Origin of the sequence: Azospirillum thermophilum (assembly GCF_003130795.1) — a bacterium.
Classification (GTDB): Bacteria; Pseudomonadota; Alphaproteobacteria; order Azospirillales; family Azospirillaceae; genus Azospirillum; species Azospirillum thermophilum.
Genome location: NZ_CP029352.1, coordinates 1,283,791 through 1,340,239 on the forward strand (window position 1 = coordinate 1,283,791; position 56,449 = coordinate 1,340,239).

52 protein-coding genes and 1 pseudogene (2 of these 53 running past the window's edge) are annotated in these 56,449 nt (G+C 70.4%); 18 read left to right on the forward strand and 35 right to left on the reverse strand.

Translation table 11 applies throughout. The features are described 5' to 3' along the window. The 4 genes from DEW08_RS05765 to DEW08_RS05780 all read left to right on the forward strand — a co-directional run. Positions 1-1,367, forward strand: partial view of a LutB/LldF family L-lactate oxidation iron-sulfur protein gene (locus tag DEW08_RS05765; RefSeq protein WP_109325154.1) — the 3' portion only. Its footprint begins 58 nt before the window's first position; 1,367 of the gene's 1,425 nt are visible here — the last part of the coding sequence; the start codon falls outside the window, past its left edge; its stop codon occupies positions 1,365-1,367. Beyond that, positions 1,360-2,061 (forward strand): LutC/YkgG family protein, encoded by a 702-nt coding sequence (locus tag DEW08_RS05770; RefSeq protein WP_109325155.1) that lies wholly within the window; start codon positions 1,360-1,362, stop codon positions 2,059-2,061. Before DEW08_RS05765 ends, DEW08_RS05770 begins: the two co-directional genes overlap by 8 nt. A gap of 110 nt (positions 2,062-2,171) precedes the next feature. Beyond that, entirely contained in the window at positions 2,172-3,344 is a 1,173-nt protein-coding gene (locus tag DEW08_RS05775) for a zinc-dependent alcohol dehydrogenase (protein ID WP_109325156.1), read from the forward strand. 11 nt (positions 3,345-3,355) lie between these two features. Further along, entirely contained in the window at positions 3,356-3,880 is a 525-nt protein-coding gene (locus tag DEW08_RS05780) for a cyclase dehydrase (protein WP_109325157.1), read from the forward strand. 24 nt (positions 3,881-3,904) lie between these two features. Here the strand turns inward: DEW08_RS05780 and DEW08_RS05785 are convergent, their stop codons facing one another. The 9 genes from DEW08_RS05785 to DEW08_RS05815 all read right to left on the reverse strand — a co-directional run bounded on the left by DEW08_RS05785 (position 3,905) and on the right by DEW08_RS05815 (position 14,165). After that, the gene (locus tag DEW08_RS05785; protein WP_245986009.1) at positions 3,905-4,510 is read right to left on the reverse strand and encodes an energy transducer TonB family protein; all 606 of its coding nucleotides are present in this window, start codon (positions 4,508-4,510) and stop codon (positions 3,905-3,907) included. Further along, the gene (locus tag DEW08_RS32075; RefSeq protein WP_245986011.1) at positions 4,507-4,749 is read right to left on the reverse strand and encodes a hypothetical protein; all 243 of its coding nucleotides are present in this window, start codon (positions 4,747-4,749) and stop codon (positions 4,507-4,509) included. The genes DEW08_RS05785 and DEW08_RS32075 overlap by 4 nt, the downstream gene beginning before the upstream one ends. Continuing rightward, entirely contained in the window at positions 4,746-5,171 is a 426-nt protein-coding gene (gene exbD, locus DEW08_RS05790; RefSeq protein WP_109325158.1) for a TonB system transport protein ExbD, read from the reverse strand. Before exbD ends, DEW08_RS32075 begins: the two co-directional genes overlap by 4 nt. A 6-nt stretch (positions 5,172-5,177) precedes the next feature. Then, entirely contained in the window at positions 5,178-6,047 is an 870-nt protein-coding gene (gene exbB, locus DEW08_RS05795; protein ID WP_109325159.1) for a tonB-system energizer ExbB, read from the reverse strand. Between the two features lie 227 nt (positions 6,048-6,274). Beyond that, the gene (locus DEW08_RS05800) at positions 6,275-8,329 is read right to left on the reverse strand and encodes a methyl-accepting chemotaxis protein (RefSeq protein ID WP_109325160.1); all 2,055 of its coding nucleotides are present in this window, start codon (positions 8,327-8,329) and stop codon (positions 6,275-6,277) included. Positions 8,330-8,479: 150 nt separating this feature from the next. Continuing rightward, positions 8,480-11,749: a PAS domain S-box protein gene (locus DEW08_RS05805; protein WP_109325161.1), complete on the reverse strand. Its 3,270-nt coding sequence runs from the start codon at positions 11,747-11,749 to the stop codon at positions 8,480-8,482. Beyond that, positions 11,746-12,354, reverse strand: a complete 609-nt coding sequence (locus tag DEW08_RS05810; protein WP_245986156.1) for an ATP-binding protein — start codon at positions 12,352-12,354, stop codon at positions 11,746-11,748. Before DEW08_RS05810 ends, DEW08_RS05805 begins: the two co-directional genes overlap by 4 nt. Further along, entirely contained in the window at positions 12,237-13,328 is a 1,092-nt protein-coding gene (locus tag DEW08_RS32080) for a nitrogen regulation protein NR(II) (protein WP_245986012.1), read from the reverse strand. Before DEW08_RS32080 ends, DEW08_RS05810 begins: the two co-directional genes overlap by 118 nt. Positions 13,329-13,472: 144 nt before the next feature. Next, positions 13,473-14,165, reverse strand: coding sequence for a response regulator transcription factor (locus DEW08_RS05815; RefSeq protein ID WP_109325163.1), 693 nt, complete (start codon positions 14,163-14,165; stop codon positions 13,473-13,475). Positions 14,166-14,501: 336 nt separating this feature from the next. On the opposite strand from DEW08_RS05815, the gene DEW08_RS05820 reads away from it, so the two are divergent. Both DEW08_RS05820 and DEW08_RS05825 read left to right on the forward strand, forming a co-directional pair. After that, positions 14,502-14,936 carry a response regulator gene (locus DEW08_RS05820; RefSeq protein WP_109325164.1) on the forward strand — a complete coding sequence of 145 codons (435 nt, stop codon included), beginning with the start codon at positions 14,502-14,504 and terminating at the stop codon, positions 14,934-14,936. 2 nt (positions 14,937-14,938) lie between these two features. Further along, complete coding sequence (locus DEW08_RS05825) at positions 14,939-15,997, forward strand: HD domain-containing phosphohydrolase (protein WP_109325165.1); 1,059 nt, start codon at positions 14,939-14,941, stop codon at positions 15,995-15,997. A 21-nt stretch (positions 15,998-16,018) separates the two neighbouring features. On the opposite strand, the gene DEW08_RS05830 is transcribed toward DEW08_RS05825, so the two are convergent. From DEW08_RS05830 to DEW08_RS05850, 5 genes are all read right to left on the reverse strand, one after another. After that, positions 16,019-16,486 carry a hypothetical protein gene (locus DEW08_RS05830; protein ID WP_109325299.1) on the reverse strand — a complete coding sequence of 156 codons (468 nt, stop codon included), beginning with the start codon at positions 16,484-16,486 and terminating at the stop codon, positions 16,019-16,021. 148 nt (positions 16,487-16,634) lie between these two features. Next, entirely contained in the window at positions 16,635-17,015 is a 381-nt protein-coding gene (locus tag DEW08_RS05835) for a hypothetical protein (protein WP_109325166.1), read from the reverse strand. Between the two features lie 178 nt (positions 17,016-17,193). After that, positions 17,194-19,050, reverse strand: coding sequence for a gamma-glutamyltransferase (gene ggt / locus DEW08_RS05840; protein ID WP_245986013.1), 1,857 nt, complete (start codon positions 19,048-19,050; stop codon positions 17,194-17,196). A gap of 96 nt (positions 19,051-19,146) precedes the next feature. Next, complete coding sequence (locus DEW08_RS05845; RefSeq protein ID WP_109325168.1) at positions 19,147-19,965, reverse strand: uroporphyrinogen-III synthase; 819 nt, start codon at positions 19,963-19,965, stop codon at positions 19,147-19,149. 71 nt (positions 19,966-20,036) lie between these two features. After that, entirely contained in the window at positions 20,037-20,663 is a 627-nt protein-coding gene (locus DEW08_RS05850) for a class I SAM-dependent methyltransferase (RefSeq protein WP_109325169.1), read from the reverse strand. A 178-nt stretch (positions 20,664-20,841) separates the two neighbouring features. Between DEW08_RS05850 and DEW08_RS05855 the strand changes: the two genes are divergently transcribed. Both DEW08_RS05855 and DEW08_RS05860 read left to right on the forward strand, forming a co-directional pair. Continuing rightward, positions 20,842-22,680, forward strand: coding sequence for an ATP-binding protein (locus tag DEW08_RS05855; protein ID WP_109325170.1), 1,839 nt, complete (start codon positions 20,842-20,844; stop codon positions 22,678-22,680). After that, positions 22,673-24,046: a sigma-54-dependent transcriptional regulator gene (locus tag DEW08_RS05860; RefSeq protein WP_109325171.1), complete on the forward strand. Its 1,374-nt coding sequence runs from the start codon at positions 22,673-22,675 to the stop codon at positions 24,044-24,046. The genes DEW08_RS05855 and DEW08_RS05860 overlap by 8 nt, the downstream gene beginning before the upstream one ends. 60 nt (positions 24,047-24,106) lie before the next feature. On the opposite strand, the gene DEW08_RS05865 is transcribed toward DEW08_RS05860, so the two are convergent. Continuing rightward, the gene (locus tag DEW08_RS05865) at positions 24,107-26,284 is read right to left on the reverse strand and encodes a ComEC/Rec2 family competence protein (protein WP_245986015.1); all 2,178 of its coding nucleotides are present in this window, start codon (positions 26,282-26,284) and stop codon (positions 24,107-24,109) included. A 99-nt stretch (positions 26,285-26,383) separates the two neighbouring features. On the opposite strand from DEW08_RS05865, the gene gltX reads away from it, so the two are divergent. Both gltX and gltA read left to right on the forward strand, forming a co-directional pair. Next, a complete protein-coding gene (gene gltX / locus DEW08_RS05870; RefSeq protein WP_109325300.1) occupies positions 26,384-27,790 on the forward strand; it encodes a glutamate--tRNA ligase in 1,407 nt (468 codons plus the stop codon). 100 nt (positions 27,791-27,890) lie between these two features. After that, a complete protein-coding gene (gene gltA / locus DEW08_RS05875; RefSeq protein ID WP_109325173.1) occupies positions 27,891-29,213 on the forward strand; it encodes a citrate synthase in 1,323 nt (440 codons plus the stop codon). 192 nt (positions 29,214-29,405) lie between these two features. Here gltA and DEW08_RS05880 read toward each other — a convergent pair whose 3' ends face one another. Next, complete coding sequence (locus DEW08_RS05880; RefSeq protein WP_109325174.1) at positions 29,406-29,831, reverse strand: rhodanese-like domain-containing protein; 426 nt, start codon at positions 29,829-29,831, stop codon at positions 29,406-29,408. A gap of 120 nt (positions 29,832-29,951) precedes the next feature. On the opposite strand from DEW08_RS05880, the gene DEW08_RS33405 reads away from it, so the two are divergent. Together DEW08_RS33405 and DEW08_RS33410 are read left to right on the forward strand one after the other, a co-directional pair. Beyond that, on the forward strand, positions 29,952-30,341 hold the full coding sequence (locus tag DEW08_RS33405) for a hypothetical protein (RefSeq protein WP_342760720.1): 390 nt from the start codon (positions 29,952-29,954) through the stop codon (positions 30,339-30,341). Beyond that, positions 30,317-30,943 (forward strand): helix-turn-helix domain-containing protein, encoded by a 627-nt coding sequence (locus tag DEW08_RS33410; RefSeq protein ID WP_342760721.1) that lies wholly within the window; start codon positions 30,317-30,319, stop codon positions 30,941-30,943. Before DEW08_RS33405 ends, DEW08_RS33410 begins: the two co-directional genes overlap by 25 nt. 6 nt (positions 30,944-30,949) lie before the next feature. Here the strand turns inward: DEW08_RS33410 and gloA are convergent, their stop codons facing one another. The 16 genes and pseudogenes from gloA to dnaE form a co-directional block, all read right to left on the reverse strand. Continuing rightward, positions 30,950-31,345, reverse strand: coding sequence for a lactoylglutathione lyase (gene gloA, locus DEW08_RS05890; RefSeq protein WP_109325175.1), 396 nt, complete (start codon positions 31,343-31,345; stop codon positions 30,950-30,952). A gap of 18 nt (positions 31,346-31,363) precedes the next feature. Further along, on the reverse strand, positions 31,364-32,548 hold the full coding sequence (lpxB, locus tag DEW08_RS05895) for a lipid-A-disaccharide synthase (RefSeq protein WP_109325176.1): 1,185 nt from the start codon (positions 32,546-32,548) through the stop codon (positions 31,364-31,366). Further along, complete coding sequence (locus DEW08_RS05900; RefSeq protein ID WP_109325177.1) at positions 32,545-33,435, reverse strand: LpxI family protein; 891 nt, start codon at positions 33,433-33,435, stop codon at positions 32,545-32,547. Before DEW08_RS05900 ends, lpxB begins: the two co-directional genes overlap by 4 nt. A gap of 15 nt (positions 33,436-33,450) precedes the next feature. Beyond that, a complete protein-coding gene (gene lpxA, locus DEW08_RS05905; protein ID WP_109325178.1) occupies positions 33,451-34,245 on the reverse strand; it encodes an acyl-ACP--UDP-N-acetylglucosamine O-acyltransferase in 795 nt (264 codons plus the stop codon). Next, positions 34,242-34,724: a 3-hydroxyacyl-ACP dehydratase FabZ gene (fabZ, locus tag DEW08_RS05910; protein ID WP_109325179.1), complete on the reverse strand. Its 483-nt coding sequence runs from the start codon at positions 34,722-34,724 to the stop codon at positions 34,242-34,244. The genes lpxA and fabZ overlap by 4 nt, the downstream gene beginning before the upstream one ends. 220 nt (positions 34,725-34,944) lie before the next feature. After that, entirely contained in the window at positions 34,945-35,598 is a 654-nt protein-coding gene (locus DEW08_RS05915) for an OmpH/Skp family outer membrane protein (RefSeq protein WP_168220279.1), read from the reverse strand. Between the two features lies 1 nt (position 35,599). Next, positions 35,600-37,894 (reverse strand): outer membrane protein assembly factor BamA, encoded by a 2,295-nt coding sequence (bamA, locus tag DEW08_RS05920; protein ID WP_425429092.1) that lies wholly within the window; start codon positions 37,892-37,894, stop codon positions 35,600-35,602. A gap of 78 nt (positions 37,895-37,972) precedes the next feature. Next, positions 37,973-39,105: pseudogene (rseP, locus tag DEW08_RS05925) on the reverse strand (RIP metalloprotease RseP). Positions 39,106-39,127: 22 nt separating this feature from the next. Beyond that, positions 39,128-40,324 carry a 1-deoxy-D-xylulose-5-phosphate reductoisomerase gene (locus DEW08_RS05930; RefSeq protein ID WP_109325181.1) on the reverse strand — a complete coding sequence of 399 codons (1,197 nt, stop codon included), beginning with the start codon at positions 40,322-40,324 and terminating at the stop codon, positions 39,128-39,130. Next, positions 40,315-41,163 (reverse strand): phosphatidate cytidylyltransferase, encoded by an 849-nt coding sequence (locus tag DEW08_RS05935; protein ID WP_109325182.1) that lies wholly within the window; start codon positions 41,161-41,163, stop codon positions 40,315-40,317. Before DEW08_RS05935 ends, DEW08_RS05930 begins: the two co-directional genes overlap by 10 nt. Continuing rightward, the gene (locus DEW08_RS05940; protein ID WP_109325183.1) at positions 41,108-41,860 is read right to left on the reverse strand and encodes an isoprenyl transferase; all 753 of its coding nucleotides are present in this window, start codon (positions 41,858-41,860) and stop codon (positions 41,108-41,110) included. The genes DEW08_RS05935 and DEW08_RS05940 overlap by 56 nt, the downstream gene beginning before the upstream one ends. A 5-nt stretch (positions 41,861-41,865) precedes the next feature. Then, complete coding sequence (gene frr / locus DEW08_RS05945) at positions 41,866-42,387, reverse strand: ribosome recycling factor (protein WP_211107128.1); 522 nt, start codon at positions 42,385-42,387, stop codon at positions 41,866-41,868. 40 nt (positions 42,388-42,427) lie between these two features. Beyond that, positions 42,428-43,183 carry a UMP kinase gene (gene pyrH, locus DEW08_RS05950; RefSeq protein ID WP_109325185.1) on the reverse strand — a complete coding sequence of 252 codons (756 nt, stop codon included), beginning with the start codon at positions 43,181-43,183 and terminating at the stop codon, positions 42,428-42,430. Between the two features lie 83 nt (positions 43,184-43,266). Next, a complete protein-coding gene (gene tsf / locus DEW08_RS05955) occupies positions 43,267-44,199 on the reverse strand; it encodes a translation elongation factor Ts (RefSeq protein ID WP_109325186.1) in 933 nt (310 codons plus the stop codon). A 129-nt stretch (positions 44,200-44,328) separates the two neighbouring features. Further along, the gene (gene rpsB / locus DEW08_RS05960) at positions 44,329-45,108 is read right to left on the reverse strand and encodes a 30S ribosomal protein S2 (RefSeq protein WP_109325187.1); all 780 of its coding nucleotides are present in this window, start codon (positions 45,106-45,108) and stop codon (positions 44,329-44,331) included. Between the two features lie 212 nt (positions 45,109-45,320). Continuing rightward, positions 45,321-48,806: a DNA polymerase III subunit alpha gene (dnaE, locus tag DEW08_RS05965; protein ID WP_109325302.1), complete on the reverse strand. Its 3,486-nt coding sequence runs from the start codon at positions 48,804-48,806 to the stop codon at positions 45,321-45,323. A 205-nt stretch (positions 48,807-49,011) separates the two neighbouring features. On the opposite strand from dnaE, the gene DEW08_RS05970 reads away from it, so the two are divergent. The 6 genes from DEW08_RS05970 to DEW08_RS05995 all read left to right on the forward strand — a co-directional run bounded on the left by DEW08_RS05970 (position 49,012) and on the right by DEW08_RS05995 (position 54,087). Continuing rightward, the gene (locus DEW08_RS05970) at positions 49,012-49,608 is read left to right on the forward strand and encodes a hypothetical protein (RefSeq protein WP_109325188.1); all 597 of its coding nucleotides are present in this window, start codon (positions 49,012-49,014) and stop codon (positions 49,606-49,608) included. A gap of 643 nt (positions 49,609-50,251) precedes the next feature. Next, positions 50,252-52,081, forward strand: coding sequence for a cyanobactin maturation protease PatG family protein (locus DEW08_RS05975; RefSeq protein WP_109325189.1), 1,830 nt, complete (start codon positions 50,252-50,254; stop codon positions 52,079-52,081). Positions 52,082-52,198: 117 nt separating this feature from the next. Next, entirely contained in the window at positions 52,199-52,507 is a 309-nt protein-coding gene (locus tag DEW08_RS05980) for a hypothetical protein (protein ID WP_109325190.1), read from the forward strand. Between the two features lie 75 nt (positions 52,508-52,582). Beyond that, positions 52,583-52,885, forward strand: coding sequence for a hypothetical protein (locus tag DEW08_RS05985; RefSeq protein ID WP_109325191.1), 303 nt, complete (start codon positions 52,583-52,585; stop codon positions 52,883-52,885). A 75-nt stretch (positions 52,886-52,960) separates the two neighbouring features. Continuing rightward, the gene (locus tag DEW08_RS05990) at positions 52,961-53,149 is read left to right on the forward strand and encodes a hypothetical protein (protein ID WP_109325192.1); all 189 of its coding nucleotides are present in this window, start codon (positions 52,961-52,963) and stop codon (positions 53,147-53,149) included. A 56-nt stretch (positions 53,150-53,205) separates the two neighbouring features. Continuing rightward, the gene (locus tag DEW08_RS05995) at positions 53,206-54,087 is read left to right on the forward strand and encodes an EamA family transporter (RefSeq protein ID WP_109325193.1); all 882 of its coding nucleotides are present in this window, start codon (positions 53,206-53,208) and stop codon (positions 54,085-54,087) included. A 20-nt stretch (positions 54,088-54,107) separates the two neighbouring features. Here the strand turns inward: DEW08_RS05995 and DEW08_RS06000 are convergent, their stop codons facing one another. The 3 genes from DEW08_RS06000 to DEW08_RS06010 form a co-directional block, all read right to left on the reverse strand. Beyond that, positions 54,108-54,965 (reverse strand): dienelactone hydrolase family protein, encoded by an 858-nt coding sequence (locus DEW08_RS06000; protein WP_211107072.1) that lies wholly within the window; start codon positions 54,963-54,965, stop codon positions 54,108-54,110. 111 nt (positions 54,966-55,076) lie between these two features. Continuing rightward, complete coding sequence (locus tag DEW08_RS06005) at positions 55,077-55,760, reverse strand: ABC transporter ATP-binding protein (protein ID WP_168220280.1); 684 nt, start codon at positions 55,758-55,760, stop codon at positions 55,077-55,079. Next, positions 55,753-56,449: the 3' portion of a lipoprotein-releasing ABC transporter permease subunit gene (locus tag DEW08_RS06010; protein WP_109325196.1), read on the reverse strand. The gene runs 551 nt beyond the window's last position; 697 of the gene's 1,248 nt are visible here — the last part of the coding sequence; the start codon falls outside the window, past its right edge — the gene reads right to left on this strand; the stop codon is at positions 55,753-55,755. The genes DEW08_RS06005 and DEW08_RS06010 overlap by 8 nt, the downstream gene beginning before the upstream one ends.

Genomic DNA, 56,449 nt, shown 5'->3' on the forward strand with positions numbered 1-56,449 from the left:
AGCTCCGCACCAACTTCCGGCGCGCCATGGACGGGCTGATGTCCAAGCGCGCGGTGCAGTTCGCCGATCAGGCCGAGTGGCACGCCATGCGGGCGCTCGGCGCCTCGGTCCGGCTGCGGGCGCTGGCGAAGCTGCCCGAGCTGCTGGAGCGGCTGGAGGAGACCTGCACGCGCAACGGCATCCGGGTCCACTGGGCCGCCACCACCGACGAGGCGAACGCCATCATCCTGTCGATCATGCGCGGGGCGGACGCCAGGCTGGCCGTGAAGGGCAAGTCGATGGTGACGGAGGAGATGCACCTCAACGCCTTCCTGGAACGCCACGGCATCGAGATCCTGGAAAGCGATCTCGGCGAGTACATCGTGCAGCTCGACGAGTCGACGCCGTCGCACATCATCATGCCGGCGATCCACATGAACACCCGGCAGATCGCCCGGCTGTTCCGCCGGAAGATCAAGGAGGCGGAGGATACCGAGGACGTCGCCCGCCTGACCGACCTCGCCCGCAGGGTGCTGCGCCGCAAATTCGCCGCCGCCGAGGTCGGCCTGTCCGGCGTCAACGTCGCGGTGGCGGAGACCGGCACCCTCTGCCTCGTCGAGAACGAGGGCAACGGGCGCATGTGCACCACGGTGCCGCCCGTCCACATCGCGGTGATGGGGCTGGAGAAGGTGGTGGAGACGCTGGAGGACGTGCCGCCGATCCTCAGCCTGCTGCCGCGCTCCGCCACCGGCCAGCCGATCACCACCTACGTCAACATGATCTCCGGTCCGCGCAGGCCCGGCGAAAAGGACGGCCCGCGCGAGGTGCATCTGGTCATCCTCGACAACGGCCGCTCCGGCGTCTACGCCGACGGGGAACTGCGCGACACCCTGCGCTGCATCCGCTGCGGCGCCTGCATGAACCACTGCCCGGTCTACACCCGGGTCGGCGGCCATGCCTATCAGGCGCCGTATCCCGGCCCGATCGGCAAGATCCTGGTGCCGCAGATGGAGGGGCTGGAGAAGCGGGGCGAGCTGCCGCACGCCTGCACCATGTGCAACGCCTGCGTCGAGATCTGCCCGGTGAAGATCCCGATCGTCGGGATCCTGGGCCGCCTGCGCAGCGAGGCCGTCCATGCCGGCGGGTCGGTGAAGGGGGCGGGAAGCCACGCCTCCAGGGCGGAGGCGCTGGTGTGGAAGGGCTGGGCGGCCACCTTCGCCTCCCCCGCCGCCTACAAGGTGGCGACGCTGGCGATGGCGACGCTGGGCAATGCCGCCCCGTCCGCCCTGCCGCTGCTGAAGGAGTGGACCAGCGCCCGCGTGAAGCCGCGCTTCGCACCCGAGAGCCTGCACCGGCTGGCCGCCAAGAAGGGGATCCCCGATGCCTGAGACAACCGCGACGACTGCCGCCCCCTCCGCCACCGGCACCGCCCGGGCCGCCATCCTGGGCCGCCTGCGCGCCGGCCGCGACGCCCATCCGGTCGCCCCGCCGCCGCCTTGCGACTTCACCGTCCTGGCGGAAAAGCGCTGGGACCCTGCCGAACGGCTCGACCGCATCCGGCGGCTGATGGAGGCGGTGCACACCGAATTCCTTGAGGCGACGGAGGCCGACTGGCCGGCGGCGGTCGGCCGCTTCCTAGCCGCCGAGGGGGCCCGCACCCTGCTCTATGCCCCGGCCACCGGGGCGGGCGCCACGCTGGCGGCCGGCTGGGACGCCGGGGGGCCGGAGCTGGTGCCCTATGACGCGGAGGTCGAGACCTTCAAGGAGCGGCTGTTCGAGGGCATCGACGCCGGCCTGACCGACACGCTGGGCGCGATCGCCGACACCGGCAGCCTGATCCTGTGGCCGAGCGCCGAGGAGCCGCGGCTGCTGTCGCTCGTCCCGCACATCCATGTGGCGCTGCTGCGGGTGGACCGGCTCTACGACACCTTCTGGCAGGCGATGCGCGACAACCGCTGGGCCGAGGGCATGCCGACCAACGCCCTGCTGATCTCCGGCCCGAGCAAGACCGCGGACATCGAGCAGACGCTCGCCTATGGTGTCCACGGGCCGAAGCGGCTGGTGGTCGTGCTGGTCCGCTAGGGAGCCGGGCTCCGCCGGGACAGACGGCGTACCCCCTGCGCGCCCTGCCGACGATCCGCCGGCCGCGGGTTCATGAGCGGTATGTGAACCACGACCGCGAGGGACCCAGGATGAAGGCAATCGTCTGGCACGGCGCCGGCGACGTCCGGTGCGAAACGGTTCCGGACCCGGGGATCGAGCACCCGCGGGATGCCATCGTCAAGGTGAGCGCCTGCGCGATCTGCGGCTCCGACCTGCATCTCTACGACCATTTCATGCCGGGGATGCAGTCCGGCGACATCCTGGGCCACGAGTTCATGGGCGAGGTGGTCGAGGTCGGCGCCGAGGCCAAGGGGGCGCTGACGGTCGGCGACCGGGTGGTGGTGCCCTTCACCATCATCTGCGGCGAGTGCGAACAGTGCAGGCGGGGCAACTTCTCCGTCTGCGAACGCTCCAACCGCAACAAGGACGTCGCGGCCAAGCTGTTCGGCCACACCACCGCAGGCCTGTTCGGCTACACCCACCTGACCGGCGGCTATGCCGGCGGACAGGCGGAATATGTGCGCGTCCCCTTCGCCGACCACACCCACGTCAAGATCCCCGGCGGGCTGACCGACGAGCAGGTGCTGTTCCTCGGCGACATCTTCCCCACCGGCTGGCAGGCCGCCGCCCAGTGCGACATCCAGCCGACCGACACCGTCGCCATCTGGGGCTGCGGCCCGGTCGGCCAGATGACGATCCGCAGCGCCCTGCTGCTGGGGGCGAAGCAGGTCATCGCCATCGACCGCGTCCCGGAGCGGCTGTCGATGGCCGAGGCGGGCGGCGCCGTCACCATCGATTTCGAGCAGGAGAGCGTCGTCGAGCGGCTGAGCGAGCTGACCGGCGGCAAGGGTCCGGAAAAGTGCATCGACGCCGTGGGCATGGAGGCGCACGCCACCGCCACGCTCGACAGCATGTTCGACCGGGCCAAGCAGGCGATGATGCTGGAATCCGACCGGGCCCACGTGCTGCGGGAGATGATCTATGTCTGCCGTCCGGCCGGCACCCTGTCAATTCCCGGCGTCTATGGCGGGCTGATCGACAAGATCCCCTTCGGCGCCTCGATGAACAAGGGGCTGACCTGGCGGATGGGGCAGACCCACGTCAACCGCTGGACGGACGACCTGCTGCGCCGGATCCAGGAGGGGCAGATCGACCCGTCCTTCGTCATCACCCACACCGAATCGCTGGAGCACGGACCGGAGATGTACAAGACCTTCCGCGACAAGCGGGACGGCTGCGTCAAGGTCGTGCTCAAGCCCTGAGGGAGACGTCCATGGCATACTATCACAGGGGATCGCCCGCCGACGGGCTGGCCCGCGGTCTGGGCTGGTTCAGCCTCGCGCTCGGCGCCACGGAGATTCTCGCCGGCCGCTCGCTGGCCCGCTGGATGGGCATGGAGGACAGGACGGCCCTGATCCGCGCCTATGGCGCGCGGGAGGTGATGGCCGGGCTCGGCCTCGTCGCGCTGGGCGACCCGAAGCCCTGGCTGTGGAGCCGGGTCGCGGGCGACGCGCTCGACCTGGCGACGCTGGCGACAGGCTGGACCGACGACAACCCGCGCCGGCACAATGTCGGCCTCGCCATCGGGGCGGTGGCGGCGGTGACGGCGCTCGACCTGCTCTGCGTCGGCGAGATGCACCGCCAGGACCAGGCCGCCGCCGCCCTGCCCCCGCCCGACTACAGCGACCGCAGCGGCCTTCCCCGCCCACCCGACGAGATGCGCGGCACCGCCCGCGACGCCCCGGTCGGCGCCGACATGCGCACGCCGCGGATCCTGCAGTTCCAGCCGGGCCGGTAAGCGCCGGCGCAGAATGGCCCCCGCCTACTTGATGAAGAACTGGACCGGCACCACCAGTTCGATCCGGCTCTGCGCCATCTCCGGCGGCGGGGCCGGCAGGGGCGAGGCGCGCTTGACCATCTCGACCGTCTCCTCGTCCAGCACCTCGTGGCCGGAACTCCTGTCGAGCCGGACGGACAGGACGTTGCCGTCCTGGTCGATGGTGAAGCGGACCTGGGCGACGCCCTGCTGCCGCCGGCTCTGGGCGGAGCGCGGGTAGCGCTTGTGCCGTTCGAGATGGGCGAGCAGCGAGCCCTGCCAGGTCGGCACCGCCCGGCTGTAGCTCGGCGCCGGGGCCGGGGCGGGAGCCGCGGCCGGCGCCGCCGGGGCGGCGGGAACGGCTGCCGGCACCGCCGGGTGCGGCTCCGCCCGCTCGACCTTCGGCACCGGCTTGGGCTGGAGCTTCGGCTTGGGTGTCGGTTGCGGCTTCGGTTCGGGTTTGGGCGGCTCCGGCTTGGGCTCCGGCTTGGACAGCACGACCTCCGGCTCGACCACGGGGGGCGGCTCGGGCGGGGGCGGTTCCACGATCGGCTCGGGCTCCGGCGGCTCGGGCTCCGGCGGAGGGGGCTCGGGCGGAGGGGGCTCCGTCATTTCCTGCGGCGGCTCCGGCTGGGGGGCGCCTCCGCCGGGGGCGGGGCGACCGGCAGCGGGGCGAGATCGATCATCACCGCGGCGGGCGGCGCCGCATCGGGTTCGACCGGCGTGTGCCAGGCCATCACCCCGACCGCCAGCCCGGCATGGGCGCCGAGCGCCAACAGAAGCCCGCCGCCCCAGCGCGCCAGCCCAGGGCCGCGCCCTTCCTCCTCCATCCCGTAACCCGCGATCGTCATGGCGTTCCGGTGGTCTCCAGCCCGACCAGCGCGATCTTGAGATAGCCGGCGGCACGCAGCGCGTTCATCACCTCGGTCAGCGCACCGTAATCGACGCTGCGGTCGGCGCGCAGGAAGACGCGCGTGCCCCTGTCGCCCTTGGTCGCGGCGTCGAGCGCCGCCCCCAGCGCCTCGCGGGCCACCGGCTGCTCGCCGACCGACAGGGACTTGTCGGCCTGGACGGTCAGGAACAGCGGCTTGTCGGGGCGCGGCTGCGGGGCCGCGGTGGAGGACGGCAGGTCGACCGGAACATCCACGGTGGCGAGCGGGGCCGCCACCATGAAGATGATCAGCAGGACCAGCACGACGTCGATGAAGGGCGTGACGTTGATCTCGTGCGTCTCGTTGAGATCGTCGCCGTCATGGCCGAGACGGGCTGCCATCGCGCATCACTCCGCGGCGGCGGAACTGGAGCGCGGCAGGGCGCGGCGGTCGATGTCGCGGCTGAGCAACCGCAGGACGGCCGCCGAGGCGTCGCCGAGCTGGCCGCGGTAGCCGGCGATCGCCCGGCTGCAGGCATTGTAGACGACGACCGCGGGGATGGCGGCGACGAGGCCGATGGCGGTGGCGAGCAGCGCCTCCGCGATGCCCGGCGCGACGACGGCGAGGTTGGTGGTCTGGGCGCGGGAAATCCCGATGAAGCTGGTCATGATGCCCCACACCGTACCGAACAGCCCGACGAAGGGACCGGTCGAGCCGATGGTGGCGAGCACGCCGGTGCCGCGGGCGATGCGCCGGCCGGCCGCCGCCTCGATGCGCTCCAGCCGGGAGGCGGTGCGTTCCAGCAGCCCCTCGCGCGAGGGCGCGTCGGCGGACAGGTGGGCCTCGGCCACGGCGGCCCGCACCAGCGTCGCGGCGGTGCCCTGGCTGAAGCCGACCCGCTCGGCCGCCTGGGCGAGCGAGCGCGACTCCTCCAGCAGCGCCAGCGCCGCCCTGGCCTTCCTCCTGGCGGAAGACAGCTCGAACGCCTTGGCGATGGCGATGGTCCAGGTGGCGACGGAGGCCAGCGCCAGACCGACCATCACCGCCTGCACCACCGGGCTGGCGCCCATGAACATGCCCCAGGCGGTCAGGTCGTGCGGCAGGGTTGCAGTGGCCGTGGTCGCGGCGGTGGCCGTGGCGGCAGCCGCCGCGGCTTCGGCGGGCGCGCCGGCCGGCACCGCCGCGTCCTGCGCAACGGCGCCTCCGGCGCCGGCCAGGACGGCCGGGAGGGCGGTCAGGGCCGCGGATACGAGGCGGTGGCGGAACGGTATCGGCATCGGCGTTCGGACTCCCAAAGCAGCGTGGTCATGCCTTGCGGTAAAACCGAACCCACTATTAGTGCGAATGACTTGCACTTGCACGGAAAAATCGCGCCCGCGGCCCCTCGAATTCCGAATGAGTGGCAATACCACATCGCGGGCCAGACCACATCGCGGACCAGCCCGTGGCCCCCAGGGCTCGCCGCGGGCAGGAGGAAACGGGCGGCGCCGAACCGATCCGCCCGCTATGCGGCGTTGCGCATGGGGGTGAGGCCGCGGGTCAGCACCGCGAGATCCCGCTCGAAGCCCTGCTGCTCCGACTCGGACAGCTCGAAGCGCAGATGCACCCGGCCATGCTCGCACGACGTCAGCCGGCAGGCGAGCGTTCGGGAGATCCCCTCGATGCGCAGCGCGGCGCGCGTTCCCGGCTCCGGCGCTTCCGGTTCCGGGACGTCCGCCAGCATGGCGCCGCCGGAGGAGAGATTGGACAGGCGGGCCTTCACCGGCGGCCGGCCGGGCTGCTCGATCAGGCAGGGGGTGGACAGCTCGAAGCGCGGACGGCGGCGGCGGTCCACGTCGGCGGTGGCGGTGCGCACGACGCGCACCAGCACCTCGCGCAGCGAGTCGATGCTGCCGGCGACGTCGCCCGCCACCTGCCGCACCTCGCCGGCCCGGTTGCGGGTGGCGTCGGCCTCCCCCGACACGCGGGCGATCCGGCTGGACACCTCGCGCGCCGCCTCGCTGGTCTGGGTGACGGAGCGGGCGATCTCCTGCGTCGCCGCGGCCTGCTGTTCCACCGCCGCCGCGATGGTGGAGGAGATGTGCGACACCTCGTGGATCGTCTCCGACACCTCGCCGACCGCCCCCACCGCCGTCGAGGTCACCGCCTGCACTTCGGCGATCAGGGAACCGATCTCCTCCGTCGAATGGGCGGTCTGGTTCGCCAGGTTCTTCACCTCGCCCGCCACCACGGCGAAGCCGCGTCCGGCCTCGCCGGCCCGCGCCGCCTCGATGGTCGCGTTGAGTGCCAGCAGGTTGGTCCGGCTGGCGATGTCGCCGATCAGCCGGGCGACCGCCCCGATGCGTTCCACCGAGGCGGAGAGCTGCTCGATGGTCCGGCGCGCGGCGGCGGAACGGTCGACGGCACGGCCGGTGACGGCGGTGGCGCTGGCCACCTGGGCGCCGATGTCGCCGATCGAGGCGGAGAGCTGTTCCGTCGCGGCGGCCACCGCCTGGGCGTTCTGCAGGGCGTCCGCCGCCGCCGCGGCGACCTCCTGCGCGTTGTCGCTGACCAGCAGGGAGGAGCGCGCCATCTCCGCCGCATTGCCGCTCATGCGTCCGGTATGCTCGGCCACATGGTCGACCGCGACGCGGGCCTCCTGCTCCACCTTGTCGGCCATGGCGGCCAGCGCCTGCCGCCGCTCCTCCTCGGCCTGGCGGCGCAGGCTGTCCTGGTCGGCGCGCAGCCGCTCGTTCTCCAGGGCGCTCCGCTGGAAGACACGGACCGAGTCGGCGATGTGGCCGATCTCGTCATGCCGCCCCTCGAACCCCACCGTCACGTCCAGCCGGCCGCCGGCAAGCGCCACCATGGTGCGGCGCACCCGCTCCAGCGGCCCCAGCATGGCCCATTGCAGGAACACCACGCAGGCCGACGCCAGCGCCATGATGGTGAGGCCGGCGCCGACCAGCATGCCGCGCATGGCCTGAGCCGAACTGCGGACCTCCTCGATGGCGCTGTCGAAGCGGGACAGCCGCTCGGCGCTCGCCTCGGCGACCAGCCGGCCGAGCCGCTCCAGCCCGTCCTCCACCGCCCCGGCGGCGCGGTCGAAGGGTTCGGCGGCTGTTCCGGCCGCCGCCGGGCCGCCCTCCGCATAGGCGCGCGCCAGACGCCGGCCGGCGTCCTGATAAGGATCCAGGGCCTTGCGCAGTTCCTCGACCGCGGAGGCGACGCGCGGAAGCTCCAGCGTCCGCGCCAGCTTCGCCGCCTCCTCCGCATGGGTCGCGAAGCGGGCGGCATGCCCGGCGGCCTGCTTCTCCGCATCGGCCCCGCGAAGGGCCGGCAGGCTGGTCAGCCAGTGGCGCATCTGGGCGGAGTCGTGACGGAGTTCCGCCACCAGCGCACCGAGCGGCACGACCCGCCGGTTCACCGTGTCGGCATCCCGGGCGATGGTCTCCAGCGTCCGCGCCTGCCGCTCCATCTCCTGGGTCGCCAGCAGGAAGGCGATGGCGACGGTGCAGAACACGAAGACCGCCACCGCGAAGATCTTCGCGCGGATCGAGATGAGGTGGAGGAAATTCATCGGGACGGCCACTGTGTTCAGGAAGGCGCCTGCAGGGCGGCGGGGTCCGCTGCCACCGGCAGGTCGGGGCCGCATATTAGCCTCTGGTCATGGCGCCGTCACCGAATGCCGGTGGTGCAAGTGGTCGCACCTTTCACGCGTCGCGAGCAGTCACCCCGCTCCGCCGGTCTTCATCGCCTCCAGCGTGTCCTGCAGCACCCCGTCCAGCGCCGCGGCGAGCGGCGGCAGGGTCGCCGGCTCGTCCTCCCGTTCGATGCGGGCCGACAGGCGGCTCAGCCGCACCGCCCCGACATTGGCGGCCGTGCCCTTCAGAGTGTGGGCGAGACGGTGGAGCGCCGGATCGCCCTGCCCCACCGCCGCGCGGATCGACGCGACGGTCTGCCGCGCGGAGCGGGCGAAGGCGGAGAGGGCGATATCCCAGCCGTCGTCGCCGACGGCGATGCGGATGGAGTCGGACTGGTTGCGGTCGACGAGGGGTGCGGCGCGCCAGTCCTCGCCGGCCGGATGGGAGGCCGGATGGGCCGCCGCCTCCGCTGCGTCGCCGGTGACGGCCACCAGCGTCGAGAACAGGGTGGCGGAGACGATCGGCTTGGTCAGGTATGCGTCCATCCCGGCCCCCAGATACTCCTCGCGCGAGCCCGGCATGGCGTTGCCGGTCAGCGCGACGATGGGCAGGCGGCCGGCCGGCCCGGGCATCGCCCGGATGTGGCGGGTCGCGGTGACCCCGTCCATGGTCGGCATCTGGACGTCCATCAGCGCCACGTCGAAATCCTCGTCCTGCACCGCGCGCAGGGCCTCCAGCCCGTTCTCCACCGCCACCGCCCGATGCCCGGCCCGGGTGAGGATGGTGACGAGGATGTCGCGGTTCACCTCGTTGTCCTCCGCCACCAGAACCCGCAGGGGCCGGGCGGGCATCGCCGGACCGGCCCCCGCCTCCCCGCCGGCCGGACGGGGATCGACGGCCATCGGCTCGGCCGGCCAGCAGCGCACGGTGAACCAGAAGGTGCTGCCCCGGCCCTCCACGCTGCTGACGCCGATCTGGCCGCCCATCAGGGTGACCAGTTCCCGGCTGATGGCGAGGCCCAGCCCGGTGCCGCCGAAGCGCCGCGTGGTCGAGCTGTCGGCCTGGGTGAAGCGCTGGAACAGGCTGGGGATCACCTCGCCGGCGATGCCGATCCCAGTGTCCGCCACCTCCACCCGCAGCCGGAAGGAGCCGTCCGCCGCCGGCTGCCCGTCCGGCGCCGCCCGCACCGTGACGCTGCCCCGCCGGGTGAATTTCAGCGCGTTGCCCATCAGGTTGACCAGCACCTGCCGGATGCGGCGCAGGTCGGCGCGCAGATGGTCGGGCAGGCCCGGCGCCACGACCAGCGACAGCTCCAGCCGGCGGGCCGCCGCGGTCGGCTGCAGAAGCTCCACCGTGTCGCGCAGCGCGGCGTGCAGCTCGAAATCGACCGGCTCGATCTCCACCTTGCCGGCCTCCAGCTTGGACAGGTCGAGGATGTCGTCGATGATCTGCAGCAGCGTGTTGCTCGACTTGCGCGCCACCTCCAGCATCTGGCGCTGCTCGTCGTCCAGGTTCGGCCCGTCCACCAGCGCCAGCGCGCCCAGCACCCCGTTCATCGGCGTGCGGATCTCGTGGCTCATGGTCGCGAGGAACTCGCCCTTCATGCGGTTGGCATGGTCCGCGGCATCCCTGGCGCGGCGCAGGCTGTCCTCGATCTCGCGCTGGGCGGTGACGTCGCGCAGCGCCGCGGTGAAGTAGCGGCGATCCCCCGCCTGCCAGCCGGCCAGCGTGACCTCCAGCGGGAAGAGGCTGCCGTCCTTGCGCCGGCCGGTCACCTCGCGGGCCGCGGCGGCGGGCTGGTCGTGCCATGCCGACAGGAAGTCGCGCAGGGCGCGGCCGGGGCGTCCGGCCTCCGGGTCGGGCATCAGGTCACGGATCGGCCGTCCGATCACCTCGCCCTGCCGATAGCCGAACATCCGCTCCGCCGCCGGGTTGACGGCATCGATCGCGCCGTGCTCGTCGATGGTGACGATGGGCTGGCCGACCGCGCTGACCATGGCGCGGTGGCGCGCCTCGCTCGACAGCAGCCGCTGGGCCGCCCGCTCGCGCTCGGTGATGTCGGCGGCCGACCCGCGGTAGCCGGCGAAGCGGCCGTCGGCGGCGAAGACCGGCCGGCCGCTGACGCTGAAATAGCGGGGGCCGTTGCGCGTCATCACCCGGCAGCGATAGTCGCGGAAGGGCTGGTGCAGCTCGATCAGCCGGACATGGTCGTCCCACTGCGCCTCGTCCCCCACCTCGCGCAGCGCGATGTCCTCGCGCCGCAGCCCGATCGGCAGGGGCCGGCCGTCGACCTCCGGGGCAAGCGGCCCGACCAGCTTGGTGAAGCGGAGCTGGTCGTCGGTCTCCCAGAACCAGTCCGAGGCGGTCTCCGCCAGATCGCGGAACCGCTGCTCCCCCTCCTCCAGCCGGGTCACCGCCGCGGCATAGCGCGACGACTGCCGCACCGCCAGCAGCGCGAGACCGGCGAGCGCCAGCGTGCTCGCCAGCGCGACGCCGTAATAGACGACCTGCCGGCGGCGTGTGTCGGCCAGGAAGGACTGCTCGCCGAAGCCGGCGATCACCAGCAGCGGATAGTCCTTCAGCACACGGTAGCTCAGCAGCCGCTGCACCCCGTCCACCGCGCTGACCGTACGCAGGAACGCCGCCGGCTCCTTGCGCGCCATGGTCATCACTGTACTGGCGTTGAGGTCGAGCCCGATCGACCGGTCGTCCATCACCGAACGCGCCCGCAGCACCCCGTCCAGCCCGAGGATGGCCAGCGCCCCGTCCGGCCCGACGTCGAGGCCGTCGAAGGAGCGGCTGAAATAGTAGGGGTCGAGCGAGGCGACCAGGACCCCGGCGAAACGCCCGTCCGGGCCGGTCATCCGCCGGGTGATCTGGATCGACCATTTGCCGGAGGTGCGGCCGAAGACGGGCTTGCTGATGTAGAGGCCCGTGCCGGGCCGATCGACGTGGATGCGGAAATGTTCGCGGTCGATCAGGGTCATCCCGGGCGGCGCCGCCTCCGCGCTGGTCATGACGAGCACGCCGCCGGCGTCGATGTAGGAGATCTGCAGCAGGATGCCCGACTGCTGGACGATGCGGTGCATCAGGTGCTGGAAGGTCGTCAGGTCCGGCGCGTGCTCCAGGAAGTCGCCGATCAGAAAGTTCAGGACCTGGTCGGTCTCCGCCACGACGCGGCTGGTCTGTTCAGCCACGAGGCGCGCGAGGTTGCCGGTATCGCGCTCCGCCCGGGCCAGCGCCTCCCCCTCGTCGTAGCGGGCGAGCAGGGCGGCGGCGAGCCACAGCAGGGCGGCGATGCCGAGCGTGCCGGCCCAGACCAGCCGGGTGAAGCGGACATGCTCGTGGCGCCTCACGCGCGGCCCTCCCGCCGGGCCGCGGCCAGCTCCGCCGCGCGGGTCCCCAGCAGCAGGACATCGACCGGAGCGGGCAGGACGAGGTCGGCGCCCGGGACCCGCGGCGCAGGCCCGCCGCAGAGGACGCAGGCGATCCCCGGGTGACGCTCCTTCAGCCGGGCGGGCAGCCCGTCGAACCCGGCCGCGGCGGCGACCACGTCGAAGGCCGCAGGCTCCTCCGCGAAGACGGCCAGCGCCTCCTCCTCGCTCTCGCACACCGCAACCTCGTGGCCCAGCCGCTCCAGCCCGGCGGACAGCCGGTCGCCGCTCGCCGCGTCGCCGTCGACCAGCAGGATCCGGCAGCGCAGCGAGGCAGCCGCCCGCATGGCCCCGTCCGCCGCCGCCGCCCGGTGGGGCGGGTCGCCGCGGGCCGGCACCAGGGGGGCCGGGGCGCCGGCCAGCGGGACGAACAGCCGGACCAGCGTTCCCGCTCCCGGCTTCGAGGCGATCAGGATCCCGCCCTCGTGGCCGTGCAGGACCGCGAACACCATGGCGAGGCCGAGCCCCTCGCCCCGGCGACCGCTGCGGTCATGGCCGGCGACCAGCGGGTCGAACAGGCGCGGCAGGTCGGCCGGCGCGACGCCCTGGCCGCTGTCGCGGACCTCGAACAGGATGTGCGGGCGGCGGCGCGGGGCAGCACCTCCTCCCACGACCAGTCCGGGGGCACGCCATCGGATGCCTCGCCGACCCCCGGCCACAGCACGGTGCGCAGGGTCAGGGTGGCCTCGGCGGCGCCTTCCATGGCACGGCGGGCGTTGTCCACCAGCGCCGCCAGCGCCTGGACGAGCAGCGGCCCGTCGCCCCGCAGTTCGGGCAGGTCCGGCGCCTCCCGCACCGTCAGCGCCATCGACGGCGGCAGCCCGCCACGCAGCGGCCCCAGCAGCTCCGCCATCAGCCCCAGCGGGCGGATCGGCCGCAGGGGCCCCATGGCGATACGCGTGATGCCCACCTGCCGCCGCAGCGTGTCCCGCGCCCGGTCCACCACCGCCAGGATGCGCCGGGCATGATCGGCCTCCACCGAACCGGGCGGCAGGTCGGTGGCGAGGAAATCGGCATAGCCGGCGACGGCCCCCATCAGGTTGTTGAGATCATGGGCGAAGCGCCCGGCAAGCTGGGTCTGGGCTTCCATCCGGTCGATGCGGATGCGCCGCCGCTCCTCCAGCTCCAGCTCCCCCTGCACGCGCCCGTCCTGTTCCCGCCCGTCCTTTTCCCGCTTGGCCCGCTCCGGCTTGGGCAGCCCGCCGCCGGGCACTTCGCGCTGTGCCGGAGCGGCCGGCCCCGTCACGGCAGCGGACGGTAGGGCGGCGTCGTCCGGCTGGGGCGGCAGGGGCCGCGGGCGCCGCCACAGCGCCGCGGCGGCACAGAGTGCCCCGGCGACCCCGGCGGCCGGGCCGGCGGCCATCGGCGGGGCGCCCAGCGCCTGCAGGCCGGCCCAGGACACCAGGCCCGCCACCGCCCCGAGGACGGCACAGCCGCCGATCGAGGCGGCGGACCCGCCGCCGGAACGGCGCCCGGCAATGATCGGCGCGCTCGGTGTCATGCAGCTTCCATCGGGTCAGACTGTACACAAACCAAACTGCACACAAACTAGACTGCCGAACCGGCGGCGGCTGCCGGGAGTCCGGATAGCGGGTCCGGGAAAAGGAATAACGCAGGATAGTATCCCGGTCCCGCGGACACCGGATCAGGCGGACGCGGTGCTGCCCGCCTGGGCGGAGGCGAGCAACCCGGCCTCCTGCGCGCGGCGCACGGCGTCGGTCCGGTTGCGGGCGCCCAGCTTGCGCAGGATGCGGCGGGTGTGGAGCTTCACCGTGACTTCCTGGAGACCGAGCTGCCGCCCGATCTCCTTGTTGGTGGCGCCGGTGGCGAGCATGCCGAGCACCTGGCCCTCCCGCTCCGTCAGGGGGGAGGACAGAGGGGCGTCGCCGTCCTCGTCGCCCTGGCCGTCTTGCTGGTCGTCGCCCTGCTCGTCGAAGTCGCCGGCCGCGGCCAGCAGGTCGAGGGCGACGCTCTTCGGAACGAAGCTGCCGCCGTCCGCCACCAGCCGCAGCGCCTGCGACAGCACCCGGCGCGGCGTGGTCTTGGGCAGGAAGGCCTCCGCGCCGCAGCGCAGCGCCTCCAGCGCGGTCTCCGGCTCCTCGGCGCCGGACACGACGGCGATGGGTCCCTCCACGCCGGCGGAGCGCAGGCGGGTGACCGGATCGGCCCCGGCGGTGCCGGGGATGCGCCAGTCGAGCACGACGAGGCCGTAACGGCCGGCCGGAAGGTCATCCAGGCCGCCGACGCAGACGACATCGGCGTCCGGCCAAGCCTGGCGGACCGACAGTTCCAACGCATCCCGGAACAGCGGATGGTCGTCCGCGACCAGAATCCTCATCGAGCGCCCCTCACCACAGCTCGCCACCCACGATGCGCATCGGGCGGCCTTCCGGGACGCCGCAGGGCGGGTCCCCAGAAAGACACTGTAGCGCCCAGATCCTTAAGCAATTACGACCCCGTCCCGCCCGCGGCCCGCGAAGGCCGGCAAGGATACTATCCCCGGTATCCCATTTCCCGGCGACAGTATCCTGGCGACCGGCGCAGTAAAGCCGGCGGGACCGCTATGGTGAGTGCAGCGAAACGGCCCTTTCGGCTTCACCGGCGGACGGTCCGTTCCTGCAGAATCTGTTAGCGGGCCGAAACGAGGTCGGCCGGCATTGAGAGCGCGGGGGCCATGCTGGACGACACGAGCGATGACGGGCTGCGGGACGGGCAGGCACGGGTCCTGCTGGTGGACGACGATCCCGACTATCTGCACATGCTGGCCCTGGCGTTCGAGCGGGCCGGCTACGCCGTCCATCGGGCGCCGAACGGCCTGGAGGCGCAGGAGGTGCTGCGCTGCATGACGGTCGATCTGGTGGTCACCGACATCCTGATGCCGGAGAGCGACGGGTACGAGCTGATCATGCGCCTGCGCAGGATGTCCGATCCGCCGCCGGTGATCGCCCTGTCCGGCGGCAGCGACCGGCTGCGCATGCCGCTGCCGCAGCTGGCCGTGCTGCTGGGCGCCGCGGCGGCCTTCGAGAAGGCGTCCGGCCTGACGGATCTTCTGGCGGAGGCCGCGAGGCTGACCGCGACGCGCAACGCCCCCGGAGGGACCCGGCCTTGACCATGACCGTACTGATCGTCGACGACGACGAGGCGAACCTGTTCATCATGGCCGCCGTCGTCCGCCGCGTCGACGGGGCGGAGCCCGTGACCGTGGCGGGACCCGCCGAGGCGCTCGACTGGTTGCGGAACAACGAGCCGGACCTGATCCTGCTCGACCAGATGATGCCGGACATGGACGGGATGGAGCTGCTGCGCCACATCCGCGAGGACCGGCGCCTGAACGAGGTGCCGGTGGTGATGATCACCGCCAACACCTCGGTCGAGGTGCGGGTGCGCGCGCTCGACGAGGGGTGCAACGACTTCCTGACCAAGCCCATCGTCGTGCCCGAGGTGCAGGCCCGCATGCGCAACCTGCTGGCGCTCCGCCAGAGCCGCAGCCTGCTGCGCGACCGCGCCGCCCTGCTGGCGGCGGAGGTCGACCGGGTGACCGCCGCGCTGCAGCGGCAGGGGCAGGAGCTGGTGCACCGGCTGTCGCGCGCCGCCGAATGCCGCGATCCCGAGACCGGCGCCCATATCGAGCGGATGGCCCGCTATTCCGAGGTGATCGCCGAGGCTGCGGGCTTCGACCGCGACTACTCCCGCCAGCTCCGCCACGCCGCACCGATGCACGACATCGGCAAGGTCGGCATCCCGGACCTGATCCTGCTGAAGCCCGGCCGGCTGAGCCCGGAGGAGCTGCTGATCATGCGCCAGCACACCCAGATCGGCCACCGCATCCTGGCGGACAGCGCCGTTCCGCTGCTGCAGCTCGCGGCCGAGATCGCCCTGTCGCATCATGAGAAGTTCGACGGCTCCGGCTATCCCCACGGGCTGGCCGGCAACCGGATCCCGGCCAGCGGGCGGATCGTGGCGGTGGCGGACGTCTTCGACGCCCTGACCAACGCCCGCCCCTACAAGCGCGCCTGGAGCCTGACGGACGCCCGCGACTTCATGCTGGCCAACCGCGGCAGCCACTTCGACCCGGACTTCATGGACGCCTTCCTGACGCGCTGGGACGTGATCCGCGACATCCACCACACGCTGCCCGACATCGAGGAGGTCATGACCCCGGACGACTGAGCAACGGTCCGGCCCGGCAGGTCAGTTGACGATGCGCCAGGAGCCGTCGGGAGCGAGGCACGCGGTGCCATAGACCGGCCGGGCCTGTCCGCCGACGACGGCGGTCGACTGGTATTCCCGGCACAGGCGGCCGTCGCGGGCGACATAGTCGGGACCGGCCGGGGAGGCGGACACCGCAGGCGGCGCATAGTAGGCCGGGGGAGACGGCGCGTAGACCACCGGCGGCGGCGGCGCCACATAGACCGGGGGAGCCGCATAGACCGGCGGCGGCACATAGACCGGCGGCGGAACGACGACGACGGGCGACCGGTAATACCGGTAGGGGCGGTAGTAGCCGGGATCGTAGCCGGGCCAGCCCAACCCGATGCCGACGCCGACATGGACGGAGCTGCGGCCGGCCGACGCCTCCCCGGCCGACAGCAGAAGGCCACCCGCCAACAGAACCGACGCGATCGCGCGTCCCAGCGCAGCCCGACCAAGCCCAGCCATGACGGCACCCATAATCAACGGCACCCATGTCAACCGGGCCGCCGCACCGGCGGCAGCCCTTCGTTGGCGTCTGATGATACGTCACTGCGGCCCGCGCGTCACCAGCATCGGCACCGGGCCGGCGATGCGCAGATCGCCTAGATATCGCCTAGATGTCGAGCGGCAGGTTGTCCGGATCGAGGCCGAGCTGCTCGATGATCGAGCGGGCGAGCGGAATGCTCGTCTCGAACCGCCACTCCTGACGGCCGGGCTGGTACTCCGACACGTGGGGACGGCCGTTCGCGAAGCGGCGCGGCTGCGCCTCGTACCAGTAGGCGTCGGTCAGCGCGAACCCGTTCTGCCTGGCATAGGCCTCGGCCACGCCGGGCCAGTCGATGACCGGGCGCTGCGGCCCGTGGCCCTGCTGCTCGAGGAAGGCGACGATGCGTTTGCCCTCGCGCTCGAAATCGGCGACGCGGATGGTCGCGGGCTGCCTTCCCTCCCGCTGGTACGTCCATTCGTGATGCTGTTCGACCAATGCCTTGTCCACGGCGAATGCTCCGTTTCTCATCCCGTCAGGCTATCTGACCTGACGGGTTGGAGCCAACACTTCCGTCATCCCATCCGGCGAAAGAACCGAAAGGCAGGACCCTTCGGAGGGAGCTTTGCCCCCTCCGGGCGATCCGGCCACGCAGTCATGTCCGCTATGGTCGTGGAAACGGCCGGCATCAGTAGCCGGCGGTCGCCCCATCGGGGTTGCGCGGGTCGGAGTAGCCGTAAAGGCCGGTCGGCAGGACCTGGATGGTCTGGGTGCGGCCCATGGTGGGCTTCACCACCACCTTGTGCCCCATCTGCTGCAGCAGCGTGACGGTGTCGGGGCTGAGCCCCTTCTCCACCCGCAGCTCGTCCGGGGTCCACTGGTGGTGGACGCGGGGCGAGGCGGCGGATTCCGCCGGGTTCATGCCGAAGTCGATGTGGTCGATGATGGTTTCCATCGTGGTGGTGATGATGCGGCTGCCGCCGGGGCTGCCGGTGATCAGCCAGGGCTTGCCGTCCTTCAGCACGATGGTCGGCGACATCGAGCTGAGCGGCCGCTTGTAGGGCTGGATGGCGTTGGCGTCGCCGCCCACCAGACCGAAGGCATTGGGCACCCCCGGCTTGGCGGAGAAGTCGTCCATCTCGTTGTTCAGCAGGATGCCGGTGCCGGCGGCGACGATGCCGCTGCCGAAATTCAGGTTCAGCGTGTAGGTGGTGGCGACGACGTTGCCCTGGTCGTCGGCGACCGAGAAATGGGTGGTCTGGTCGCTCTCGTAGGGCTGCGGCTTGCCCGGCTTGATGCCGGAGGCCGGCGTCGCCTTCTCCGGGTCGATCTTCTTCGCCAGCTCCTCGGCATAGCCGCGCGATGTCAGACCCTTGACCGGCACCTTGGTGAAGTCCGGGTCGCCCAGATATTCCGACCGGTCGGCGTAGGCGAGCTTCATCGTCTCCGCCATGACATGGATGGTCCGGGCGCTGTCGGAGCCCATGTCCTTCAGCGGGAAGCGCTCCAGCACGTTCAGCATCTGGATGATGTGCGTCCCGCCGGAGCTGGGCGGCGGCATCGACTTGACGGTGTAGCCGCGGTAGCTGCCGGCCACCGGTTCGCGTTCCACCACCTTGTAGGCCTTCAGGTCGTCGGTGGTGATCAGGCCGCCATGCCGGCCCATCTCCTCCGCGATGCGGGTGGCGATGGTGCCCTCGTAGAAGGCCTTCGGCCCGTTGGCGGCGATCTGCTTCAGCGACTCGGCGAGGTCCTTGTTCACCAGCATGTCGCCGGCGCGCAGCGGCTGGTCGCCCTTGAAGAAGATGGCGCGGGTGGCGTCCCACTTGGCCAGATGGTCCTTCTCCACCTCCAGCAGGCCGGCGAGCTGCGGGCTGACCTCGAACCCCTCCTCGGCCAGCCGGATCGCCGGGGCGATGACATCGGCCAGCGTCAGCTTGCCGTACTTGGCCTGGGCATGGGCGAGGCCGGCGACCGTGCCCGGGATACCGACGGCGAGGTGGGTGTAGAGCGACCGCTCGGCGACGACCTTGCCCTGCCCGTCCAGGTACATGTCGCGGCCGGCCTTGGCCGGGGCCATCTCGCGGAAGTCGATGGCGACGTCCTTGCCGCTCGCCGCGTCATGGACGACCATGAAGCCGCCGCCGCCGATGTTGCCGGCGTTGGGCAGCACCACCGCAAGCGCGAAGCCGACCGCCACCGCGGCGTCCACGGCGTTGCCACCCTTCTTCAGGATGTCGACGCCGACCTGGGTCGCCAGCCTGTGCTCGGACGAGACCATGCCGCGGCCGGCCCAGACGGGCGTGAAGATCGAATCGCCGATATCGTAACGGACCAGCGGCTGGGCCGGCGGGGCCGCGGTCACCGTCTGCGCCATCGAGGCGACGGGCAGCGACAGGCCGGCACACAGCGCGAGGACGGCCGAGGACAGCCGGCAGCGGGCGGCGAAGCGGTTCATTCTTATGGTCTCCACCGAGAGATTGGCTGAAGAGAGCTGGCTGACGAGAGAGTGGTCGGGCACGTAGACCGCAGGATCTGCGGCCATCCAACCATGCCACAGCGCGGGCCAACCGGAAGCACCCAGTTTGCCTAATCAACAATCAGCGCGCCTCGACAAAGAGCATAGGCGGATCGGCGGAGCTCACCCCTTCGCCAGCAGGTCGCGGATGGCGTTGACCAGCGGCTTCATGTGGAAGGAGGACTCCGGTGCCACGGCGACGGTGCCGCCGGCCGCCTCCACGGCCTCCGCCACCACAGGCCCCACCGCGGCGATGCGGGTGCGGGCGAGGCCCTCGCGGAAGGCGTCGGCGAGGCCGCGGGATTCGGCCACCTCCTGCAGGCGGCGCACCTGGGGCGAGGCGGTGAAGGCGACGAAGTCGATACGGCCCGCCGCCATGTCGCGGATGGCGCTCTCCACCGCCCCGGTCTCCGAATCGTTGGCGTAGCGGTAGGGGGTGACGGCGACCGGCACGCCGCCGCGCGCCCGCACCGCCTCCAGCAGCAGGTCGTTGGGGTTGCCGGGGTAGAGCTGGACGCCGACGGTGCGGCCCGACAGATCCTCGTCGGCCAGCGCCGCGACCACGCCCTCGCTGGTCGGGGCCGGGGCGGTCCTGTAGGGAGACAGGCCGATCTCGCGCAGGGCCTTCACCGGCTTCGGGCCGCGCACGACGATGCGCAGCCGGCCGAGCGCCGCCACCGTCTCCGCCTCCAGCCCGGCGGCGCGCGCCACCGTCCTCAGGCGGCGCAGCCCCTCGCCGGTCAGCAGGATCAGGTCATGGAATTCCCCGGCGACCAGCCGCTTCAGCCAGTCGACCGCCGGGGCGGGGTCGTCGAGATCGAGGATCCGGACCAGCGGGCAGCGGACCGTCTCAGCCCCGTGCTGCTCCAGCATGCCTGCGAAGAGGTCGAGGTCCCGGCTTTCCGGAACCAGGATGCGCCGCCCCGCCAGATCACCGCCCATGTCGCCCGCCCCCTTCCGTTGCACCGCAACAGCCTAACAGCGATGGCCGGACGGCGGTAGCGGCAGGACCGTCAGGCAGCGGCGCGGCGGCAGTGCAGCAGGCTGAACAGGCCGAAGGGCGGCACCGTCTCGATCGACTCGACCTTGAGGCGGGAGCCGTCGAGCAGCGTGTCCAGCGTGAAGTCCGGCCGCCAGCCCAGCTTCTTCGACAAGGGCGCCAGCCACTCCTCGACCATGCGGCGGATGCCCGGGCGGGGAGCGGCGAAATGGTTGACGATGACGATGTCGCCGCCCGGCTTGCACACCCGCTCCAGCTCGGCCATCGTGCCGGCCGGATCGGGCACCACGGTCATCACGTACATCGCCACCACCACGTCGAAGCTGCCGTCGGCGAAGGCCAGCCTGCCGGCGTCCATCTCCAGCAGCCCGTCGACATGGGTCAGCCCCTCGCGCTCCACCCGCTCCTTGGCGACGCGCAGCATGTCGGTGGACAGGTCGATGCCGACCACCCGGTTGTCCCGGCGATAGTCGGAGAGGGACAGGCCGGTGCCCACCCCGACCTCCAGGATGCGCAGGCCGCCGCGCCGGTTCAGCCAGGCGACCGTGGCGTTGCGCCCCGCCCCCAGCAGCACGCCGAAGACGCGGTCATAGATGCGGGCATAGCGGCGGTAGGCGGCGCGGATGGATTCGGCGTCCATGACGGGGGCTCCCAGGGATGGAACGGACCAGGTTCGGGGCTGCCGGTACGAAACGGCAAGGTTCGGGCCGGCGACGCGACCATAACCGTCATCGTCGCGTCATGAAAGTGCAGCGAAGGTCGCAAGCTCGGGCGCGGCACTCTGGACAGACGGCGGCCCGCCATCCCATAGAGGGGCCATGACCCGCCCCCTGCCCGGACTGGATGCCCGCAACCTCCGCCGAACCGGCCTCGTCGCCGTCGCCCTGACGCTCGTGGTGGCCGCCACCGCCTGGGGCACCTACCGGCTGGCCGAGGCGCAGGCGCGCGGCGGGCTGATCGTCAACGGCGACCAGCGGCTCGGCCTCTATGCCAGCTCCATCCGCAACGCGGTCGGGCGCTACGACTACCTGCCCTTCCTGCTGGCCCGCGACAAGGACGTGCTGGCCCTTCTGGCCGGGCCGGACGAGGCGAGGCGCGACGCCGTCAACCGCCAGCTCGAAGAGGCGAACGCCGCGGCGGGATCGGCCGCCCTGTACGTCACCGACCGCGAGGGGCTGGCGCTGGCGTCGAGCAACTGGCGCGATCCGGCGGTCAGCTTCGTCGGCTACCACTACGCTTTCCGCCCCTACTTCCAGCAGGCGGTGCGGGACGGCAGCGGGCGCTATTTCGGCATCGGCGTCACCACGGGCACCCCCGGCTATTTCCTGTCCCATGCCGCCCGCGCCACCTCGGGACCGGACAGGCCCGGCGGCGACCTGGCCGGTGTCGCGGTGGTGAAGATCGACCTGGAGCCGCTGCAGCGCGACTGGGCGGCCGGCGGCGAGCGGGTGCTGGTGTCCGATGGGAACGGCATCGTCTTCCTGGCGAGCCATGCGGAGTGGAAGTACCGCACGCTGGAACCGATCCCGCCCGACGTCCGCGCCCGGCTGGAGGAGACGCGCCAGTACGACCGCACGGCCATCGAGCCGCTGGGCCTGACCGACCGGGGGGAGATGCCGGGGCCGGAGGGCCGGACGGTGCGGCTGGTCAGCCTGCCCGGCCCGCGCGGCGAGCCGCAGGCCTTCGTCATGCAGGCGATGGAGCTGCCGGAGTTCGGCTGGACCATCCGCTTCCTGTCGGACCTGGAGCCGGTGCGCGCACAGGCGGCGGACGCCGCCATGCTGGCGTCGGCGCTGGTCCTGCTGCTGGCCGCCGGGCTGCTGCTGGCCCACCAGCGCAACCAGACGCTCCGCCTGCAGCGCGAGGCGCGCGAGGCCCTGGAGCAGCGGGTGGAGGAGCGCACCCGCGAACTGGTCGAGGCCAACCGCTTCCTGCGCGAGGCGCAGGAGGAGCTGGTGCAGGCCGGCAAGCTCGCGGCCCTCGGCCAGATGTCGGCGGCGCTGGCGCACGAGATCAACCAGCCGCTCGCCGCCATCCGCACCTTCGCCGCCTCCACCCGCATCCTGGCGGAGCGCGGGGAGACCGCCATGGTGCAGGACAATCTCGCGATGATCGGCGATCTGGCGGAGCGGATGGCGGTGATCTCCGGCCACCTGAAGGAGTTCGCCCGCAAGGGGCCGGCGCGCGTCGAGGCGGTGCCGGTCGGCCGCGTGCTCGACCGGGCGCTCCTGCTGCTCGGGCCGCGGCTGCGCGAGCAGGGGATCGAGCTGGTGCGCGCGGTCCCGGACGAGGCGGTGGTGCGCGGCGACGCGGTCCGGCTGGAGCAGGTCTTCGTCAACCTGCTGCGCAACGCCGCCGACGCCATGGCCGGGGCGGAGGTTCGGCGCCTGAGCCTGTCGGCCTCCCGCCAGGGCGGGGCCCAAACTGGCATGTGGGAAATCCGCGTCGCCGACACCGGCACCGGCATCGCCGAGGCGGACCAGTACCGCCTGTTCGACCCCTTCTTCACCACCAAGGAGGTGGGCGAGGGGCTGGGCCTCGGCCTGTCGCTGTCCTACGGTATCGTGCGCGACTTCGACGGCAGCCTGCGGGCGGAGAACAATCCCGACGGCGGCGCCACCTTCGTCGTCCTTCTGCCGGAGGCCTCCCATGGCTGAGCCCTGTCCCGTCCTGCTGATCGACGACGAGCCGGCGATGCGCCTGTCCCTGGCGCAGTGGCTGCAGCTCGCCGGCTTCCGCGCCGAGGCGTTCGAGACGCCGGAGCCGGCGCTCGACCGGCTGTCGCCGGACTTCCCCGGCGTGCTGGTCACCGACGTGAAGATGCCGCGGGCCGACGGGCTGACGGTGCTGGCCCGCGCGCTGGAGTCTGACGCCGACCTGCCGGTGATCCTGATCACCGGACACGGCGACGTGGCGATGGCGGTGGAGGCGATGCGCCGCGGCGCCTACGACTTCATCGAGAAGCCCTTCGCCCCCGACCATCTGACCGCCGTCATCCGCCGCGCCGCGGAAAAGCGCCGGCTGGTGCTGGAGAACCGGCAGCTCCGCCGCCGCGCCGGGGCCTCCGGGATCGAGGCGCGGCTGCTCGGCACCTCGCGCGTCATGGAGGAACTGCGGCGCGACATCCTGGAGCTGGCCGGCACCGCCGTCAGCGTGCTGGTCCATGGCGAGACCGGCACCGGCAAGGAGCTGGTCGCCCGCTGCCTGCACGAGTTCGGGCCGCGGGCCGGCCGCCCCTTCGTCCCGGTCAACTGCGGCGCCATCCCCGAGAGCATGGCGGAGAGCGAGCTGTTCGGCCATGAGGCCGGCGCCTTCACCGGCGCCACCCAGCGCCGCGCCGGCAAGCTGGAGCATTCCGACGGCGGCACCCTCTTCCTCGACGAGGTGGAGAGCATGCCGCACAGCACCCAGGTGCGGCTGCTGCGCGCGCTGCAGGAGCGGGTGATCGAGCGGCTGGGCTCCAACAAGGCGGTTCCCGTCGACCTGCGCGTCGTGGCGGCGACCAAGGTCGACCTGCTGGAGGCGAGCGACCAGGGGAGGTTCCGCGCCGACCTCTATTACCGGCTGAACGTGGCGGAGCTTCACATCCCGCCGCTGCGCGCCCGGCCGGAGGACATCCCCCTGCTGTTCGACGCCTTCGCCGGCGAGGCCGCCGGGCGCCACGGCCGGGAGCAGCGCCCGCTGGAGCCGGAGGACGTCGAGGCGCTGCTCGCCCACGACTGGCCCGGCAACGTGCGCGAGCTGCGCAACGTCGCCGAGCGGCACGCCTTCTCCGTCGGCCGCAGCGGCGTCGCCCAGCTCCTGCGCCGCCGGCCGGTGGGGGGCGACGCCGCGGCCCCGGCCCCGCGGGCGCTGGCCGACCAGGTCGACGCCTTCGAGAAGCGCGCCATCGAACAGGCGCTGGAGCGTTGCCGCGGCGACATCAGGGCGGTGATGGAGCTGCTCGACATCCCCCGCCGCACCCTGAACGAGAAGATGGCCCGCCACGGCCTCGACCGGCAGCGTTTCCTGCCGCGGGGATGAGCCCCGCCGCCTGTGGCGGCGCCGGCCCCCGCCGCCTGTGGCGGCACCGACTTCCGCCGCCTATGGCGGCACCGGCAGACCGGTCCAGGGACGGTCGCCGCGCAGGCCGCGGACGCTGTCCAGCCGGATGCCGCCGGGGTCCAGAAAGATCGCCTGGGCGCCTTCCCGCCGCAGCCGCCAGCGGTCGACCACCAGCGGGGCGCGGCAGCCGCGGGCGGGCTGGGCGACGATCACCAGATCGGCGGCGGCACAGTCCTCCGGCAGCGCGTCCGGCGCGCGCAGCAGGGCCACCGTCCGGCCGTTCAGCCGGTAGAGGCAGCCCAGCGCATCGCAGCGCAGCCGCCCGCCGGCCGCCGTGCCGACCTCCGGCCAGGGCTCGTCCGGTTCGCGTGCCCCGTCGCGGCGCAGCCACGTGTCGGCGACCCGCCCCTCGCTGTCGCGCGACAGGCTCAACCGGCCATCCGGCCCGCGCGCCGCCATCAGCCGGCCGTCGACCGACACCAGCAGATCGGGCCGCGCGACCAGGGCCGGGCTGGCGAGGCCGGCGACGATGGCGACCAGCCCCCACCAGCGCCAGCGCCGCGTCCAGGCGCACAGCCAGATGCCGCCCGACACCACCGCGGCGAAGCCGGCGGCCGGCATGGCGGGGACCAGCAGCGCCGCCCCCGGCAGCGAGCCGAAGAATTCGGCCGTGGCGATGATCCCCCGCACGCCCCAGTTCATCGCCACCAGCGCCGGCCCCTCCACGCCGAACGGCAGCAGGGCGTAGCTGACGAGGCTCCAGGGCATCACCCAGAAGGAGGTCAGCGGGATGGCGATCATGTTGGACAGCACGCCGTAGAAGGCGATCTGCTGGAAATGGAAGAGCGAGAAGGGGGTCGTCGCCGCCGTGGCGATCACGCTGGTCAGCATGATGCCGCCGACATAGAAGAGCGCCTGCCCGATCCACCCCAGCCCCTGGCGCAGCTCCGCCAGGGGCGCCCCGACCCGCTCGTAGACGGCGATCAGCGCCACGACGGCGGCGAAGGACATCTGGAAGCTCGGTCCCAGCATGCCTTCCGGGTCGGTGGCGATGGTGACGACCGCCGCGAAGGCGACGAGCCGCATGCTGAGCGGGTCGCGGTCGGCGATGATCGCCACCATGACGAGGCCGGTCATCAGCACCGACCGCAGGGTCGGCAGCGGTGCCCCCACCAGCATCGTATAGGCCAGCGCCGAAAGGATACCGGACAGCGCCGCGATCTTCTTGATCGGCCAGCGCAGCGCCACGAAGGGCACCAGCGCCAGCAGCGCCCGCACGAGGTGGTAGAGGATGCCGGCGGCGATGCCGACATGCAGGCCGGAGATCGACAGGAGATGGGCGAGGCCGCTGTTGCGGAAGGCCTCCATGGTCGGCTCGGGGATCGCGGCCTCCTCGCCGTTCAGCAGTGCGGCGGTGACGCCGGCCTCCGCCGGATCGGGGATCGTCTCCGCCACCCGCCGCGCGATGTAGGCGCGGGCCGTCTCGAAGGCGATGGAGACCGCCCGCCAGCCGCCGGGCGGCGGCGCCTCCACCAGTTCCGGCCGGCTGGTCGAGAAGCCGACGCCGCCCAGCCCCATGAAGAAGGCGCGGCGCTGGAAGTCGAAGGCGCCGGGCTCGGCCGGCGGTGCCGGCGGCGACAGGCTGGTGCGCAGGCGGATCACCGTGCCGGGCTGCGGCGGCGGATGGCGGCCGGTGATGCGGATGCGCACCGCCCCCGGCGTCTCCGCCGGTTTCAGACGGTCCACCACCGGATCGGCCAGCGTCACCCGCACCGCGTCCGGCTGCCGCTCCACCGCCATCACCCGGCCGGTCACCGTCACGAAGCCGAGGTCGCGGGTCAGCATCGGCCGCTCCACCAGGACCGTGCGCAGCGCCGCGAGCGCGAAGCCGCCGGCCACGGCGACGAGCAGCATCAGCCCGGCCAGCGCCGCCGGCCGGCTCCGCAGCAGGATCATCAGCAGCGCGGGCACGCCGACCGTCGCCATGGAGGCCCAGCCCGGCGGCTCCGCCGGCAGGGCGAAATAGAGGGCGACCCCGCCGCCGAGCCCGACCGGCAGCCACAGGATCCAGCGGTCGCGGTCCGCCTCCAGTTCCCGGCCCAGCCGGGACCAGCCGGCGGCCAATGCGCAAAGAACAGGGCCGAAGGGCGAATCCTTCGCGTGCGCCGCACCGGCGGGCGGGCTATCCTCCGGATCGCTGGCGAGGCCTTCCGTCACCGGACTGCCGAATCTGCGCGCATGGCCATCCCTTGGGCGCGATGGACGTGGTACACCTCGCCGCACTGTAGCAGCAGAGAACTCGGAATTGAGCAACCGATGACCGTCGTCACCCGTTTCGCCCCGTCGCCCACCGGATTTCTCCATATCGGCGGCGCCCGCACCGCGCTGTTCAACTGGCTGTATGCCAAGCGGATGGGCGGCAAGTTCCTGCTGCGCATCGAAGACACCGACCGGCAACGCTCGACCCAGGCGGCGGTCGACGCGATCCTCGACGGCCTGACCTGGCTCGGCCTCGACTGGGACGGCGAGGCGATCAGCCAGTTCGAGCGCAAGGACCGCCATGCCGAGGTGGCGCAGCAGATGCTGGCCGCCGGCAAGGCCTATTACTGCTACGCCAGCCCCGAGGAACTGGAGGAGATGCGCGCCGCCCAGAAGGCCGCCGGCCAGCCGGTGCGCTATGACGGCCGCTGGCGCGACCGCGACCCGTCGGAGGCGCCGGCCGGCGTCAAGCCGGTGATCCGCCTGAAGGCGCCGCAGACCGGCCAGACCGTGCTGCAGGACCGCGTCCAGGGCGAGGTCACGGTGCAGAACGCCCAGCTCGACGACCTGATCCTGCTGCGCGCCGACGGCACCCCGACCTATCTGCTGGCGGTGGTGGTGGACGACCACGACATGGGCGTGACCCACGTCGTACGCGGCGACGATCACCTGACCAACACCTTCCGCCAGATCCAGATCTTCAACGCCATGGGCTGGGACCTGCCGGAATTCGCCCACATTCCGCTGATCCACGGGCCGGACGGCGCCAAGCTGTCGAAGCGGCACGGCGCGCTCGGCGTCGACGCCTACCGCGATATGGGCTACCTGCCGGAGGCCATCCGCAACTATCTGCTGCGGCTCGGCTGGGCGCACGGCGACGACGAGATCATCTCGACCGAACAGGCGATCGGCTGGTTCGACCTGGAGGGGATCGGCCGTTCGCCCTCGCGCTTCGACTTCGCCAAGCTCGACAACCTCAACGCCCACTACATGCGCGCGGCCGACGACGCCCGGCTGGTCGGGCTGATCGTGCCGCGTCTGGAAGCGGAGCTCGGCCGCAGCCTCGGCGATGCCGAACGCGACCTTTTGAAGCGGGCGATGAACGGGCTGAAGCAGCGCGCCCGCACCCTGGTCGACCTGGCGCAGAGCGCGCGCTTCTATGTCGCAGCCCGTCCGCTGCCGCTCGACGAAAAAGCGGCGGCCCTCCTGGACGAAAAGGGCCGGACCGTGTTGAAGCAGCTGGCGGAGCTGTTCGCCGCCGAGGCGGACTTCACGGCGGCGACGCTGGAGGCCCGGGTGCGCGGCCATGCCGAACAAAGCGGCGAGAAACTCGGCAAGCTGGCTCAGCCGCTGCGTGCGGCGCTCACCGGCTCGACCGTTTCGCCGCCGATCTTCGAGGTCGCGGAATTGTTGGGACGGGACGAAGTTCTGGCACGCATGAGTGATGCCGCAGGTGCAGCATAAACGTCATTTCCGTGCGTTGCCATCGGCCGGTCATAGGCCTATGCTGCGCCGATCAAAAAGGGCGGCAAGCCCCAAACCTCAACGATAAGGACGTGCCGAGATGACCCAGACTGAGGACGGCAAGGCCTCTAACGACACTGTCACCCTCATCGACAACAAGACGGGCAAGCAGGTCACGATGCCCGTGCTGCACGGCAGCGTGGGCCCCAGCGTGATCGACATCCGCAAGCTGTACGCGGAGACCGGGTATTTCACCTACGACCCGGGCTTCACCTCCACCGGCAGCTGCGAATCGAAGATCACCTACATCGACGGCGACGAAGGCGTGCTGCTGCACCGCGGCTTCGCGATCGACGAGCTGGCCGAGAACGCGACCTTCCCGGAGGTCTGCTTCCTCCTCCTCAACAACCATCTGCCCAACAAGGCGGAGAAGGAGGAGTTCGAGAACATCCTGCGTCGTCACTCGATGGTGCACGAGCAGCTGACCAAGTTCTACAGCGGCTTCCGTCGTGACGCGCACCCGATGGCCATCCTGTGCGGCGTGACCGGCGCCCTCTCGGCCTTCTATCACGACTCGACCGACATCGACGACCCGGTGCAGCGCAAGATCGCCGCGCACCGCCTGGTCGCCAAGATGCCGACCATCGCGGCCATGGCCTACAAGTATTCGATGGGCCAGCCCTTCATGTATCCGCGCAACGACCTGTCCTACGCGGAGAACTTCCTCTACATGACCTTCGGCACGCCCTGCGAGCCGTACAAGGTCAACCCGATCCTGTCCAAGGCGATGGACAAGATCTTCATCCTGCACGCCGACCACGAGCAGAACGCCTCGACCTCCACCGTCCGTCTGGCCGGTTCGTCGGGTGCGAACCCGTTCGCCTGCATCGCCGCCGGCATCGCCTCGCTGTGGGGCCCGGCCCATGGCGGCGCCAACGAGGCCGTGCTGAAGATGCTGGAGGAGATCGGCTCGGTCGAGCGGATCCCGGAGTTCGTCCGCCGCGCCAAGGACAAGAACGACAACTTCCGCCTGATGGGCTTCGGCCACCGGGTCTACAAGAACTACGACCCGCGCGCCCAGGTGATGCGCAAGACCTGCCACGAGGTCCTGAACGAGCTGGGCATCAAGGACGAGCCGCTGCTCGACATCGCCATGGAGCTGGAGAAGATCGCCCTGTCGGACGAGTACTTCATCGAGAAGAAGCTCTATCCGAACGTCGACTTCTACTCGGGCATCATCCTGAAGGCGATGGGCTTCCCGACCAGCATGTTCACCGTGCTGTTCGCGCTGGCCCGCACCGTCGGCTGGATCAGCCAGTGGAAGGAGATGATCGAGGATCCGGCCCAGAAGATCGGCCGTCCCCGCCAGCTCTACACCGGTCAGACCCGGCGGCCCTTCGTGCCGCTGGCCGAGCGTGGCTAACCGGCCGACAGCCCATATCGGAATGGGCGGCTCCAATGGGGCCGCCCAGGGTCCGGCTGCGTACGTCGTTCCGGTCCGGCGGGTGCGAAATCGCCCGCCGGCCAACGACAACAAGGCCCCTCTCGGCTGGCGGCTGCGCCGCCTGCTCGTCTATCTGGTGATCCTGGCGCTGATCGTCGGCATCGTCTTCATCTAGACGGCATCCGCGAGACTGCCCGGCTCAGCCCCCTCGACGAAGGGGAGGCCCTCGTCGGCCCAGCCGGTCATGCCGCCGATCATCAGCTTCACCGGCCGCCCCAGCCTGGCGAGCCGCAGCGCTCCGCGGTCGGCACCATTGCAGTGCGGCCCGGCGCAGTAGACCACGAACAGCGTGTCCTCCGGCCACTCCGCCATGCGGTGGGCCGTCATCTTGCCGTGCGGCAGGTTGATCGCCCCCGGCACATGCGAGCGCGTGTAAAGCGCCGGCCCGCGCACGTCGAGCAGGACGAAATCGACAGCGCCGCTCCGCATCGCCTCGTGAACATCCCAGCAATCGGTTTCCAGCGACAGACGCCGGGCGAAATGTTCCGCCGCAAGGACGGACGGGGCGGCGGGGATTTCCGAAACGAGGCTGGTCATCGCATCTTCTCCAGGGCTTGGAATGACTGACCGAAGCCTGTCCGATCGGCAGGGCACTGGAAAGTGGCGCGATTGCCATTTACCGTAAAGCCCATGCCAAACACGCTGCCAGAGCCGCCCGTGAAGACACCGGCCACCGCTCCGCCCCGCCCTCTCCCCCGCCCTCTGGTCGTCGCCCTCGCCTATGACGGGCTCTGCACCTTCGAGTTCGGGGTGGCGGTCGAGGTGTTCGGCCTGCCGCGGCCCGAGCTGGGGCCGGACTGGTACCGCTTCGCCGTCTGCGCGCTCGATCCCGGCCCGCTGCGGATGACCGGCGGCGTGCAGCTCCTGGCCGACGGCGGGCTCGATCTGCTGGAGGAGGCGCAGACCATCGTCGTGCCCGGCTGGCGGGGCGCTGCCGAGCCGGTGCCCGAGGCGTTGACCGACGCCCTGTGCCGCGCCCACGCGCGGGGGCCCGGCTGCTGTCGATCTGTTCGGGGGTCTTCGTGCTGGCCGCCACCGGCCTGCTGAACGGCCGCAGGGCCACCACCCACTGGCGCTATACCGACACGCTGCGGCGTGCCTACCCGGCGATCCGGGTGGAGCCCGACGTGCTGTACGTCGACGAGGGCACCATCCTGACCTCGGCCGGCAGCGCCGCCGGCATCGACCTCTGCCTGCACCTGATCCGCCGCGACTATGGGGCGGAGGCCGCCAACTCGGTGGCGCGGCGGCTGGTGGTGCAGCCGCACCGCGAGGGAGGACAGGCCCAGTTCATCGAGCGGCCGGTCCCGCCGGCACGCGAAGGGGCGCGGCTCGGCCCCCTGCTCGACCATCTGCGCGGCACGCTGGACCAGGACCACACGCTGGCCACGCTGGCCGAGCGGTCGGGGATGAGCGTGCGTACCTTCCTGCGCCGCTTCCAGGCGCTGACCGGCACGACGCCGGGCGACTGGCTGCTGGCGGAGCGGCTGGCCCGCGCCAGGGAGTTGCTGGAACTCGGCCAGGTCTCGGTGGAGGAGGTGGCGACGCGTGTCGGATTCGGCTCCGCCGCGACGTTGCGCCACCACTTCCGCCAGCGGCTCGGCCTCAGCCCGGCGAGCTACCGGGCGCGGTTCCGCCGGGCCGGGTAGAGGCGATCACTTCCGCTCGATCAGCTCGACCTTGTAGCCGTCCGGATCCTCGATGAAGGCGATGACGGTGGAGCCGTGCTTCATCGGGCCGGGCGCCCGCGGGATCTTCACGCCCTCCTTGGCCAGGGCCTCGCAGGTGCCATAGATGTCCGGCACGCCGATGGCGATGTGGCCGTAGGCGGTGCCGATCTCGTAGGGCTCCTTCTGGTCCCAGTTGTGGGTCAGTTCCAGCACCGCGGTGTCCGACTCGTCGCCATAGCCGACGAAGGCGAGCGTGAAGCGGCCGCCCTCATAGTCGTTGCGGCGCAGCAGCTTCATGCCCAGCAGCCGGGTGTAGAAGTCGATGGACTTGTCGAGGTCCAGCACACGCAGCATCGTGTGCAGAAGCCGGTATTCGCTCATGGTCTCTGTTCCCTTCGGTTATGGGCCGCCCGCTGTCCCATCCCGGTGCCGTTCGATGACGTCCAGGATGACACGGGCGGCGCGTTCGCTTGGCGGGGTGCCGCCCTGGCCGAGCCAGCCGGCAACCTCGGCCACCCCGTCGATCTGCGCCTGACGGGCAGCGGGATCGTCGAGCAGCCGTCCCAGCTCGACCGCCAGTCTATCGGGCCGGCAGTCCTCCTGCAGCAGTTCCGGCACCAGCATCCGATCGAGCATCAGGTTCACGAGGTTGACGTACTTCACCCGGATCAGCCGGCGATAGAGCGCCACCGTCACCGGGTTCAGCCGATAGGCGACCACCGCGGGAAGCCGCGCCAGCGCCAGCTCCAGCGCCACGGTGCCGGAGGCCGCCAGCGCCACCTCCGCCGCGGCGAAGGCGTCGTACTTGGCCGGGTCGCCCTCGACAAGGATGGTGCGCAGCGGCCAGCCGGCAAGCTCGACCGCCACCCGGTCGCGCACCGTGGCGACCGTCGGCACGACGACGACCAGCGACTGGTGGGTGGAGGTCAGCCGCTCCAGCGTTTCCCGGAAGACCGGCAGGAGCCGCGTCACCTCGCCGCGCCGGCTGCCGGGCAGCACGGCGACCAGCCGGTCCCCCTCGGTCAGCCCGTGCTGCGCGCGGAAGCGGGCCGCATCGCCGGCGCCGGCGCCGCTTTCCACCACCGAATGGCCGACGAAGCTGCAGGGCAGCCCCTCCCGCTCGAAATAGGGCGGCTCGAAGGGCAGGATCGCCAGCAGATGGTCGTAGATGGCTGCGTATTTCGCCGCCCGCCTGGGCTTCCAGGCCCAGACGGTCGGGGCGACGTAATGGATCAGCGGAATGCCGGCACGGGCCGCCTTCACCTTCTTCGCCACCCGCAGGGTGAAGCCCGGCGAATCGATGCCGACCACCGCGTCGGGCCGGATCCTCAGGATTTCGGCGACCGTCTGGTCGATGCGGCGGATCAGGTTCGGCAAGTGGGGCAGCAGCTCGAAGATGCCGAACAGGGTCAGCTCGCCCATGGGGAAGAGGCTCTGCAGCCCCTCCGCCGCCATCTTCTCGCCGCCGATGCCGACGAAGCGGACGGACCCGCCGGTCAGCCGCTTGGCGGCCGCCATCAGCCGGGCGCCGAGTGCGTCGCCGGACGGCTCGCCGGCGATCAGGAACAGGGTCGGGCCGCTCATGCCGGCCGCTCCGCCGCTTGTCCGCCGGGAAAACCGCGCCCCGCCTCGCTTCCGGCCTCGCCCCCGACCGCGATGCCGACCACGAACAGGCCGAGCCGGTCGGCCGCCTCGGCCACCGCGGCCCGGTCGACCAGCAGGCTGCCGCCGGCCTCCACCGCGATGCCGCGCAGCCCGGCGCGGGCGGCGTTCTCCACCGTCGTCACGCCCATGGTCGGCAGGTCGATCCGGCGGTCCTGCTGCGGCTTGCGCACCTTCACCAGAACCCCGCCCGGCCCCGGCCGCCGCAGCGCGGCACAGCGGTCCAGCATGGCGTCGGTGCCTTCCACCGCCTCCACCGCCAGCACGATGCCCTGCTGCACCACGGCTCCCTGCCCGACGTCCATCGCGCCGAGCGTCCGCGCCACCTGGGCGGCGCGCTCGATGTCGCGCTGCGCCTCCGCATCGGGCAGCAGGCGGCCGACCGGCCCCGGCCGGGTCAGCAGGTCGCCGAGCAGCTCGTGCAGGCCGACGACGCGGAAGCCCTCCTCCTCCAGTTCCCGCACGACGGCGCGCAGCAGCCCGTCGTCGCCCAGCGCGCGGGTGCCGACGCGGGCGAGGAAGCGGGTGGTGCGCCAATCCGGCAGCAGTTCGGTGAAGGAGGGGCGGCGCACCGGGCCGGCGAAGACGACCTCGCCGACCCTCTCGTCATGCAGGCGCTGGATGATGGTGCCGGCGGCGCCGAAGCGGCTCCACAGATGCGGGACGCCCTCGACCGTCGCCGGATCGGTATGGCCTTCGAAGGCGACCACGAAGACCTCGCGCCCCTGCCCGCGCACCGCCGCGGCGATGCGGGCCGGCAGGGTCCCGCCACCCGCGAGGATGGCGAGCCTGGGCAATGGGTCGGCCATGGCCGGGCTCCCGCCTCAGCCCTCGCGCGGCTGGCAGAGCGAGCGTGCTTCCTTGGCGCGGATGAAGTCCAGCACGTCGGTGATCAGCGCACGGTCGGCAAAGTCGCGGCCGACCTCCTCCACCCGCTCGGCGAAGGTGCCCTCCGGGCCGAACAGCATCCGGTAGGCGGCGCGCAGGGCGTGGATGTCGTCCTTCTTGAAGCCGCGCCGCTCCAGCCCGACCAGGTTCAGCCCGGCCAGACGGGCGCGGTCGCCCATGACCAGCCCATAGGGGATCACGTCGTTCTCGACGCCCGACATGCCGCCGATCATGGCATGGGCGCCGATGCGCACGAACTGGCGGACGGCCGACAGGCCGCCGATGATGACGTAGTCGCCCAGCGTCACATGGCCGCCCAGCGTGGCGTTGTTGGCCATGATGACGTGGTCGCCGACGATGCAGTCGTGCGCGACGTGGCTGCCCATCATGAACAGGCCGTGATCGCCGACCCTGGTCACCATCCCGCCCCCCTCGGTGCCGGGGTTCATGGTGACATGCTCGCGGATCTGGTTGTGCGCGCCGATGATCAGCTCCGACGGCTCGCCATGATACTTCAGATCCTGCGGCCGGTGGCCGATCGAGGCGAAGGGATAGATCTCCGTCCCCTTGCCGATCCGGGTGCGCCCCTCCACCACCACATGGGACACCAGCCGCACGCCGTCGCCGAGTTCGACGTTCGGCCCGACGACCGAGAACGGGCCGATGAAGACGCCCTCGCCCAGCGTCGCGGCCGGATCGACGACGGCGGTCGGATGGATGGTGACGGTCATTTCTCGTCCAGGATCATGGCGGAATAGACGGCTTCGGCGACCAGGACGCCGTTGACCTTGGCCTCGCCCTTGAACTTCCACACGTTGGCGCGCTGGCGCTGCTTGGTGACGTGGATGTGGACGGTGTCGCCGGGGGTGACCGGGCGGCGGAAGCGCGCCTCGTCCACGGTCATGAAGTAGACCAGCTTGCCTTCCGACTCCTTGCCGAGCGTGGCGACCACCAGCACGGCGGAGGTCTGGGCCATCGCCTCGATGATGAGCACGCCGGGCATCACCGGGCGCGACGGGAAGTGACCCTGGAAATAGGGCTCGTTGATCGTGACGTTCTTCATGCCGACGGCGGATTCGCCGAGCACGACGTCCACCACCCGGTCGATCATCAGGATCGGGTACCGGTGCGGGATCATCTGCATGATCCGCGTGATGTCGATGTCCGGAACCTTGCTGCCCTGCGCGTTGTTCTCTGCCGCTACATCCATCGTCCGGCCGTCCGCCTTTCCAAACCCGTCGATCGTCGTGATCCACCGACCGGGCCGCAGGCCGGCCCAGGTCCTTGTCCGATGACTTGTGCCCGAATTCCGGGCGGAGTTCAACCGCACGCGTCGGCGGCAAAAATCACGGTGTCCCAATCGCAAAGCGCCCAACGAAAAGGGCCGCCAGCGCCCGTCCGGCGCGCTGGCGGCCCTGGTCGCGATGCGGTTACTGCTTCGGCACGGTCAGCGTGACCTGCGGCAGCTTCTTGTTGACGCGCTCCATCACCGTCTCGGTGACGTCGAGCTGGGTGTCCACCAGGACGAACTGCTGGCGGGCGAGCACCAGGTTGGCGCCACGCTCGCGCGAGACGTCGGCCACGATCTCGACCATGTTCTTGTGGACCACGGCCATCGCCTCGTTCAGCGAGGTCTCCAGCGCCCGCTTGCGCGTCTGGACGGTCTTCTGGACCTCGCCGACCTGCTTCTCGAAGTCGCGGCGCTTGGCGGCCAGCGCGTCGGGGGCGAGGACGGTCTGCTGCTTGCGCAGCTCCTCCTCCGACTTGCGCAGCTTGTCCTCCAGCGCCGAGATCTCCTTCTGGTAGGTCTCGCGCAGGGCCTCGAAGGACTTGGAGATGCCCTTGGAGGCGTTCGACTCCTGCATGATGCGCTGGACGTCCACCACCGCGATCACCGGGGCCTTCAGCGGGCCGGTGGCGTTGGCCGGGGCGCCGGCCGGCGCCTGCTGGCCGGCCGGAGCGGCGGGCGCCGCGGCGGGCGCACCGGCGGTCTGGGCCTGGGCCGAGACGGTGAAGAGACCGGCGACCATCGCGGCCGACAGCGCGGCGGCACCGATCGCCGTCCTGATCTTGCTGACTTGCATGTTAGAACCTGGTTCCGAAGCTGAAGCGGAAGAGCTCTTTCTTGTCGTAGTTCTCCTTGCGGAGCGGGATCGCCAGGTCGAGCCGGATCGGCCCGAACGGCGACTTCCACGACAGGCCCGTGCCGACCGACACGCGGATGGTTTCGTCCGTACGCACGTTCGGGTCGCTGATGTCGACCTTGCCGAGCGTGCCGACGTCCGAGAAGGCATGGCCGAGCAGCCCGAACTCTTCCGGAAGACCCAGCGGGAAGCTCATCTCGACCGAGCCGCGGGCATAGCGAGTGCCGCCCAGGGCATCGCCGGTGCTCACGTCGCGCGGGCCGATACCGGCCGTGTTGAAGCCGCGCAGCGTGTCGCCGCCGATGAAGAAGCGGTCGGCCAGCGAGACCTTCTGGCCGAGGCCGACGATGTAGCCGACCTCGCCCGTGGTGCTCAGCACCCACTGGTCGTCGCCGAGCGGAACATAGTAGCCGGCGGTCAGACGGTTGCGCAGGAAGCGGACCGACCCGCCGAGACCGGCGATGTCGTTGGTCAACCGGACGAAATAGCCGTCGGTCGGCGTCAGCTTGCTGTTGCGCGCGTCGTAGGTCAGCTCCTGGCCGATCAGCGAGGTCAGGCGCTCGCCCTTCTGCTCCTTCACGTATTTCGAGGCGGTGGAGGGCACCTCCTCGATCAGCGTGTCCTGGAGCTGGTAGTAGACGCGCTGGCGCAGCCGCTCGGTCAGCGGATAGCCGAGGCGCAGCGCGAAGCCCGTGTTCTTCTCGTTGAACGAGCTCTCGTCCTGATAGTTGCGGCGGACGCGGAAGATGTCCGCACCGGCCGACAGGTCGCGGTCGAGGAAGTAGGGCTCGGTGAAGGAGATGTCGTATTCCTGGCGGCGGCCGGACACGGTGGCGCCGAAGCGCAGGTCCTGGCCCTTGCCGAGCAGGTTGCGCTCGCGGATCGAGAAGTCGGCCAGCGGACCGTCGGAGGTCGAGAAACCGGCACCGATGGCGATTTCACCGGTGGACTGCTCCGTCACCTCGACATTCACCACGGTGCGGTCGGGCACCGCCGACTCGGCGGTGGTGATGTTCACCCGCTCGAAGTAGCCGAGGTCCTTGATGCGCTGCTCCGACCGCTTCAGCTTGGTGCTGTTGAAGGGGTCGCCCTCCGCCAGCAGCAGCTCGCGACGCACCACCTTGTCCAGGGTGCGGACGTTGCCGGTGATGTCGATGCGGTCGACGAAGACGCGCGGTCCCTCGTTGATCTCGTAGGTGATGTCGATGGTGTGGGTTTCACGGTTGCGGTTGATCCGCGGCCGGATGTCCACGAAGGCGTACTGCAGGTCGCCGACCGCGTTGGTCAGCTTGGTGATGGTGTTCTCCACCTCCTGCGCGTTGTACCAGTCCCCCTCGCGGGTGGTCATGATGTCGTTCAGCGTCGCCGGATCGAGCTGCTTCAACGTGGTGTTGATGTCGATCTTGCCGAACTGGTAGCGCTCGCCTTCCTCGATCGTGAAGGTGATGTAGAAGGCGTCGCGTTCCGGCGTCAGCTCGGCGACCGAGGAGACGACGCGGAAGTCGGCGTAGCCTTCCTTCAGGTAGAAGCGGCGCAGCAGGTCCCGGTCGTAGTTCAGCCGGTCGGGATCATAGTTGTCGTCGGACGTCAGGAAGCGCCACCAGGCCGATTCCTTCGTCTGGATGTTCTCGCGCAGGGTCCCGTCCGAGAACTTCTCGTTGCCGACGAAGTTGATGGCGCGCACGCCGGTGCGCGGCCCCTCGTTGATCTCGAACACCAGGTCGACGCGGTTCTGGTCGAGCTGGATGATCTTCGGCTCGACGGTCGCGGCGAAGCGGCCCTGGCGGCGATAGATCTCCTGGATGCGCTGGACGTCGCTCTGCACGCGGGTGCGGGTGTAGACGACTCGCGGGCGAAGCTGGATTTCCTTCTCCAGGTTCTCCTTGTCGATCCGCCGGTTCCCCTCGAACGCGATGCGGTTGATGATCGGGTTCTCGGCAACCTGGACCACCAGCACGTCGCCGTCGCGGCGGAGCTGCACGTCGGCGAACAGGCCGGTGTTGAACAGCGCCTTCAGGGAGCGGTCGACGCGGTCGGGGTCGAACGGATCGCCGGGCTGGATGGCGAGGTAGGAGCGCACGGTCGTGGGCTCGATTCGCTGCGTCCCTTCGACCCGGATGTCCCGGACCGTGCCGCCCGAGAAGACCTGGGCGACCAGCGTGCCATTCTGCCGCAGGGGTTCGGCCCCCGCTGGCGACCCATTCACCTGCGCGAAAGCAAGCGAAACCGTCGTCATGGCGCAGCCGGCCAACAGGCCAGCCGCCAGAACCTTGCTCGACACCGGCAAATCACGCTCCCTGGCAAGGGGCTGGGGTCAGGACACCAGTCCCCGGAAGAAATCGACCACGCGAAGTTGCACGAGATCGTTCCACGTGGCGAAAACCATGAGCGTTAATACCAAAGCCAGACCGATGCGGAAACCGTATTCTTGCGCTCTCGGTCCAAGGGACGGCCGAGGATGCCTTCGATGGCGTAGAAAAGGAGGTGGCCGCCATCGAGAAGGGGTACCGGGAAGAGGTTGATCATACCCAGATTGACCGAGAGGAAGGTCATGAACCACACCAGCGGGTACCAGCCGCTCTGCGCGACCTCGCCGGACATCTGCGCGATGCGCAGCGGCCCGCCCAGTTCCTCGGTCCCGCGCGACCCCTCGACCATCTGGCCGAGCGCCACGAAGGTGCCGGAGACCATGCCTGCGACTTCGCGCCCCGCCTGCCAGAAGGCCGTCAGCGGGTCGTGGCGCTTCATTTCGGCGCCGCCGCGCATGATGCCGAGCTGTCCGATTCGGTGCGTGTTGCCGAATCGGTCGGTCACCTCGCGGGCGTCCGGCGTCACGGTCAGGGCCTGGCGGCGGCCGTCGCGCTCCACGACGACCTCCATCGTCTCGCCCGGCTTGATCGAGACGATCTGGCGGATTTCCTCGAAGCGCTGGATGCCGGCGCCATCGATCGACAGGATCACGTCGCCCGGCTGCAGCCCGCCGCGTTCGGCGGCGCTGCCCGGCTGCACGCCGCCGACGTCCGGCGGCGTGAAGGACTGGCCGGCGGTGGCGAACAGGACGGTCAGGACGACGATGGAGAAGACGAAGTTGGCGATCGGACCGGCGGCCACCACGGCAGCCCGCTGTCCGAGCCGCTTGTGGTGGAACGACACCGCCTGCTCTTCGCGCGTCATGGTCTGCAGGCCGGCGCCCGGCGTGCTGGCCGGATCGGCGTCGCCGAACATCTTGACGTAGCCGCCCAGCGGAATGGCGCTGAACTTCCAGCGGGTGCCGGCCCGGTCGGTGACGCCGAACAGCTCCGGCCCGAACCCGATGGAGAACACCTCGATCCGCACGCCGTTGCGGCGCGCGACCAGGTAATGGCCGAGCTCGTGCACGAAGACGAGCACGGTCAGGACGAGGAGAAACGCGAGAACCGAGGTCCAGAAACCGCCGATGACGTCCATAAGGCCCTTCGACTCGACCGGGTCAGCGACCGCCCAGGCCGTGGACGAACCGGGCCGCTTCCCGGCGGGCTTCGGCGTCGACGTCCCGCACCGCCGAGAGCTCGCTCAGCGGTCGATTGGGCAGCGCCGTCAACGTTCCCTCGACAACGCGTTCGATGTCGAGGAAGCCGATCCGGCGGTCGAGAAACGCCTGGACGGCCACCTCGTTGGCGGCACTGAGAATAGTAGGGGCGCCACCCCCGCTTTGCAAGGCGGCCCGGGCCAGCCGCAAGGCCGGGAAACGCTGGGGATCCGGCGCCTCGAAGGTCAGCGTCGCCGCCTTGACCAGATCAAGCCGTTCGGCCGGTGTCGCGATGCGCTCCGGCCAGCCCAGCGCGTAGGCGATCGGCGTGCGCATGTCCGGCGTGCCGAGCTGCGCCAGGACCGACCCGTCGACATATTCGACCAGCGAGTGGATCACCGACTGCGGATGGACCAGCACGTCGATGCGCTCCTCCGGGATGCCGAACAGGAAATGCGCCTCGATGACCTCCAGCCCCTTGTTCATCATGGTGGCGCTGTCGATCGAGATCTTGGTGCCCATGTCCCAGGTCGGGTGGGCGACCGCCTGCTCCGGAGTCGCCGTCGCCATGAAGGCGCGGTCCCTGGTGCGGAACGGCCCGCCGGACGCGGTCAGGATCAGGCGCGCCACGCTGGCGGCCCGCTCGAAGTCGAAGACCTGGTAGATGGCGGAATGCTCGCTGTCGACCGGCAGCAGCGTGGCGCCGTGCCGGCGCACCTCCTCCATCATCAGGGCGCCGGCGCAGACCAGCACCTCCTTGTTGGCGAAGGCGACGCGGGCGCCGCGCTGGATGGCGGCCAGCGTCGGCTCCAGCCCGGCGGCCCCCACGATGGCGGCCATCACCCAGTCGGCGGGCCGGCGGGCGGCGTCGACCACCGCGTCCATGCCGGCCGCCACCTCGATGCCGGTGCCGGCCAGCCGCTGGCGCAGTTCGCCGTACCCTCCGGGATCGGCCAGCACCACCAGGCGGGGCCGCAACTGCAGCGCCTGCTCGGCCAGCAGTGCCACGTTGCGGTTGGCGGTCAGCGCCTCGACCTCGTAGAGCTCCGGGTTGCGGGCGATCAGGTCCACCGTCTGCGTGCCGACCGAGCCCGTGGAGCCCAGGATCGTCACCCGGCGCCGGTTGCCGGCTGCCGGCGTCTCGCGCGTCACCACCATGATACTGCCGTTCCGATGGTCGCGTGAAACAGGGCGAGCACCGGGGCGGCGACCAGAAGCCCGTCGATGCGGTCCAGGATGCCGCCATGCCCCGGGATGAGGTGGCCGCTGTCCTTGATGTCGTAGCGGCGCTTGACCGCCGATTCGAAGAGATCCCCCGCCTGCGCGACCACCGCCGACATTGCCGCCACCAAGAGGGCGAGCAGCGGCTGCGCCGCTCCGGCGACCTCGGCGACGGCCCAGCCGGCGAGGCCGGCGCTGACCATGCCGCCGATCAGCCCGGCCCAGGTCTTCTTGGGGCTGATGCGCGGCGCCAGCTTCGGCCCGCCGATGCTGCGGCCGGCGGCATAGGCGCCGATGTCCGTCGCCCAGACCGCCAGCATCGCGTAGAGGAAGAGGGCCAGCCCGTCGTCCGGCCGGTCCCGCAGCCAGTCGAGCCCGATGAGGCCGAGCGAGACGTAGAAGACGCCGATGCCGAGCAGCGTGCGGTCGCGGCCACCGCCGGCCAGCGCGACGACGAGGATGAAGAGGGCGGCGACACCGACCGCCGCACCGGCCCCGAGGGCGATCAGCGTGACCAGTGAGGCGACGACCCCGGCCCCGGAAGACAGCAGGGCGGCGGAGCGGCGGGTGCTCGGCACCAGATTGACCCATTCGGCGACGGCCAGGAGGGCAGCCGCCACCAGCAGGGCGCGCAGGACCCAGCCGCCGGCCCAGACGGCCGCCAGCACCACCGGCGCCATCACCAGCGCCGACAGAACGCGGAGTTTCAGGTCGCCGGCCTTACCGGCTGGCTGTGGTGGCGCCGAAGCGGCGTTCCCGTCGGTGGAACTCTTCAATCGCCGCCTCCAGGTCGCGCTTGGTGAAGTCCGGCCACAGCGTGTCGACGAAGACCAGCTCGGCATAGGCTGCCTGCCACAGCAGGAAATTGCTGATCCGCTGTTCGCCGCTGGTCCGGATGATCAGGTCGGGGTCGGGGATGTCCGCGGTGTAGAGCCGGGCGGACAGGGCCGCCTCGTCGATCGCCGCGGGGTCGAGACGCCCAGCCGCCACCTCTTCCGCCAGACGCCGGGCGGCGGCGGCGATCTCCTGCCGCGAACCGTAGCTGAGCGCCACGACCAGCGTCATCACGCGGTTGCCGGCGGTCAGCTGCTCGGCATTGTCGATCAGGCGGATGATGTCGTCCGACAGGCGGCTGCGGTCGCCGATCACCCTCAGGCGGACGCCGGCCTTGTGCAGCTCCGCGATCTCGCTGCGCAGGTAGAAGCGCAGGAGCGACATGAGGTCGGACACCTCCTCCTCCGGCCGCCGCCAGTTCTCCGAGGAGAAGCTGAAGATGGTCAGGTATCCGATGCCCAGTTCGCGCGCCGCCTCGACGGTGCGGCGGACGGCATCCACCCCCTTCTTGTGGCCGGCGGTGCGCGGCAGGCCGCGCGCCTTGGCCCAGCGTCCGTTGCCGTCCATGATGACGGCGACGTGGGTGGGGGGCTCCAGGCCCTGGCCGTCCCGGGACAGGCTGTCTTCGGCGTCGCGCATCCGGATCAGACCTGCATGATGTCCTTTTCTTTTTGCGCCAAGGTCTCGTCGATCAGCTTGATGAACTGGTCGGTCAGGGCCTGGACCTTGTCGGCCTGGACCTTGTGCTCGTCCTGCGTGATCTCGCTGGCCTTCTCAGCCTTCTTCAGCGCATCCATGCCGTCGCGACGGATGTTGCGGACGGCGACGCGGGTCTGCTCGGCGTACTTGTGGGCGACCTTGGCCAGCTCGGCCCGGCGCTCCTGCGTCAGGTCGGGCAGCGGCACGCGGATGACCTGCCCCTCGGTCTGCGGGTTCAGGCCCAGGCCGGCGTCGCGGATCGCCTTCTCGACGGCCTTGGTCATGCCGCGGTCCCACACCTGCACGGTGATGAGGCGGGGTTCCGGCACGCTGACCGTCGCCACCTCCTTCAGGTGCATGCGGCTGCCGTAGGCCTCCACCGACACCGGCTCCAGCAGGCTGGACGAGGCACGGCCGGTGCGCAGGCCGCTCAATTCCTTGCGAAACGACTCGAGCGCGCCTTCCATGCGGCGCTTCAGGTCAGCGATCTCGGGCGCAGCCACGGGCCTACTCCCTTTCTTCCGTTATGATGGTGTACTTGCCACGCCCCTGCATCACTTCGGCGAAGGCGCCCGGGGTGTGTATCGAGAAAACCAGGATAGGGATGTGATTCTCGCGCGCCAAGGCAATTGCGGAGGCGTCCATCACCTGCAGATCCTTCGACAGGACCTCCAGATAGGACAGCGTCTCGTAGCGCGTGGCGTCCTTCACCTTCTTCGGATCGGCGGTGTAGACGCCGTCCACCTGCGTGCCCTTCAGCAGGGCGTCGCACCCCATTTCCGAGGCGCGCAGCGCCGCGGCGGTGTCGGTGGTGAAGAAGGGGTTGCCGGTGCCGGCGGCGAAGATCACCACCCGGCCCTTTTCCATGTGACGGATGGCGCGGCGCCGGATGTAGGGCTCGCAGACCGAGGCCATCGGGATCGCCGACTGGACGCGGGTGCTGACGCCCATGCGCTCCAGCGCGCTCTGCATCGACAGGGCGTTCATCACGGTGGCGAGCATGCCGATATAGTCGGCCGACGCCCGCTCCATGCCGCCCGCGGCACCCTTGACGCCGCGGAAGATGTTCCCGCCGCCGATGACGAGGCTGACCTGGACGCCCAGCTCGATCACCGCCTTGACCTCGCGGGCGACGCGGCCGACGACCTCGGGATCGAGGCCATAGTCGCGCTGGCCCATCAGGGCTTCACCCGACACCTTGAGCAGGACCCGCTTGTACCGGGTGCCGGTTTGGGGTTCGGGGGTGCCGGCGGTCTCGCCCATGGGGATGCTCCCGTTCGGTTGGCGCAAGTGCGAAGGCAGGCACGGGCCGGACTGCCGTCCGGCCCGTCGTCACGATCCTACGGTCAGCCCTGACCGCCGGCGGCCGCGGCCACCTCGGCGGCGAAGTCGGACTGCGCCTTCTCGATGCCCTCGCCGAGCGCGAAGCGGACGAAGCCCGTCACCTTGACCGGCGCGCCGATCTCCTTGGCGGCGTTCTCGACCACCTTGCGGACCTTGGTCTCGCCGTCGATGACGTAGGTCTGCTCCAGCAGGCAGACTTCCTCGTAGTACTTGCGGATGCGGCCTTCCACCATCTTCTCGATGATGTTCTCCGGCTTGCCGGAGGCGCGCGACTGCTCGATCAGCACGCTGCGCTCACGCTCCAGCGCCGAGGAATCGACGTCGGCGATGTCCAGCGCGTCCGGACGGGCGGCGGCGGTGTGCATGGCGATCTGCTTGCCGAGCTCGGTCAGCTTGGCGACATCGCCGGTCGACTCCAGGGCGACCAGCACGCCGATCTTGCCCAGACCCGGCGCGATGGCCGAGTGGACGTAGCTGACGACGACGCCCGAGGAGACCTCCAGGCGGGCGGTACGGCGCAGGTTCATGTTCTCGCCGATGGTGGCGATCAGGCTGGTCAGCTCGTCCTGGACGGTGTGCGAGGTGCCCGGATAGGCGGCCTGCTTCAGCACCTCGACCTCGCCGTTGCCGGTCAGCGCGATCTCGGCGACCTTGGCGGCGAACGCCTGGAACTTGTCGTTGCGGGCGACGAAATCGGTCTCGGCGTTCACCTCGACGGCGGCACCGACGGTGCCCGAGGTGGCGACGGCGACGAGACCCTCGGCGGCGACGCGGCCCGACTTCTTGGCGGCGGCGGCGAGGCCCTTCTTGCGCAGCCAGTCGACCGCACCTTCCAGGTCGCCGCTGGTCTCGGCCAGAGCCTTCTTGCAGTCCATCATGCCCGCGCCGGTCTTCTCGCGCAGTTCCTTGACGAGCGAGGCGGTAATCTCGGCCATGTTGCGCCCTCTTCTTTCCCAGCGATCCACAGCGGATCGGATTGACCAACAAAAAACCAGTGACTGGCAACTCATAAAAAAGGCAGCCGGGCCAAAGGTGGTAAGGCCCGGCTGCCCTGGTGGCCGTTATCAGGCCTGGGCGGCTTCGGTGCCTTCCTCTTCCGGCAGCTGCTCGGCCGGGGCGTCCTCACGGGCGCCGACGTCGATGCCGGCAGCGCTCATCTCGGCCTGCAGGCCGTCGAGCACGGCGCCGGTCATCAGCTCGCAGTACAGGTCGATGGCGCGCAGCGCGTCGTCGTTGCCGGGGATCGGGAAGGCCACGCCGTCCGGATCGGAGTTGCTGTCGAGGACGGCCACGACCGGGATGCCCAGCTTGTTGGCTTCCTTGACGGCGATCGACTCCTTGTTGGTGTCGATGATGAAGATGATGTCGGGCAGGCCGCCCATCTCCTTGATGCCGCCGAGCGCCCGCTCGAGCTTGTCGCGCTCGCGGGTCAGCTCCAGCACCTCGCGCTTGGTCAGGCCGGAGGTGTCGCCGCCCAGACGCTCCTCCATCTCGCGCAGGCGCTTGATGGACAGGGAGATCGTCTTCCAGTTGGTCAGCATGCCGCCGAGCCAGCGGTGGTTGACGAAGTACTGGCCGCACTTGCCGGCCGCGTCGGCGATCCGCTCCTGCGCCTGGCGCTTGGTGCCGACGAACAGCACGCGGCCACCGCCGGCGACGACGTCGCGCACGGCCTGCAGGGCGCGGTGCAGAGCCGGGACGGTCTGCTCCAGATCGATGACATGCACGCCGTTGCGCACGCCGAAGATGTACGACTGCATCTTCGGGTTCCAGCGACGGGTGTGGTGGCCGAAGTGGACGCCGGCTTCGAGCAGCTGGCGCATCGTGAAGGTCGGGATAGCCATGGAATAAGTCCTTGTTCCGGTTGCTCCGCCGCGGGCATTGTCCATGGGAATGGACACCGGATCGGGCCATCGGGGTCAAGCCGAGGGACCGCCAGCCCGCGTGAGGTTTTGACGACGGCGCTTACATAGCCCGCCGGACCGGCTTTGGCAACAGGGTTGGCGAGGGTTCCTGGCGCGCCCCGGCCGACGGGCGCCGCCTTGCCGCCGCGCCGTCAGAGCTCCGCCACCTCCACCACGCCCGGCACGGCCTTCAGGGCGGCGCGGCTCTGCGCCGTGATGGTGTAGGTGTCGGGAAGCTGGATCTCCACCTCCCGCAGGGCGTCGAGCTCCACCAGAAGATGGATGCGGCCCTTGCCGCGGTTGAGCCGCTCCAGCGTGCCGCGCAGCGAGTCGAGGGGGGCGGGGTCGCGCAGGACGATGCGCAGCCCGTCGCTGACCGAGGCGACCGCCTCCTCCAGCGGCTTGACCTCCTGGCAGGTCAGGCGGATGTCCTCGCCGTTGACCTGGGCGTCGATCGTCATCAGCACCGGCCGTCCGGCCTCCAGCAGGTCGCGGTTGGCCGCCAGCACCTCCGAGAAGCAGGTGACCTCGTAGCCGCCGGTGGCGTCCGACAGCTCGACGAAGGCGAAGCGGTTGCCCGACTTGGCGGTCTTCTCCTTCCGGCTGACGACGATCCCCGCCATCTTGTAGCGGGTGGATCCGCCGCGCGAGACGGCCTGGGCCAACTCCGCCGACCTGACCACCCTCATGCGGTTGAGCGGACCCGAGAAGGCGTCGAGCGGGTGGGCCGACAGGTAGAAGCCGATGGCGCCGAACTCGTGCTTCAGCTTCTCCAGCGGTTCCCAGTCGGCCACCTTCGGCAGGTCCGGCTCCTTCAGGCCGCTGCCCAGGCCCGTGCCGCCGAACAGGTTGCCGATGCCGCTCTCGCGTTCCGCCGCCTCGGCCTGGGCATAGCGGATCAGCGTCTCCAGCGCCGCATGCACCTGCGCCCGGTTGGGGTTCAGCCCGTCGAAGGCACCGGCGCAGGTCAGGTTCTCGAGCTGGCGCTTGTTGATCGTCTTCAGGTCCAGCCGGCGGGCGAAGTCGAACAGGCTCTTGTAGGGGCCGTTCTTCGCCCGCTCCTCCACCACCGCCTTCATGGCCGGCAGCCCGACGCCCTTCACGGCAGCCAGCGCGTAGCGCACCGCCTTCGACCCGTCCGGCAGCGCCTCCACGCCGAAGATGGCCGAGGATTTGTTGATGTCCGGCGGCAGCAGCCGGATCTTCAGGCGTGCCAGCTCCTGCCGGAAGACGTTCAGCTTGTCGGTGTTGCCGAGGTCGAGCGTCATCGACGCCGCCATGAACTCCACCGGGTGGTTCGCCTTCAGGTAGGCGGTGTGGTAGGCGACCAGCGCATAGGCCGCGGCATGGCTCTTGTTGAAGCCGTAGCCGGCGAACTTCATCACCTGGTCGAAGATCATCGAGGCCTGCTCGGCGGCCACGCCCCGCTGTTCGGCGCCGTCGCAGAAGATCTTCCGCTGGGCGTCCATCTCCTCCTTGATCTTCTTGCCCATGGCGCGGCGCAGCAGGTCGGCGCCGCCCAGCGAATAGCCGGACAGCACCTGCGCGATCTGCATGACCTGCTCCTGGTAGATCATGATCCCGAAGGTCTCCTTCAGGATCGGCTCCAGGGTCGGGTTCATGTAGTCCGGCGGCTCCTCGCCGTTCTTCACCCGGATGTATTTCGGGATGTTGTCCATCGGGCCGGGGCGGTAGAGCGACACCAGCGCGATGATGTCCTCCAGCCGGTTCGGCTTCAGGCGGCGCAGCACGTCGCGCATGCCCGAACTTTCGAGCTGGAACACGCCGGTCGCCTCCGCCCGGCTGAGAAGATGGTACGTCTTCTCGTCGTCCAGCGTGACGGTCGTCAGGTCCGGCTTCCCGGGAATCAGGTCGACCGCCGTCTTCAGCACGGTCAGAGTCTTCAGGCCGAGGAAGTCGAACTTCACCAGGCCGGCCTGCTCGACATACTTCATGTTGAACTGGGTGACCGGCATGTCCGACCGCGGATCGCGGTAGAGCGGCACCAGCTCGTCCAGCGGCCGGTCGGCGATCACCACGCCGGCCGCGTGGGTCGAGGCGTGGCGGTAGAGGCCTTCCAGCTTCAGCGCGATGTCGATCAGGTGGCGCACCGTCTCGTCGCCGTCGCGGGCCTGGCGCAGCATCTCCTCGCTGTCGAGCGCCTGCTGCAGCGTCACCGGGTTGGCCGGATTGTTCGGCACCAGCTTGCAGATCTTGTCGACCTGCCCGTAGGGCATCTGCAGCACGCGCCCGACGTCGCGCAGCACCGCCCTCGCCTGCAGCTTACCGAAGGTGATGATCTGGGCGACGCGGTCGTAGCCGTACTTGTCCTGGACGTAGCGGATCACCTCTTCGCGGCGGTCCTGGCAGAAGTCGACGTCGAAGTCGGGCATCGACACGCGTTCGGGGTTCAGGAACCGCTCGAACAGCAGGCCGAAGCGCAGGGGGTCGAGGTCGGTGATGGTCAGCGCCCAGGCGACGACCGAGCCGGCGCCCGAGCCGCGGCCCGGCCCGACCGGGATGTCCTGGCTCTTCGCCCATTTGATGAAGTCCGACACGATCAGGAAGTAGCCGGGGAACTTCATCTTGACGATGACGTCCAGCTCGAACTCCAGCCGCTCGAAATAGGTCTTGCGGGTCTGTTCGCGCTGCTCGGCCGTCATGCCGGGAGTGTAGACGACCTTCTCCAGCCGCATCTCCAGCCCGGCGCGGGCCTGGGCGCGCAGTTCGTCGTCCTCGGTGCGGCCGCCTTCGCAGGCGAAGGGCGGCAGGATCGGCTTGATCGGGCGCAGCAGGAAGGAGCAGCGCCGGGCGATCACCAGCGTGTTGTCCACCGCCTCCGGCAGGTCGGCGAAGAGGAGCCGCATCTCCTCCGCCGACTTGAAGCAATGGTCGGGCGTCAGCCGCCGCCGCTCGGTCTGGCTGAGATAGGCGCCCTCGGCGATGCACAGCAGCGCGTCGTGCGCCTGATACAGGTCCGGCGTGGCGAAGTGGCAGTCGTTGGTCGCCACCAGCGGCAGGTCGTGCGCGTAGGCGAGCTCGACCAGCGCCGGCTCGACCGTGTCCTCCATCTCCTGGAAATGGCCGCTGTGCCGCTGCAGCTCGACATAGAGCCGGCCGGGGAACAGCGCCTTCATCCGCTCCAGCGTCTCCAGCGCCAGATCCTTCTGGCCCTCCGCCAGCAGCCGGCCGATCGGACCGGCCGGGCCGCCGGTCAGCGCGATCAGTCCGTCCGAGCGACCCTCCAGCGCCTCCATCGGGATCTGCGGGCCGGCCATCGGATCCGACTCGAGGAAGGCCTTGGAGACCAGCTTCATCAGGTTCCGGTAGCCCTGCTCGTTCTGGCACAGCAGGACGATCTGGTCGGGATGCGCCGCCTTGCCGGGCAGGCCGGGGCGGGTGGGCGCCGGGCCGATGCGGGTGATGCCCAGCACCGTGCCGATGATCGGCTGCACGCCGGCATCGGCGGCGGCCAGCGCGAATTCCAGCGCGCCGAACAGGTTGCCGGTGTCGGTGACCGCGACCGCCGGCATCTGCTGCTTCAGGCAGAGCTTCACCAGCTCCTTCACCTTGATCGCGCCTTCCGACAGGGAGTAGGCGGAATGGACGCGCAGGTGGATGAAATCGGCGTGGGGCATCGGGTCCGCTGGCAGGATCGGGTCGGGAAACGGGACGGCGCCGATATTGGCGGAGTTCGCGGCAAAACGCACCCCCTGCGGCATGACCCGTCCTCAAGCCAGACATCCGGCCGGCGGAGCCCGACCACGCAGGATGGTCGCCCGCTCCATCCGTTCGTGTTATGGATGCGGCACGGTTGAGGACACGCCTTGGGGAGGATGCCGCATGGGGCGACTGCTTTTCGCCGGGACGGGGACGCGGGGATCGGCCTTCCGGAGACCGGCCGCCAGAGTCCTCTGCCTGACTGCAGCACTGCTGACGGTCGCCGCCTGCCAGACCACCGCCCCGCCGCCGCCGCCGGCCCCGCCGCCGCCCGCCGAGGAAGGGCCGGGCAAGCCGCTGCGCTCCGGCAAGGGCTGGACGGTCTACCTGCACAAGCCGGACGGGGCCAAGCCCTATTGCCGCGCCGACAAGCCGAGCCGGGGCGCCCGCCTGACCTTCCGCACCGGCGCGGCCGAGGCGAGCCTGACGCTGAGCGACACCGGCAAGCCCGTGCAGGCCGGCCAGGACTATGACCTGACCGCCAGCTTCGACACCGGCGCCACCCTGCCCTTCCAGGCCAAGGGAATGCCCGACGGCAGCCTGCGGGCCGCCATTCCGCCGGCCCAGTTCCTGGAGGAGCTCGATCCCTTCGGCCGTGCCCGGCGGGTCACCTTCCGCAGCGAGGCACTCGGCGGCACGGTGGCGAGCATTCCCCTCTCCGGCTCCTCCTGGGCCATCAACGCGTCGGACGAGTGCCGCATCCTCAACGCGGCGTCCTGATCGGCCGCACCGCACCGGGCGGCGGCGCTTCCTCACCACCACGAGACCAGATCGCCACGGCCGGCGGCTGGCGAGACCTGCGCCGCTTGCCGGATGAAGCAAATCGCATCCGGCGGCAGAGCTGCGTGCCCAGGCGAGATTCGACAAAGTCGACTGTGTGAAATTGATCGCCTGCGTTGCGATAGCCATATCTTTTGCTCGCTCCAAACCACAACACCCTCACCTTTCATTCTTTAAAAAGTGGCATTTCAAGATCTCTACGCACAAAGCCTGGTAACACTCTCCATAACAATAGCGATTACTTCACGTACCGGCAGGTGGCGCGGAGAATCTGCGCCATATTAGTTATCAACCGACGGTACATACGTATACTTTGAACGCTGGTTATCTTTTTTGATAATACAAATACCTGATTCCATCAAAAATTCCTGTTGACCGTCGATGCCGTCGAAATATAACTTTCGGCGCAAGACCGCATGGCCTTCGAATTAAGAACATAAAATCCGCCATACGTTCATATGTTCCGAAGCTTCTACAGATAGCAGAGCCTTTTCTGCACAGAACATCAATTCAGGCTCACGCTTGAACTGATAAGTTCTTTTGCACCGCAAACTCAACCTCACGACAGAGTTGGGAGCCGGATATGCGCGGCCATGAGAAAATTCTGGTTTCGATCCTCGATGGTCCGATCGACCTGAAACACCCGTGCCTGGCCGGCGCACAGCTCCATTACGCCCCCGGCCATTCCCGCGCGGACGTAACCGACGGGCCGTCGACACGGCATGGCACCGCCGTCGCCAGCATCATCTTCGGTCAGCCCGGGACGGTTCTCGAAGGCATCGCTCCGGCCTGCCGCGGCGTCATCGTCCCGATCTACGAGGACACGCCGCAGGGCAGCGTCCGCCCCTGCTCGCAAGCCGACCTTGCGGAGGCGATCCAGGCCGCCCTGCGGGAAGGGGCGCAGATCATCAACATTTCCGGGGGGCAGCTTGCCCGGGGCGGCTCTCCCGACCCGACGCTCGTCGCCGCGGTCCAGGCCTGCGAGGAGGCCGGCGTCCTGGTGGTCGCGGCGGCCGGCAACGACGGCTGCGACTGCGAGCATGTCCCGGCGGCACTGCCGACCGTGCTGGCGGTCGGCGCCGTCGACGTCCAGGGGGGACCGCTGCCCTCCAGCAACTGGGGCGAGGCCTATCGCGAGAACGGGATCACCGCCCCCGGCGGCGCGATCCTCGCCGCCGCCCCGTCGGGCGAGGTGGAGCCGCGCAACGGGACCAGCTTCGCCTGCGCGGTCACCAGCGGCATCGCCGCCTGGATGCTGGGCGAGATGGTGGGGCGGGGCCTGCCGCCCGACCCGCTTCTGGTCCGCCGCATCCTGCGGGAAAGCGCCGATCCGGCCGACGGCGACACCGCCGCCGCTCACCGCCTGCTGAGCGGCCGTCTCAATCTGACACGCGCGTTCGACGCCTTGGACGCGCTTCTTTCACAGGAGGAGGAAGGCTTCATGACCGATGTCATCACCGATGTGGCTATCGATCCGGCCGTCGCGCTCGCGGCCGGCGTCCCGGCTGCTCCCGCTCCGGCGGCCGCCCTGCCGGAACCGGCTCCGGCCGTCGGCGCCGTCCGCCCGTCGGGGGAAGAGGCTCCCTGCCCGACCGGCAACTGCGGCACCTCGGGCAACGGCGGGCTGGTCTATGCCCTGGGCGAGATCGGCATCGACTATGTCAGCGAGTCGCGCCGCCAGTCGCTGGGGCAGATGCTCGGCATGGAGGTCGTCACGCCGGGTCATGAGGACAAGGTGCTGGGGGCGCTGGCCCAGGATCCGACCCTGGCCCCGTCCTTCATGTGGACGCTGGTGCTGGACGGTCAGCCGATCTACGCCATCGTCCCGATGGGCGCCTATGCCGCCGAGACCTATGTGCGCCTGCGCGAGTTCCTGAACGCGCAGATCACCACGGAGGTCGAGCGCGTGTCGATCCCCGGGACGGTCTTCGGCTCGATCACGCTCGCCAGCGGCTTCACCGTGCCGATCCTGGTGCCCGAGATGCGCGGCATGTACTGCTGGAACATCCCGGCGCTGGTCAACCAGGCCATGGGCGACGACGCCTCCAAGACCGACGCGCAGACCGAGCGCCGCCGCCAGGTGCACGAGAGCATCCAGCAGCGGATCTACTACGAGAACCGCAACCTGGGCGCCGCGCCGCGCGACCGCGCCTTCAACTATGCCGCCACGCGCGCCCACGAGTTCGACGGGATCATCGACGCCGCCGTCGGCACCAACATGCGCCTGGGCAGCATCCAGGTGGAGAAGAGCACGCTCGCCCGCCAGAACTCCAACTGCTGGGACGTCAAGCTGACCTTCTTCGCGCCCAAGCAGCGGCAGGACATCGCCAATCTGGTCGCCCGCGCCACGGTGGACGTCAGCGACGTCATTCCGGTGCTCGTGGGCCAGGTGCGCCACTGGTTCGAAGAGTGATCGACCGGTGACGCGGATTCCGCCGGCGGCGGGTGGCGGGCATTCCGTCCGGCACCAAGGCCCCGGTTCCCGGCGGAATTCCCTCTTGTCATAGCCACATCGTGAAAGGAGAGGAAAATGCATCTTCCCGTCTACGCCACGCTGGCGTCCACCCGCAGCAACACCGTCGCCGGCGACGCCGTGGCCGCCGGCGTGATGCCGAGCGACACCTGCGTCAGCGTGAACGTCAACGGCCAGGGCCAGGTCTGCCTGAGCGTTCCGGTGGTCGGCAACGTCTGCATCCCGGTCAACACGCCGCTGCCGTCGGGCACCGCCGCGTCGGCCTGCATCAACGTCTGCACCAAGTGGGGCGTGCCCTCCGGCGCCTGCGTCACCGTCTCCGCCCTGGGGCAGCAGATCGCGAGCCAGTGCTTCGGCTGGTGCTGATCGGACGGAGCCCCGGGATCCTCGCCCGTTCCCGGGGCGCTCCGCCCCGAACATCCTCCCGATAAGGAGCTTCGCATGCGTCTTCCCGTCTATGCCGCGACGGCGGCCGGCCGCGGCGCCATGACCTCCCTTGACGGCGGCGTCCTGCCGTCGTCGGGCGACACCTGCATCACGGCCACGATCAGCAACGGCCAGGCCTGCATCAACCTGCCGATCCTCGGTCAGAAGTGCATCAGCGTGCCGAGCTGGATCCCGTCGGGCACCCTGGCGTCCCTGTGCGCCAAGCTCTGCACGACCGGGCCGCTTCCCACCGGCGCCTGCGTCACCGCGACCGTCGCCGGCAAGCAGGTCGCCAGCGAGTGCTTCGGCCGCTGCTGAGGCCCCGCCGCCCGGCAGCGCACCCGGCCGGCCGTGCCGCTGGCCGGGACTTTCCCATCCGAAGGAGCGACAGCCATGTCCGACGACACGGAAAATGCCCCGCCGAAGCGCAACGGGCTGCGGCTTCCCCCGATCATCAGGCCCGAGGACCGCGGCGTCGGCGACGTGGTGGCCCGTGCCGCCAAGGCCGCCGGCTTCACGCCCTGCTCCGGCTGCCAGCACCGGCAGGCGGTCCTGAACAGCTGGTTCCCGTTCAAGAGCTGAGGACCGGCGGCAGGACGGGTTGACCGCCGCCGCGCGGCGCCCCTACCCTTGCCCGCATGCGAAGCATCCATGTCGCCCTCGCCATGGCGGTCGCCGCCGTCTGGGGGATCAACTTCGTCGCGATCAAGCTGGGCTTGCGCGACTTCCCGCCGATCCTGTTCTCCTGCCTGCGCTTCGCACTGGCGGCGCTGCCCCTGCTGGTGCTGGGCGTGCGGGGTGGTCCGCCGGTCCCCTGGCGGTATGTGCTGGGGATCGGGCTGGCGCTGGGGGTGGTGAAGTTCTCGCTCCTGTTCGTCGGCATCGACATCGGCATGCCGGCCGGCCTCGCCTCGCTGGTCCTGCAGAGCCAGGCCTTCTTCACCGCCCTGTTCGCGGCGCTGGTGCTGGGCGACCGGCCGGGGCTGCGGCAGATCGCCGGCATGGCGGTCGCCTTCTCCGGCGTGGCGCTGATCGCCAGCGGGATGCCGGCGGGCAACTCCCTGCTCGGCCTGCTGCTGGTGCTGGCCGCCGCGGCGGCCTGGGGCGTCTCCAACATCATGATGAAGCAGGCCAGGGCGCCCGATCTGCTGCGGCTGATGCTGTGGGTCAGCCTCGTCCCGCCGCTGCCGCTGCTGGGCCTGTCGCTGGTGCTGGAGGGGCCGGAGCGCATCCTGCACGCGCTGGGCAGCCTCAGCCTGACCGGCGTCGCCTCGCTGGTCTACATCTCGGCCGGCGCCACGCTCTTCGGCTTCGCCGCCTGGGGGTTCCTGCTGCGCCATTACCCGGCGAGCCTGGTGGCGCCCTTCTCGCTGCTGGTGCCGATCTTCGGCATGAGCTCCAGCGCTCTCGTGCTGGGCGAGTCCTTCACGGCGATGAAGCTGGCCGGCTCGGCCCTGGTCTTCTGCGGACTGGCGCTGGCGGTGCTGAAGCTGCCGGCGCCCCGGGCGGCGCGGGTCTGACCCGCGCCGGCGGCCACGGGTCAGCCCAGGGACTTGTGCAGGAACTCCACGCTGCGCGTCCAGGCGAGCTCGGCGGCGTCCTTGTTGTAGCGCTCGGCCGAGGTGTCGTTGTGGAAGGCGTGGTTGACGCCCTCGTACATGTGGATCTGGTAGGAGACGCCGGCCTTCTTCAGGGCCTCCTCATAGGCCGGGACCCGCGAGTTGATGTTCTGGTCCAGCCCGGCATAGTGCAGCAGCAGCGGCGCCTTGATCGAGGGGACCAGCGCCGGGTCGGGCGGCGGGCCGTAGAAGGCGACGCCGGCCTTGAGGTCGGGCGCCTTGACGGCGAGCCGGTTGACCATGCCGCCGCCCCAGCAGAAGCCCATCGCCCCCACCTTGGCGTTGGAATAGCGGTAGGCCATCAGGAAGCTCATCGCGCCGACGATGTCGTTCACCGCCTTGTCGCCGTCGAGCTGGCCGATCATCTCCCGCGCCTTGTCCGGGTCGGAGGGCGTGCCGCCGAGCGGCGACAGCATGTCGGGCGCCAGGGCGACGAAGCCCTCGGTCGCGAGGCGGCGGGTGACATCCTCGACATAGGGGTTCAGGCCGCGGTTCTCGTGGATCACCACCACGGCCGGCGACTGGTCGGCCAGCTTGGGCCGCGCGACGTAGCAGCGGACGTCGCCGGTCGCCCCCTGGTAGCTGGTGCGGTCGGTGGCGATGCGCCCGTCATCCTCGGCCACCACGGCGGCGCGGGCATAGTTCGGCTCCAGCAGCGACAGGATCGCCGGGACGGCCGCGGCGCTGCCGGCCAGCGCCACCAGCCGGTCCAGGAAGACCCGGCGCGGCAGCGGCGCATGGGTGTACTCGTCGTAAAGGTCGATGATCTTCTGGTCCACCGTACTCGCCTCCCTCGTTGCCGCGGCCCGCGGTTCGGGCTCAAGTGTGGGGGCGGGCACCGCCGCTGGCAAGGTGGAGCCTCTCGCCATCGGGAGGAGGGGAGCGTCGCGTCAGCGGTGCTCCACCAGTTGTCCGTCGCGCATCTCCATCACCCGGTCCATGCGCTGCGCCAGTTCCAGATTGTGGGTGGCGACCAGCGCCCCGACGCTGGCCTGCCGCACGATGGCGGTCAGCATGGCGAAGACATGCTCCGCCGTATGGGGGTCGAGGTTGCCGGTCGGCTCGTCGGCGATCAGCAGGGACGGCGCGTTGGCGAGCGCGCGGGCGATGGCGACGCGCTGCTGCTCGCCGCCCGACAGCCGGGCCGGGCGGTGGCTGCCGCGCTGGTCGAGCCCGACCATGTGGAGCAGCTCGTCCGCCCGCTGCCTGGCCACCCGCTTCGGCACGCCGGCGATCATCTGCGGCAGGACGATGTTCTCGCGCGCGGTGAATTCCGGCAGCAGGTGGTGGAACTGGTAGACGAAGCCGATGGAGCGCCGCCGCACCTCCGTCCGCCGGCCGTCGTCGAAGCCGACGACGTCCTCGCCGGCGATCTTCACCGTGCCGGCGGTCGGCCGTTCCAGCAGGCCGGCGATGTGCAGCAGCGTGGACTTGCCGGCACCGGACGGACCGACCAGCGCCACCAGCTCGCCCGGGCGGACCGTCAGCTCCACCCCGCGCAGGACATCCAGCACCGTGCCGCCCTGCTCGAACCGGCGCACGATCCCCGACAGTTCCAGCATCGTCTCACTCATAGCGCAGGGCCTCCACCGGATCGAGCCGGGCGGCCCGCCAGGACGGGTAGATGGTCGCGGCGAAGGACAGGCCGAGCGCCATCAGCGCCACCTGCACCACCTCGCTCCAGTCGATCTTCGCCGGGAGCTGCGACAGGAAATAGATCTCGGCGGAGAACAGGTTGGTGCCGGTCAGCCCCTGGATGACCTGGCGGATCGACTCGATGTTCGTCGCGAAGGAGACGCCGAGCATCAGCCCGAGCACCGTCCCGGTCACCCCGACCGAGGCGCCGGACAGGAAGAAGATCCGCATGATCATCCCGCGCGTCGCCCCCATGGTGCGCAGGATGGCGATGTCGCGGCCCTTGTCCTTCACCAGCATGATCAGGCTGGAGATGATGTTGAACGCCGCCACCATGATGATCAGCGACAGGATCAGGAACATCACGTTGCGCTCGACCTGCAGCGCCGTGAAGAAGCTGGCGTTGGACTGCTGCCAGTCGACCACCCGCCCCACCCCGGCCACCGCCGACTGCACGGCGTCGCGCGCGGCGCGGATCTGGGTCGGGTCGCCGACGAAGATCTCCAGCGAGGTCACCTGGTCCGGCATGCGGAAGAAGGCCTGCGCCTCCTCCAGCGGCAGGAAGATGAAGCTGTTGTCGTATTCGAACATGCCGACGTCGAAGATCGCGCCGATCGGATAGCTGCGC

Bases quoted from the DNA above. Each gene is read 5' to 3' on its own strand.
- gltX (WP_109325300.1), top strand. From the start codon at position 26,384: ATGACCGTCGTCACCCGTTTCGCCCCGTCGCCCACCGGATTTCTCCAT.
- DEW08_RS05825 (WP_109325165.1), top strand. From the start codon at position 14,939: ATGACCGTACTGATCGTCGACGACGACGAGGCGAACCTGTTCATCATG.
- DEW08_RS05830 (WP_109325299.1), bottom strand. From the start codon at position 16,486: ATGGCTGGGCTTGGTCGGGCTGCGCTGGGACGCGCGATCGCGTCGGTT.
- DEW08_RS05930 (WP_109325181.1), bottom strand. From the start codon at position 40,324: ATGGTGGTGACGCGCGAGACGCCGGCAGCCGGCAACCGGCGCCGGGTG.
- DEW08_RS05900 (WP_109325177.1), bottom strand. From the start codon at position 33,435: ATGGCCGACCCATTGCCCAGGCTCGCCATCCTCGCGGGTGGCGGGACC.
- DEW08_RS05990 (WP_109325192.1), top strand. From the start codon at position 52,961: ATGTCCGACGACACGGAAAATGCCCCGCCGAAGCGCAACGGGCTGCGG.
- DEW08_RS05985 (WP_109325191.1), top strand. From the start codon at position 52,583: ATGCGTCTTCCCGTCTATGCCGCGACGGCGGCCGGCCGCGGCGCCATG.
- DEW08_RS32075 (WP_245986011.1), bottom strand. From the start codon at position 4,749: ATGACGATCGCGGGTTACGGGATGGAGGAGGAAGGGCGCGGCCCTGGG.
- DEW08_RS05850 (WP_109325169.1), bottom strand. From the start codon at position 20,663: ATGGACGCCGAATCCATCCGCGCCGCCTACCGCCGCTATGCCCGCATC.
- DEW08_RS32080 (WP_245986012.1), bottom strand. From the start codon at position 13,328: ATGACACCGAGCGCGCCGATCATTGCCGGGCGCCGTTCCGGCGGCGGG.
- DEW08_RS05815 (WP_109325163.1), bottom strand. From the start codon at position 14,165: ATGAGGATTCTGGTCGCGGACGACCATCCGCTGTTCCGGGATGCGTTG.
- DEW08_RS05980 (WP_109325190.1), top strand. From the start codon at position 52,199: ATGCATCTTCCCGTCTACGCCACGCTGGCGTCCACCCGCAGCAACACC.
- DEW08_RS05880 (WP_109325174.1), bottom strand. From the start codon at position 29,831: ATGACCAGCCTCGTTTCGGAAATCCCCGCCGCCCCGTCCGTCCTTGCG.
- lpxB (WP_109325176.1), bottom strand. From the start codon at position 32,548: ATGAGCGGCCCGACCCTGTTCCTGATCGCCGGCGAGCCGTCCGGCGAC.
- DEW08_RS05860 (WP_109325171.1), top strand. From the start codon at position 22,673: ATGGCTGAGCCCTGTCCCGTCCTGCTGATCGACGACGAGCCGGCGATG.
- dnaE (WP_109325302.1), bottom strand. From the start codon at position 48,806: ATGCCCCACGCCGATTTCATCCACCTGCGCGTCCATTCCGCCTACTCC.
- DEW08_RS05785 (WP_245986009.1), bottom strand. From the start codon at position 4,510: ATGACGGAGCCCCCTCCGCCCGAGCCCCCTCCGCCGGAGCCCGAGCCG.
- DEW08_RS05915 (WP_168220279.1), bottom strand. From the start codon at position 35,598: ATGCAAGTCAGCAAGATCAGGACGGCGATCGGTGCCGCCGCGCTGTCG.
- DEW08_RS05970 (WP_109325188.1), top strand. From the start codon at position 49,012: ATGGGGCGACTGCTTTTCGCCGGGACGGGGACGCGGGGATCGGCCTTC.
- gltA (WP_109325173.1), top strand. From the start codon at position 27,891: ATGACCCAGACTGAGGACGGCAAGGCCTCTAACGACACTGTCACCCTC.
- DEW08_RS05995 (WP_109325193.1), top strand. From the start codon at position 53,206: ATGCGAAGCATCCATGTCGCCCTCGCCATGGCGGTCGCCGCCGTCTGG.
- DEW08_RS06005 (WP_168220280.1), bottom strand. From the start codon at position 55,760: ATGAGTGAGACGATGCTGGAACTGTCGGGGATCGTGCGCCGGTTCGAG.
- fabZ (WP_109325179.1), bottom strand. From the start codon at position 34,724: ATGGATGTAGCGGCAGAGAACAACGCGCAGGGCAGCAAGGTTCCGGAC.
- rpsB (WP_109325187.1), bottom strand. From the start codon at position 45,108: ATGGCTATCCCGACCTTCACGATGCGCCAGCTGCTCGAAGCCGGCGTC.
- DEW08_RS05800 (WP_109325160.1), bottom strand. From the start codon at position 8,329: ATGAATTTCCTCCACCTCATCTCGATCCGCGCGAAGATCTTCGCGGTG.
- pyrH (WP_109325185.1), bottom strand. From the start codon at position 43,183: ATGGGCGAGACCGCCGGCACCCCCGAACCCCAAACCGGCACCCGGTAC.
- DEW08_RS05845 (WP_109325168.1), bottom strand. From the start codon at position 19,965: ATGGGCGGTGATCTGGCGGGGCGGCGCATCCTGGTTCCGGAAAGCCGG.
- DEW08_RS05975 (WP_109325189.1), top strand. From the start codon at position 50,252: ATGCGCGGCCATGAGAAAATTCTGGTTTCGATCCTCGATGGTCCGATC.
- bamA (WP_425429092.1), bottom strand. From the start codon at position 37,894: ATGACGACGGTTTCGCTTGCTTTCGCGCAGGTGAATGGGTCGCCAGCG.
- ggt (WP_245986013.1), bottom strand. From the start codon at position 19,050: ATGGCCGCAGATCCTGCGGTCTACGTGCCCGACCACTCTCTCGTCAGC.
- DEW08_RS05820 (WP_109325164.1), top strand. From the start codon at position 14,502: ATGCTGGACGACACGAGCGATGACGGGCTGCGGGACGGGCAGGCACGG.
- DEW08_RS05775 (WP_109325156.1), top strand. From the start codon at position 2,172: ATGAAGGCAATCGTCTGGCACGGCGCCGGCGACGTCCGGTGCGAAACG.
- DEW08_RS05940 (WP_109325183.1), bottom strand. From the start codon at position 41,860: ATGCGCGACGCCGAAGACAGCCTGTCCCGGGACGGCCAGGGCCTGGAG.
- exbD (WP_109325158.1), bottom strand. From the start codon at position 5,171: ATGGCAGCCCGTCTCGGCCATGACGGCGACGATCTCAACGAGACGCAC.
- exbB (WP_109325159.1), bottom strand. From the start codon at position 6,047: ATGCCGATACCGTTCCGCCACCGCCTCGTATCCGCGGCCCTGACCGCC.
- DEW08_RS05770 (WP_109325155.1), top strand. From the start codon at position 1,360: ATGCCTGAGACAACCGCGACGACTGCCGCCCCCTCCGCCACCGGCACC.
- frr (WP_211107128.1), bottom strand. From the start codon at position 42,387: ATGGAAGGCGCGCTCGAGTCGTTTCGCAAGGAATTGAGCGGCCTGCGC.
- DEW08_RS05780 (WP_109325157.1), top strand. From the start codon at position 3,356: ATGGCATACTATCACAGGGGATCGCCCGCCGACGGGCTGGCCCGCGGT.
- lpxA (WP_109325178.1), bottom strand. From the start codon at position 34,245: ATGACCGTCACCATCCATCCGACCGCCGTCGTCGATCCGGCCGCGACG.
- gloA (WP_109325175.1), bottom strand. From the start codon at position 31,345: ATGAGCGAATACCGGCTTCTGCACACGATGCTGCGTGTGCTGGACCTC.
- tsf (WP_109325186.1), bottom strand. From the start codon at position 44,199: ATGGCCGAGATTACCGCCTCGCTCGTCAAGGAACTGCGCGAGAAGACC.
- DEW08_RS05855 (WP_109325170.1), top strand. From the start codon at position 20,842: ATGACCCGCCCCCTGCCCGGACTGGATGCCCGCAACCTCCGCCGAACC.